The organism is Streptomyces sp. NPDC101393 (assembly GCF_044767385.1).
Lineage (GTDB): Bacteria > Actinomycetota > Actinomycetes > Streptomycetales > Streptomycetaceae > Streptomyces.
In genome coordinates this window covers 632,784-688,641 of the sequence record NZ_JBIWNU010000004.1, presented here as the reverse complement: position 1 = coordinate 688,641, position 55,858 = coordinate 632,784, and the positions used below count along the sequence as shown (strand labels likewise).

Sequence of the window (55,858 nt, the reverse complement as noted above, 5' to 3'; positions counted from 1 at the left end):
CGGCTGACTTCGGAGAGGACTTGGTAGCCCATGTATTCGGCGAAGGATTCGTTGAGCCAGATGTCGTCCCACCATTGGAGGGTGACGAGGTCGCCGAACCACATGTGGGCCATTTCGTGGGCGATGACCATGCCGCGGGTCTGGCGTTCGGTGTCGGTGACGGCGGAGCGGTGCAGGAATTCGTCGCGGAAGGTGACGAGTCCGGGGTTTTCCATGGCGCCGGCGTTGAATTCGGGGACGAAAGCCTGGTCGTAGGAGTCGAAGGGGTACGGCTCGTCGAAGAGTTGGTGGTAGCGGTCGTAGCAGCGGCGGGTGAGGTCGAGGATTTCCTCGGCGTCGGCGTCGAGTTGGGGGGCCAGCGAGCGGCGGCAGTGGATGCCGAAGGGCAGTCCGGCGTGTTCGGTGCGAATCGAGTGCCAGGGGCCGGCGGCGACGGCGACGAGGTAGCTGCTGATGGGCGGGGTGGGGGCGAGGGTCCAGTGGCCGGGGTCGCCCGTGGTGGCGATGCCGTTGCCGAGGACGGTCCATTCGGGGGGTGCGGTGACGGTGAGGGCGAAGACGGCCTTCAGGTCGGGTTGGTCGAAGGCGGCGAAGACGCGTTGGACGTCGTCCAGGAACAGCTGGGTGCAGGTGTAGGTCTCGGCGTCGGCGGGGTCGGTGAAGCGGTGCATGCCTTCGCCGGTGCGGGAGTAGCGCATGGTGGCGTCGAGGCGTAGTTCGTGGGTGCCGGGGGTGAGGCCGGTGAGGGGGAGGCGGTTGTCGTCGAGGGCGGCGGGGTCGAGGGGCCGGCCGTCGAGGGTGGCGGTGTGCAGCTCTGCGGGCTTGATCTCGGCGAAGGTGTCGCCGGTGTCGCGTGCGGTGAAGTGGAGGACGGTGCGGGAGCCGAAGTGGTCCTCGCCGCGGGTGAGGTCGAGGTCGATCTCGTAGCGGTGGACGTCGATGAGCCGGGCTCGGGTCTGCGCCTCGTCGCGCTGCAGTGCGGGCATGGGGTCATGCTGCCGTACGGCCGGTGGTGGGTGCAGGGTCTGCGCGTGGGGTGGTGCGGGGGCGTGGCGGGGTGGGTGCGGGGCCGGGAATGTTAGGTGCCTTGCTTCTCAGTACTAAAGTTTTCGTGGTGGCCGGGCGGCGGACCGCGGCCCGGCAGCAGAGCCCCGGGGAGGGTGTGGGTCATGGCGAGGAAATCGGCCGAGCGGTCGGACGCGGTGGCGTCGATCATCGAGGACTGGCATCGGGAGCGGCCCGAGCTGGACACGTCGCCGCTGGAGGTGCTGGCGCGGCTGCACCGGACGTTTTTGCGGTACAGCACGCGGCTGACGGCGTCCGTGGAGTCGTACGGCCTGTCGGTGGCGGGGTTCGATGTGCTGACGGCGCTGCGCAGGGCGGGTAAGCCGTTCCGGCGTACGGCGGGGCAGTTGGCGGATTCCGGGCTGATCTCGTCGGCGGGGGTGACGCTGCGCATCGACCGGCTGGAGAAGGACGGGCTGATCGTGCGGGAGCGGGATGCCGAGGACCGGCGGGTGGTGCGGTCACGGCTGACGGAGGAGGGGCTGGCGAAGATCGACGCGTTGTTCGCGGAGCATCTGGAGAACGAGCGGCGGATGCTGGCCGGCCTCTCCCCCGCCGAGTGCCGTCAGTTGGCGCGCCTGCTGTCGAAGCTGGAGCGGTCGATCGTCGAGGCGGGTGAGCCCGGGGAGGGGGCTTCGGCCTGAGGGGTGGCGGACGGCCGGTCGCCGTCGTGCGGGGGCCGGGTGAGCAGTCGGGCGCCGCAGACCAGGGTGACGGCCTGGGTGCCGATGAGGAGGGCGTATCCGGCGCCGAAGCCGCGGCCGCCGCCGAGGGCGATGGCGGCGCCCATGGCGGTGGGCATGAAGGCGGAGACGAGGTTGCCGACGCCGTTGACGACTCCGTAGGTGCTGCCGACGGTGCCGGGGGGTGCGTGGCGCTGCACGAGGGTGGGGATGGCGGGCCCTTGGAGGCCCCAGAAGCCGCCGGCCAGGACGAGTCCGGTGGTGGCGAGCCAGTCGGCGTCGGCGGTGAGGACCAGCAGGACGCAGGCGGCGGTGCCCAGGGAGCCGGTGACGAAGAGCAGCGGCAGCCGGCGGGCGGGGAGCTTGTCGATGAGGTGGCCGCCGAGGAAGCCGGAGGCCAGGCTCATCAGGAAGGGCAGGGCGGAGACGGTTCCCGTCCGGGTGAGGGAGAAGTGCCGTTCCTGGAGGAGGTAGGCCGGGAGCCAGGAGGTGGACCCCCACAGGTAGGCGAGGGTGGCGATCTCGATGAGCAGGATCCGGCCGAGGGCGGGGGTGCGCAGCGCCTCGCGGAGGGTGGCGCGGACGCGGCGGCGCGGGGCGGGGGCCGGCGGTGGGGTGGTGTCGGGTGCCGGGGTGTCCTGGTGTGCGGGGCCGTGGTGCGCGGTGCCGCGCCGGCCGCGGATGAAGAGGGCGACCAGGGGCAGGCCGACGGCGGCGTTGAGGGCGGCGAGCAGCACGAACGACAGGTGCCAGTCGTAGGCGTGCACCAGGTAGGTGATGAGCGGGAGCCCGGCGGCGGTGCCGAGGGAGACGCCCATGGAGCTGACGGCGTTGGGGCGGCCGCGCTCGCCGGGGGCGAAGTGCTCCTTGACGTACATGGTCTTGAGGGAGAAGAGCGGGCCTTCGGACGCGCCGAGGGCGAAGCGCAGGGCGAGGAAGGTCAGCGCGCCGAGGGCGTACGGGGAGATGAGGGTGAGGGCGGCCCAGAGGGCGACGCTCAGCAGCAGGCCGCGGCGGGTGCCCAGGGCGCTTTCGTAGAGCGGGGTGAGGAAGAAGGCGGCGAGGCCGTAGCCGAGGAGGAAGACGGTCATCAGGGCGCCTTGGAGGACGCGGTCGCCGGTCATGCCGAAGTGGTCGGTGAAGGGTCGGTCGGTGATCAGGACCGAGACGTTGACGCGGTCCATGGAGGAGATGAGGACGACGAGGAGCAGGCTCAGGACGCCCGGCCACCGGCGCGGTCCGGTGCCGCGGCCGGTGGCGTGGTCCTGGGGGGTGTGGGGCCCGTGCACGGGTCAGCCGCCGGCGGATGCGGCGGCGGCCGCCTGCTTCTCGGCCTCGGCGCGGTAGAGGCGGCGCAGCCGGACGACGCCGAGGTCGTGCTGGTAGAGGTTCTCGGCCTGGTCGGCGTCGTGCGGCATGGCTTCGAGCATGACGCGGTCCTGTTCGAGGACGTGCCAGTGGCGTTCCTCGATGAGGGTGCGGTAGAGGAAGCGCCAGGTGTCGCGCTGCCAGTCGCTCACGCGGCGGTAGCGCCAGAAGAAGACGCCGCTGCGCGTCTCGTCGATGGGGCAGACCATGCCGACGATGCCGAAGGGGCCGCCGGGGCCCGCGGACGGCGGGTAGGGGATGGACAGGTCGACCCAGTCGACGCCGGTGCGGCACAGTTCGACCCAGTCGAAGTTGACACCGCGCTGGTCGGTCTTCTCGAAGAAGTAGCCGCGGGCGGTTTCGCGGATGCGGAATTTGGCGGTGGTGTCGCCGCCGCCCATGGTGTGCGATTCGTGGTGCAGGAACTGGCCGTGCATGGGGTCGAGGAGGTTCTCCATGCCGTAGCGCCAGGGCACGTTCCACTCGGCGTAGCACAGGAACGCGTCGACCGCGGGGTCGGTGAGCGGTTCGGGGAGGGTCAGTTCGCAGGGGTCGGGGTGCTGTGCGTCGCCGAAGTAGGCGAGGATCGCGCCGCCGGTCTCGCGGACCGGGGGGCTGGTGACCAGCTGTTTGCCTTCGAGGGCGCAGCCGGGCAGGCCGGGTACGGAGGTGACGGTGCCGGTGCCGTCGACCTCGACGCCGTGGTACCAGCAGGAGATGCGGTCGCCGAGGTGCCGGCCGAGGGAGAGGCGGGCGCCGCGGTGCGGGCAGCGGTCGGCGAGCATGTGCGGGGTGCCGTCGGCGCGGCGGAAGAGCAGCCAGTGTTCGCCGAGTGCGGTGACGCGGCGCATGCCGCCGGGGGCGACGAAGTGGGAGGGGACGACGGGGTGCCACTGGCCCCGGAGTCCGGTGGCGTAGAGGTGGTCGGCGGCGGCGGTGGTGTCGGTGGTCACGGGGGTCACGCTCCCAGTCGGTGCATCTCGTCGCGGAAGGTCTGTTCGGTCCAGGGTTCGCCGTCCGGGGCGTGTACCTGACGGGCATTCAGCCCCTGGATGACGTCGGTGAGTTCGTGGCCGACGTGGGTGAAGATCTCCTCGAGGGTGTGGGCGAGCTTGAGCTCGTAGGGGGTGGGTTCGCGGGTGCGGGACTGGTGGATCTCGAGGTAGGGCGTCGGGGTCACTGGGGCTCCTGGGGCGTGGGCGGGTCGGTGCGGGTCACAGGTCGAGGACGAGGCGGTCGCCGGCGCAGCGCGAGACGCAGATCATCAGGGAGGTGTTCGCGGCGCGTTCGCTGTCGCTGAGCAGGAAGTCGCGGTGGTCGGGGGTGCCGTCCAGGACGCGGGTCTCGCAGGTGCCGCAGATGCCGTCGCGGCAGGAGCTGGTGACGGCGAGGCCGGCGGCTTCGACGGCGTCGAGGATGGTGGTGGTGTCCTCGACGCGGACGGTGCGTCCGGCGCGGGCGCAGACGACGTCGAAGGCGTGGCCGCCGCCGCCCTCGGGTGCGGCGGGCCGCGGTGCGGCGAAGCGTTCGGTGCGCAGCCGGTCGGTGCGGCCGAGGGCGGCGCAGCGTTCCTCGACGGCGGCGAGGAGGGGTTCGGGGCCGCAGCAGTAGACGAGCGTGTCGTCGGTGAGGCCGGTGAGGGCGGCGTCGAGGTCGAGGTGGCCGTGCACGTCCTGGGGGTGCAGGTCGCAGCGGTCGGTGGTGTGGGCGGTGAGATCGGCGAGTTCGCCGGTGAAGGCGAGGCTGGTGCGGCGGCGGCCGCCGTAGACCATCTGCCAGGGGGTGCCGGTGCGGTGGGCGTGGCGGGCCATGGCCAGCAGCGGGGTGATGCCGATGCCGCCGGCGAGGAAGAGGTAGCGGCCGGCCGGTTCGAGGGCGAAGTGGTTGCGGGGGCCCCGGACATGGACGGTGGTGCCGGGGCGCAGGGTGGTGTGGATGTGCGCGGAGCCGCCGCGTGAGGTGGGGGTGTGCAGGACGGCGATGCGGTAGCGGCCGGTGTCGTCGGGGTCGCCGCACAGGGAGTACTGGCGGATGTGGCCGCCGGTGTGGACGTCGATGTGGGCGCCGGGCTCCCAGGGGGGCAGTGCTTTGCCGTCGGGGTGGACGAGGTCGAGGGCGAGGACGTCGTCGGCCTCCCAGGTCATCCGGTGGACGAGCAGGTCGAGGGCGGGTTCGGTCATGGTCGTCCTCCTTACCGGGCGGGCAGCGCGACGGGTGGGGTGAAGGGGCTCTTCATGGGGCCGAGGGCGGTGAGGTCGACCTCGACGAGGGTGGGTCCGTCGCTCGCGGTGGCGGCGGCCAGGACGGGGGCGGCGTCGGCACCGTCGGCGATCCGGGCGTAGGGCAGGCCGGTGGCGTGGGCGAGTGCGGCGAAGTCGGGGGTGGTGAGGTCGACGCCGGAGCGGCGGTCGAAGTAGCGGTCCTGCATGTTGCGCAGGACGCCGTAGCCGCCGTCGTTGAAGACAACGAGGGTGAGGCGGGGGCGTTCCTGGGCGAGGGTGAGGAGTTCGCCGAGGTGGACGGCGAGGCCGCCGTCGCCGGCCATGACGAGGGTGGGGGTGTCGGGGTGCGCGAGGGCGGCGCCGATGCCCATGCCGAGGCCCTGGCCGATGCCGCCGCCGCGCGGGAAGACGTTGGTGTGCGGGTGGTGGATCTCCAGCAGGCGGTTGCCCCAGCTGCTGGCGGGGACGGTGACGTCGCGGGCGATGACGGCGGTGCGGGGCAGCGCCGCGCGCAGGGCGTCGCAGATCGCGGCCTGCGGTCCGATCTGGTCGCGCAGGGCGGCGCGGACCTCCTCGCGTACGTCGCGCAGGCGGGCGGTCCAGGCTCCGTCCGCCGGGCGGTCGCCGGTCCGCGCGGTCGCCAGGCGCTGCCGGAGGGCGGCGAGGGTGGTGGCGGCGTCGCCGTGCAGGGTGAGGTCGGCGGGGTAGCTGCGGCCGAGGGCGGCCGGGTCGTGGTCGATCTGGAGGTGCGGGGTGGGGAGCCGCAGGGCCCAGTCGGCGGTCTCGTTGGAGCGGAAGTGGGTGCCGATGGTGAGCAGCAGGTCGGCCTCGGCGAGGAGTTCGCGGCCGGCGGGGGTGGTGGCGAAGTTGCCGATGACCCGGTCGTGGTCCTCGGGGACGGCGCCGCGGCCGGAGTTGCTGGTGAGCAGTCCTGCGTTCAACTCGCCGATCAGTGCGGCGAGTTCGGGCCCGGCCGCGGTGGCGCCGCCGCCGGCCCAGATGAGCGGGCGGCGGGCGGCGGCGAGCAGCGCGGCGGCCTCGTCGAGGGCGGTGGGGCCGGGCAGCGGGGGCGCCTTGGGGGCGGCGGCGGCCGGGAGGGCGGCCGGGTCCTGGGGCGCGTATTGGAGGTCGATGGGCCATTCGACGCTGGCGGGGCCGCCGGCCGGGCCGAGGGTGCGGTCGGCGGCGTCGCGCAGGACGGCGCCGGCGGTGGCCGCGTCGGTGACCGTCGCGGCGTGCGCGCTGACCGCCCGCAGCATGCCGAGCTGGTCGCGGGTCTCGTGGATGAAGCCGCGTCCGGCGCCCAGGTGGTGGCTGTCGATCTGTCCGGTGACGTGCAGGACGCGGCTGCCGGTGGCGAGGGATTCGATCAGTGAGCCGGCGGCGTTGCCCGCGCCGGTGCCCGTGCTGGTGAGGGCGCAGCCGAGGCCGCCGCGGGCCCGGCCGTAGCCGTCGGCGGCGTTGACGGCGGTGGCCTCGTGGCGTACGGGCACGAACCGCAGGTCGCGGTCGACGGCTTCGACGAGCGGCAGGTTGTGCACACTGACGACGCCGAAGACGGTGTCGACGCCGAGGTCGCGCAGGAGGGCGACGAGCAGATCGCCGCCGTGGGGCTGGGACATGGTGCGGGCTCCTGGGGAGGGCGGGCCGGGGCGGGGGCGGGTGTGGCTCAGGCGATTGCGCGGCCGACTCCGCCGCAGACGTCGACGGCGGTGCCGGTGATGTACGAGGCGCGGGGCGAGAGCAGGGCGAGGACGGCGTAGGCGACCTCGTCGGCGCGGCCGAGGCGGCCCAGGGCGATGCCGCGGTCGGCCGCGAGGGCGGCCTGCCAGCTGTCGTAGGGCTCGGTGGTGCCGGATGCGGCGTGCCGGCGGGTCCACTGACCGGTGTCGATCAGACCGAGGCAGACGGAGTTGACGCGGATGCCGTCGGCGGCGAGTTCGTGGGAGAGGGACTTGGAGAGGTTGAGGATGCCGGCGCGGGCGGCGCTGGTGGTGATCAGGCGGGGCTCGGGTTGTCTGGCGAGCACCGCGTTGATGTTGACGACGGATGGGGCGGACGCGGCGCGCAGCAGCGGGAGGGCGGCGTGCAGCGGGTTGAGGACGCCGGCGAACTTCAGCTCCAGTTCGTCGCGCCAGTCGTCCGCGGTGGTGTCGGCGAGGCGCTTCATGCGGGACTGCCCGGCGTTGTTGACGAGCCCGTCGAGGCCGCCGAAGTGGTCGGCGGCCCGGCGGACGAAGCCGGTCACGGCGGTGCTGTCGCGGACGTCGCAGGCGCCGGTCAGCAGCCGGTCGTCTCCCGCGCCGAGGTCCGCAGCGGCGGCGGCGAGGCGGTCGGGGGTGCGGGCGCACGTGGCGACGCGGGCGCCCTCGTCGAGCAGGGCGCGGACCGTGGCCAGGCCGACGCCCGAGCTGCCGCCGGTGACGAGTACGGTGCGGTCGGCGAGGCCGAGGTCCATCGGTGTCTCCAGTGGTTCGGCGGAGCGCGGTGTGCTCCGGGCTCAGTGCATGGTGAAGCCGCCGTTGACGGCGATCACCTGTCCGGTCAGGTAGCGGGATTCCTCGCCGAGCAGGAAGGCGACGGTCCCGGTGAGGTCGTCGGGCTGCTGCGGCCGGGAGATGGCCCGGTGGGTGCGGTAGAGGCCGTGCCGCTCGGCGGGCACCGCCCTGGTCGCCTCGCCCTCGGTGAGGCCGGGCGCCACCGCGTTGACGGTGATGCCCTTGTCGCCGAGTTCGCGGGCCATCGCCCGGGTCAGCGCGATGACGGCGCCCTTGGAGGCGACGTAGTGGGCCAGGCGCGGGGAGCCGTAGAGCGCGGCGTCCGAGGCGAGATGGACGATGCGGCCGCCGGTGCCGTGCGCGAGGAGCTGCGGCAGCAGGGCCTTGGACACCAGCCACGGGCTGCGGGCGTTGACCGTCATCAGCCGGTCCCACACCTCGACGTCGATGTCCCAGAATTCCTTGCCGCCGACGCCGTTGGCGAGCGCCGCGTTGTTGACCAGTCCGTACAGCGGCCCCAACTCCCTCACTGCGGCCGCGAGTTGAGTCACGGACTCCGGGTCGGCGACGTCGCAGCGCACGAAGTGGGCGTCGAGGCCGGCGTCCCGCAGCCCGGTGGCGGCCGCCTCGCCGCGCCCGGCGTCCACCTCGGCGACGACGACCCGGAAGCCGTCCTCGCCGGCCCGGCGGGCCATGGCGAGTCCCAGGCCGCGGCCCGCCCCGGTGACGACGACCGTGCGCGGTTCAGTCACGGGTGACGCCGTGCATCGGCGAGTGTTCCGGGTACGTGGGCACCTGCGGCTTCTGCGTGCCGATGACGACGCAGAAGAGCGCCTCGGTGTCCCCCTCGTTCTTCAGCGAGCGGGCCACGCCCGCCGGGACGACGATCATGTCGCGGTAGCCGAGCGTGCGGTACTCGACCTCGTCGCCGCCCCGGTGGATGCCGACCCGGACCTGCCCCTCCAGGACGAAGAAGGCTTCCTCGACGTCGTGGTGGGTGTGCTCGGGGCCCTCGGCGCCGGGCGGCAGCAGCATGTTGGAGAAGGTGAAGCCGCCGGAGGGCAGGATGCGGCTGTCGCTCTCGTGGTTGCCGGTGGCGCCCGAGCCGACGTAGCGGATCTGGCCGCGCCGGTACTGCGGGCCCGCCTTCTCCTGGAAGGACAGGGTGTCGAAGTCCGCGACGCGGGAGTCCTTGGTGGCGATCAGCGAGTCGGTGTACTGCGCCAGGTCGCCGCCGTTGTCGTACGCGGTGGTGGTCAGAGGCATGGCATGGGCCCTTCGCTAGGAGGTGACGATGTGCAGGTGGGAGAGGACCCAGGCATTGAAGTGCGCGGGCTGCTCCTGATTGGCCAGGTGACCGGCGTCCTTGACGATCACGTAGGCGGTCTTGTGCAGCGTCCCGGCGATGACCTGTGCGGCATCGACGCCGGTGACGGTGTCCTGGTCGCCGCAGAGGACGAGGGCGGGCGCGGTGATCGCGGGGAGTTCGGGGCGCAGGTCGGCCGCGGCCATCGCCTCGGCGGCGTAGGCGTATCCGGGCAGCCGCACGGAGGCGGCCATGGTGTCGACGACCCGCCGGACCAGCTCGGGCGGCGCGTCCGGCGAGACGAGCCGGGGTCCGCGCCGTTCGGCGAAGGCCCGGGGGCCGAGTTCGGCCAGTTCGGCGGCCCGCTGCCGCATCGCCGCCGCCTTCGCCGGGTCGGTACCGGAGCCGGCGCTGGAGTCCGCGACGATCAGCGAGTCGACGAGTTCCGGGTGGCGGGAGGCGAGCCGCAGCGCGATCACCCCGCCCCAGGAGACGCCGAGCACGTGGGCGCTCGTGCCGTGCTCGCGGAGGAGCGCGGCCGCGGCGTCCGCGAATCCGTCCAGGTCCAGCGGTTCCCGCGGGTCCGCGGACCGGCCGTATCCGGGCGCGTCCCAGGCCACCACCCGTACGTGGGCGGAGAGTTCGGCGAGCTGCGGGGCGAAGGCGGCGGACGACGAGCCGATGCCGTGCAGGCACAGCAGCAGCGGTCCGCCGCTGCCGGCCGTTTCGACGTGCACGGGGGCGGTCACAGGATCGCCCCGGTGCGGCCGGCGAGCGCGGCGAGGCTGCGCAGGACCGCGTACGGCACGACCTGGCTGGTGGCCGGGTTGTCCGGGTCCGGCAGGTGGGCGACCTCGAAGCGGTAGTTGCCGTGCGCGCCGGACGCCTCGACGACATGGCGGGTGTGGTGGGCGGCGGGGTCGGCGACGACCCGCACCCGCACCGCGTCCAGGTTCCCGACGGCCAGGGCGACCGAGGCCGCCACGTTGGTGGACCGGGGGAACTTCACCGGTACGTCGCGTGCGGTGCCGGACATCACCTCGACCGGCGCGTCGGCGGTGCGCATCCGGCCCAGCAACTCCTCGTCCATCCAGGGCTGTTCGAGGGTCGACGGCAGCTTGGTGGTGGTGAGACGCACCTTGTCCAGCGGGCCGAGGGCCACTGCCGCCTGGAGCAGGTCGAGGCCGCCGACGGCGCCGCCGGTGAAGGAGACCCGGCCGGGGCCCGCGTCCAGCAGCCGCTTCGCCAGCCGCTCGTCGGTCAGCGCGCCGGTCGAGGCGATCAGCAGGTCCGTGCCGGAGGTGAGGACCCGCTCGCCCCATTCACGGACCACGCCCTGCCCGGCCGCCTCCACGATCAGGTCGCAGCGCTCCAGGGCCTCCTCGAAGGAGAGCTGCGGGGCGGGGGCCGCGCCGCCGAGCGGCCGGTTGTCGACGATGCACACCAACTCGGCGCCTTCGACGCGGCGTTCGGCGAGCGCGGTGCCGACCACGCGGCCGATCGCACCCCAGCCGATGAGCCCGACCTTGCGTACGCGCCTCATGCGGACACCCCCCGGGGGGCCGCGGCGGGGGCGGCGAGCGGTCCCGGGTCGGGGCGGCCCGCCATGTGCCGGCGGATGGCTTCGGACGGCGGCCCGGCCGTGCCCCACAGGTCGGACAGCTCGGGGACGCGCCGCCACACCCGGGCGATCCAGGTGTCCTCGACGATCTGGGCGACGTCGGAGGTGTACTCGCACACCAGCCCCGACGGGTCGGTGAAGTAGGAGAAGGTGTTGTTGCCGGGGCCGTGGCGGCCCGGCCCCCACTGCGGGGTGATGCCGTGGTGGCGCAGCCGCCCCAGCCCCCGCATGAAGTGGTCGACCGAACTCATCTCGTACGCCACGTGGTTGAGCGAGGCCCACTCGGCCTGGTTGAAGGCGATGCAGTGGTGGTCGGCGTTGCAGCGCAGGAACGCCATCCGGTGCTCGGACCAGTCCGAGACCCGCAGGCCGAGCACGTCACGGTAGAAGGCGACGGCGGCGTCGATGTCCGCGGTGTTGAGCACGGCGTGGGTGACGCCGACCGGCACCGCGCCGTCCCTCCCGCGCGGGGCGACCGCCTCGACCTGCGCACTGATCTCGATCAGCCGGTGCTCGGGGTCGGTGAAGCGCAGCCCGTAGCCGCCGCCGACCTGGTCGAGCGGGCCGGGGCCGGCGACCGGCGTGATGCCGCGGGCGGTCAGCCGCCGGGCCGCCTCGTCCACGTCGGCCGGGGTCGCGACGGCGAAGGCGATGCGGCCGAGACCGGTGCGGTCGGCGTGGGTGAGGTGCAGGACGTGGTGCTCCGCACCGGTGCCGCGCAGCCAGCGGGCACCCCGGTCGGACTCGACGGCCTCCAGGCCCCAGACCTCCTGGTAGAAGTCGGCGGCCTCGGTGAGGACGGGGGTGAACAGCTCGACGTGGCGCAGGGCGCGCAGGTGGGCGATGGGCGGTTGGGACATCACTGTCTCCAGGTCTTCGGGCAGACGTACGGGGCGCGTGAGGGGCTAGCGGGGCGCGGCCCAGGGCAGCGGGGCGCCGTCGGTGCCCCAGTAGAGGGATTTCTGGCGCTGGTAGCCGCGGATGCCGTCGCGGCCCTTCTCCCGGCCGAGGCCGCTGTCCTTCATGCCGCCGAAGGGGGTGGACCCGCTGAACTGCTTGTAGGTGTTGATCCACACCGTGCCGGCGTCGATACGGCGGGCGAGGCGCCAGGCCCGCGCGGCGTCCCGGGTCCACAGTCCGCAGGCCAGGCCGTAGACGGTGTCGTTGGCCTGCGCGACGAGGTCGTCCTCGTCGTCGAAGGGCAGCGCGATCAGGACGGGGCCGAAGATCTCCTCCTGGCAGGCGCGGGCCGAGTTCGGCAGGCCGTCCAGGACGGTGGGGAGGTAGTAGGCGCCGTCGCGGTAGCGCTCGCCTTCCGGGGCGGCGCCGCCGCACAGGACGTGGGCGCCCTCGGTGCGGGCCAGATCGACGTAGGCGGCGACGCTGTCGCGGTGGCGGTGGTGGACGAGCGGCGCGACCTGGGTGGCCGGGTCGCTCCCCGGCCCCACCCGCAGCGCCTTGGCACGGGCGACGAGTGCGCCGACGAACGCGTCGTAGCGGGCGCGGGCGACGAACAGCCGGGAGCCGGCGATGCAGCTCTGGCCGCTGGACGAGAAGATGCCGAACAGCACACCCGCCAGGGCCTGTTCGAGGTCGGCGTCCTCCAGGACGATGGTCGGGGACTTGCCGCCGAGCTCCAGCGACACCGGCATCAGCTTGTCGGCGGCGGCGTGCGCCAGGGCGCGGCCGGTACGGGTGCCGCCGGTGAAGGCGATCTTGCCGACGGCCCGGTGGCGCACGATCGCGTCGCCGGTGACCGCGCCGGGGCCGGGCAGGACGGACAGCAGGCCGGTGGGCAGTGCGGCCTCGGTCAGTGCGCGGTGCACGATCCGGCCGAGGGCGAGGGCGACCAGCGGGGTCCATTCGGCGGGCTTGAGGAGCACGGCGTTGCCTGCGGCGAGGGCCGGGGCGAGCTTCTGGGCGTCGCTGGCGATCGGCGAGTTCCAGGGGGTGATGGCCCCGATGACGCCGATCGGCTCGTGCAGGCTCATGGTGACGTAGTCGCCGCGGGCCGGGGTGACGGCGTCCTCGGCGGTTTCCAGGGCGGCGGCGGTGTAGCGGAAGGTGCCGGCCGCGCTGTGCGCCAGGGCGAGGGTCTCGGCGCGGCACTTGCCGGTGTCGGCGGTCTGCAGGGCGCTGATCCGGTCGGCGTCGGCCTCGATGAGGTCGGCGATGCGGTGCAGCAGGCGGGCGCGGCGGTGGGCGGGCAGCCCGCGCCAACGGGGGTCGGCGGCGGCCGTCGCGGCGCGCCGGGCGGCCTCGTCGACGTCGGTGGCGTCGGCGCCCGCCAGCACGGTGAGGGTGCGGCCGGTGGCCGGGTCGACGGTCTCGACGGGGGCTCCGCCGCCGCGCCGCCACTCCCCCGCGACCAGCACCTCGTCCGGGGTGCGCTCCGGTGCGGGGACCAGGTCCCCCGCCGGTGCATCGACGGTCATCCGCGGCCTCCTGACGGCGAGTTGAGCGGTCCGGGCGGTGCGCCCTGACATGGCGACCACCTCCCTGATTGGTTCAGCGCCAGAAATCTAAGCACTTAACTATTCTCTGGCAAGACCCCAGCTCGAAAAAAGTTCGGTTGGTCAAACCCTTGACGACCACACCCCTGAGGTCGGTAGAACTTAAGCCCTTAGAAACTTTGCGCTTACGAACGGGACGCCCCCACGCAATCCGGCAGCGCCCCGCTCCCCCGGCACCCACCCGCCCCTCGCCCCTCACCCGCCGTCCACGCGGGCCTGGAGGAATCCCGGATGAGCCTCGACGCCTCCCCGGACCGCGACGCCGACGCCACCCGCGCCGGCATCGCCGCCCGGTTCGAACGTCTCCCGTTGTCCCGCTGGCACGTCACCGTCCGCATCGTCATCGGCGTGGTGACCTTCTTCGAAGCTTTCGACCAGCTCCTCATCGCCTACGCGATGCCCGAGCTGCGCCAGGAATGGAGCCTGTCGACCGCCGAATCCACCCTCGTGCTGACCATCGGCTCCGTGGGCATGCTGATCGGCGCCCTCTTCTCCGGCCGGATGGCGGACCGCATCGGCCGGGTCAAGGTCATCGCCCTGTGCATCGGCGCCTCCGGCATCGTCTCCCTCGCCCTCGCCGCCAGCCCCGGACCGACCCCCTTCACCGCACTGCGCTTCGTCCAGGGCCTCGCCATCGGCGGCGAGGTCCCGGTGGCCGCCACCTTCATCAGCGAAATCACCCGCAGCCACGGCCGCGGCCGCTTCGTCCTGCTCTACGAACTCGTCTTCCCCGCCGGACTCACCCTCGGCGCACTCTGCGCCGCCTGGGTCGTACCCGCCCTCGGCTGGCGCTGGATGTACGCGCTCGCCGCCCTCCCCGGCCTGCTGTGCCTCCTGGTCCGCCGCACGGTCCCCGAATCACCCCGCTGGCTCGCCGACCGCGGACGACTGCGGGAAGCGGCCGCGACCATGGACCTCATCGAAACGAAGGTCGCTGCCGCGACGGGCCGCCCGTTGCCGCCGCTGCCGTCCGACACACCTTCCGCACCCGACGCCGCCGCCCCCGCCCCCGGCCCTTCCGCCACCCCCGCCGAACGGGCCGCCACCGGCCTGCGCGGCCTGTTCACCGGCCGCTACCGGCGCCGCACCCTCGTCGTCGGCACCCTCTGGTTCACCGGCTACTTCGTGAACTACGGCATCACGTCCTGGCTCCCGACGATCTACGGCACCCGGTTCGGCCTCAACCTCACCGACGCCCTGCTCTACTCGACCGTCACCTCGGTCGCCGGGCTGCTCGGCTGCCTGCTGGCCGCGCTCACCGTCGACCGGATCGGCCGCCGCCGCATCTTCGCCCTCTTCCTCGGCGGCGCGGCCGCGGTCCTCCTCGTCCTCGCCGCGCTCGGCGCCGGAACGCCGGTACAGGTACTGGTCTGGACATCGCTGGCCGCGGTCTGCTTCTTCGGCTCCAACATCTGCCTCTACCTCTACACACCGGAGCTGTACCCGACCCGGATGCGGGCCCTGGGCTGCAGCGTCGGCGGCGCCCTCAACCGCATCGGCGTGATCCTCGGCCCACTGCTGGTGGGCGCGGTCTACGCCGGCAGCACCGGCCTGACCGGCGTCTTCGTCATGCTCGGCGCGGTCGCACTGGCAGGCGCGGCGGTCGCCGCCACACTCGCGGAGGAAACCACCGACCGTCCCCTGGAGGAGGTCTCCCCCTGACAGCGGGGCGGGGCGGCGGGGCGGGGCGGCGTGGCCGGGGTTTGCCGGGGGCCGGTTGGGGTGTGTGGGTGGTGGGGGCCGGAGGGGCCGTACCGGGGTGTCTCCTCGACGCATGTGCCCTCGGCTACGTGCAGAAGTGGGCCCCCATCCGGCACCTGTCGCTGCGGGGACCCCCCGGTACGGCCCCTCCGGCCCTACGCACGCCCCCGACCGCCCCACCGACCCACGACCCGTCACGACAACACCAAGACCCCCACACCACCAAGACCCCCACACCACCTGGGCCGCGCAGGCACACCACCCCGGCCCGCACAGACACGCCAACCGGGCTGGTGCGGGTACACCAGCCGGGTTCGGCACCCCATCTCGGCCCGCACAGGCATGCCGCCCCGGGCTCGCGCGGACACACCACCCCCGGCCCTCACATGAGCGAGCGACGGGCCGAACATGGCGAGCAAAACGGGCCGGAGCGTGAGCGAACTACGGGCCCGGGGCGTAGGTCTGTCGTGTCTCCGTCTCTGGACGGTCATACGGTCATGGGTACGGCGGGAGAGTCGGCGACGGCGGACGGCCGGAGGGGGGCCGCCCCGGGGTGTCCCCGCAGCGACAGGTGCCAGACGGGGCCCCGTCTAAACCACGTACCCGAGGGCACATGCGTCGAGGAGACACCCCGGGGCGGCCCCCCTCCGGCCCCACCACCCACACACCGAACCCACCCCACCCAAGCCACCCGGCCCCGTAACCACGAACGCCGACGGCAACCCCGCCTCAGCCCCGACGCCCATTGACCAGCGGCGGATTGTCCGGGTCAGGTACCTGCGTGGACCAGCCCCCCGGGACACTGCGGACCTGCCGCGCACGGAAGCGGACCGGTGCGGTGCCCACCCGGCGGGTGAACAGTCGGCTGAAGTAGGCGGGATCGTCGTACCCCACCCGCCTCGCGACCGCCGCCACCGGCAGCTCCGTGCCCACCAGCAGCTCCTTCGCCCGCCCCAGCCGTATCCCCAGCAGGTAGTCCTTGGGGCTGCACCCCGCCCCCCGCCGTACGGCGGCCCGCAGTTCCGCGGGTGTCATGCCGTGCCGGCCCGCGTGTTCGGCCACGGACAGGGGCAGGAACGCGTCCCGCGCCAGCGACTGCAGCACGGGATCGCCGTCGGCGTCCGTATCGGCCCGCGCGCGCCGGAGTGCGACGAGGAGTTCATGCACGGCGGCCGCGGCTTCCACGTCGAGCAGGGGATTGCCGCGACGCGCCGCGCGCGCGATCCGGCCGACGGCCGCGCGGGCCGGGGCCGTGTCGGCGAGGGGGACGACGGGGCGGTGGGGTTCGATGTAGCCCAGTTCGGTGTACGTGGTGGCGGCCGGCCCCGTGAAGTCGACGAAGCTCTCGTCCCAGCCGGTCTCCGGGTCGGCCCCGTAGTGGTGCGGCACACCCGGCACGATCCACAACAGGGCGGGCGCGGTGACCACTTCGCGCCGCCCGTCGGGCCCGGTGCACCAGCCGCGGCCGGCGTTGATGATGATGGCGACGTGGTGGTCGAGGGTGCGCGGGCCGACCGCCGGCAGTGCGCCGTGCTGCAGTCCTACCCCCAGGCACACCAGGCCGAGCCGGTGGTGGACCGGGCTCGGAGTGAAGTAGCGCATCCAGGTGTGGTACATGCCCGGACCTCCCGTCGCCTCGTCAGTCGCCGTGCCCGTCGTGGAAGGCGCCGCTCACCGCCGCTCACCGCCGTGTACCGGCCCCGCGCCACGCGCCCACCGCTCCGTCCAAACAACGACGATCTTTGTCCATGGACCGCCGCACCGCCAGAGGGCGAGGGTGACCGATGCGCGTGACCGGCACGCGGGGTGGGTGTGAGCGGACAGGGGCGGCAGACGTGGCGCAGTTCGAGGTGGGCGAGCGGGACTTCGTGCTGGACGGGCGGCCGGTGCGGCTGTTGTCCGGGGCGCTGCACTATTTCCGGGTGCACGAGGCGCAGTGGGATCACCGCCTGGCGATGCTGCGCGCGATGGGGCTGAACTGCGTGGAGACGTATGTGCCGTGGAATCTGCACGAGCCGCGCCCCGGTGTGTTCGACGATCCCGAGGCGCTGGGCCGGTTCCTGGACGCGGCGCACGCGGCGGGGTTGTGGGCGATCGTCCGGCCGGGGCCGTACATCTGCGCGGAGTGGGAGAACGGCGGGCTGCCGGAGTGGCTGACCGGGCCGTTGGGCCGGCGGGTGCGGACCCGGGACGCGGAGTATCTGCGGGCGGTGGAAGCGTGGTTCGCGCGGCTGATGCCGCAGGTCGTGGCGCGGCAGTGTGACACCGGCGGCCCGGTGATCATGGTGCAGGCGGAGAACGAGTACGGGTCGTACGGCAGTGACGCGGTGTATTTGGCGCAGGTCGCGTCCCTGTTGCGGACGCTGGGGGTGCGGGTGCCGCTGTTCACGTCGGACGGGCCGGAGGACCACATGCTGACGGGCGGCTCGATCCCGGGGGTGACGGCCACCGTCAACTTCGGCTCCGGCGCCCGGGAGGCGTTCGCGACGCTGCGCCGACACCGGCCGGAGGGGCCGTTGATGTGTATGGAGTTCTGGTGCGGCTGGTTCGCGCACTGGGGGCGCGGCGGGGTGCCGCGGGCTCCGGAGGTCGCCGCGGCGGCGCTGCGGGAGATCCTGGAGTGCGGGGGCTCGGTGAACATCTACATGGCGCACGGGGGGACGAGTTTCGGCGGGTGGGCGGGCGCGAACCGGGCCGGTGACCTGCACGACGGGGCGTTGCAGCCGACGGTGACGTCGTACGACTACGACGCGCCGGTCGATGAACGCGGCCGTCCGACGGAGAAGTTCTGGCGGTTCCGGGAGGTGCTCGCCGAGTGGGCGAGCGGTCCGCTGCCGCAGTTGCCGGAGCCGCCGCGGGTGCTGTCCGCTCCGGTGTCCGCGGTGGTCGGGGAGTGGGCGCCCGTCGCGGACGTGATGGAGGTGCTGGGCGGCGCGGAGGTCGAGGCGGGCGGTCCGGTGACGTTCGAGGAGCTGGGGGTGGACCGGGGGGTGGTCCGCTACCGGGTGGAGGTGCCGGGGCCGCGCGGCCCGTATCCGCTGCGGGTGTCGGGGCTGCGGGACCGGGCGGTGGTGTGGGTGGACGGGGTGCGGGGGCCGGTGCTGGGCACCGAGAACGCCGAGAGCATCGAGCCCACCGAGGAAGCGGTGATCGGGGAGGTCGCGGGGCCGGCGTCGGTGGAGCTGTGGGTGGAGTCGCTGGGGCGGGTCAACTACGGGCCGCGGCTGGGAGAGGCGAAGGGGATCACCGGCGGGCTGCTGCACGAGCGCCAGTATCTGCACGGGGTAAGGGCGCGTGGGTTGCGGCTGGATGCCCTGGAGGAGGCGGGGGCGGTGGCGAAGGTGCCGTTCCGGGCCCGGGAGGAGGGGGCGGGCGCCGGTGGTGCGGGGCTGTATCGCGGCACTCTGGTGCTGGAGGGCCGTCCCGGTGACGCGGATCTCGTGCTGCCCGGCTGGGTGCGCGGCTTCGCGTGGGTCAACGGCTTCTGCCTGGGCCGCTATTGGGATGTGGGGCCGCAGCGTGCGCTGTTCGTGCCGGGGCCGGTGCTGCGCGAGGGGGAGAACGAGCTGCTGCTGTGGGAAATGGAGGGCGCCCCGCCCCTCGTGGGGGAAGGGGCGGGGGCGCCCGGTCTGTATCCCTGCGCGCCGCGCTGACGCAGGCGGCGGGGGATGGGACGCCGTAGGGGCGGGCGGGGAAGTCGGCCCGGCCCTACGGCGGGTTCGGTCACGGCGCGGCGGGCGTCACAGCTCTTGCACCTCGAACGTGTCGAGGACGAATTCCGCCGTGCCGTCGTCGCCCACCTTGCGCAGCCCCACCCAGGCCTCGCCGTCGGCGGGGGCGGTGAACTCGTAGGTGTGGGTGGTGGGTCGGGTGGCGGCGGGCAGGGGGGTGCGGGTCAGTTCGCGGGTCTTGGGCGCGTCGACCGCGGTGACCCAGGCGTACTGTCCGGCTTTCTCGTTCTCGTGGCGGAAGGTGACGCGGTAGCGGCGGCCGGCGGTGAAGCGGACGGTGTGCGGGACGGTGCGGTAGACCAGGCCGGTGTTCTCGCCGCGTGATTTGAGCGACTGGCCGCCGTCGATGACGTCGTCGACGGCCTTGCCGTTCCAGCCTCGCTGGGTGAACGGGGCGTGCCGCTGGGCGATATGGGTGCGCGGGTCGGTGATGTCGCCGGCGTCGCCCTTGACGAAGACGCCCCAGCCCTGGGGGACGTGCTCGAAGTCCTCGTGGACCAGGGTGCCCTTCTTGGTGCTGCGCTGTGCGGGCACGATCCGTACGTTGTCGAATCGGATGCGCGCGGTGCCCGCCGCTGCGGTCAGGGTGAGGGTGACGGGGCCGCCGCCCTCGGGGACGGTGAAGTGGGTGAAGAGCCGCTGGAAGCGGGTGCCGGACTTGCGGTCGGCGGCGACGTAGTTGCCGGCCGTGGAGGTCTCGGTCCAGTTGGTGGCGGTGACGCCGTCGGCGGTGCGGAGGGCGAGTGCGGCCCGCCGCCGCTCCCCCGCTTCGGCGCCGACCTCGACCTGGACGGATGCGGCGTAGGTGCCGGGGGCGAGCCGGGTGAGTTTCTGGCCGACGGTGGCGGCGGCACCCGCGCCGATGACCAGTTCGTGGTCGCCGAGGGCGCTGCGTTCGACCGTGGCGGGGCCGGTGGCCTGCCAGGCGTCGAGGGTTCCGGAGTGGAAGCCGGGGTCGGCCAGGGCGGTGCCCTCGCCCCAGTCGGGGCCGCCCTGTGCGGGGGCCTTGCGGCGGTGAACGACGTAGGCGACGCCTGCTTGTGCGGTGAGGGTGATGCGGCCGCCGCTGACGGGGACGCGCGTCTCGTCGGCACGGCCCTGGTCGGTGAGCCGGTAGACGTGAACGGGGCCGCTGCCGGACCAGCCGCGGGGCAGCGTCCAACTGCTCGTGCCGCCCTTGGGGTGGTAGTGGTAGAGCTTGTCCGGGTCGGTGGCGCGGCGCGGCTCCCAGGGCAGCAGGTAGGTGCCGTCGTCGTAGACGGTCCGCCCGTCGGTGGTGATCTTCCGGGTGCCGTCCGCGTCGCTGACGGAGGTGCGGGTGGGGCCCTCGAAGGTGATCTCGTGGTCGGCCCAGGTCTTGATCGGGTAGGCCTGGAGGTACTTCGCGGGCAGCGCGTCCGCCCAGATGATCTTGTGGAAGGCGTCCCAGTCGGTCTTGCCGACCCAGCCCTCGAAGTTGCCCATCCGGCCCGCGCCCAGCAGCGTCGGCCACTTGTCGGCGAAGACGTCCTTGTGGTGGTTGCGCACGAAGCGGATCAGCCGGGAGTTGATGCCGCGCGAGGCGTCGGGGCCGTAGTCGGTCTCGGTCGCCCAGTGCGACCACAGCGAGGAACGCTCCAGGCCGTGCCCCCACTCGGTGGCGATCTGCCAGCCCTGGTCGTGCAGATGCCGCTGCAGGCGGTCGGAGTTCCAGCCGGACTCGCGGAAGACGTCGAGGTAGACGGTGTTCAGCGCCGGGTCGGTCTCCTCGCGCAGCTGGGCGAAGCGGCGGGTGATGTCGCCGGAGACCAGGTCGCGGCGGGCGTCGATGCGGTAGGACTGGTCGAGCCAGTCCCACTGCTTGTCGTCCCTGTCGACGAGCGTTTCGGAGAAGGCGTGCGCGACGGGGTAGGACTCGGTGGCGTTGACGTGCACCGCGAAGTCGCTGTTCCACTTCTTTCCGGCGCGCAGCAGCGCGTTGAGGTCCGCGAGGCCGCCGGCCCGCTCGTTGTAGTTTCCGCCGTAGTCCGGGTGCGCGGAGTCGTGGCCTTCGGACTGGTAGCCCTTCAGGAGCGTGAACTGCCGCAGCCCGTCGGTGGCCAGGGCGATCCGTTTGACGTTGTCGAGGGTGGCGAGGAACGGGTTGGTGGCCTGGCTGGCGAAGTTGAACGGGATGTGCGGGACGACCCGCAGATGCTGCTCGTCGGCGCCCAGCGGTGTCACCATGATGTCGCGCAGTGCGATGGCGGCGTCCTGCCAGTCGGCCGTGCCGTCGCCGTTGCGGTCGCGGGTGACGATGACGGTCGCCTGCGGCAGCGGGTCGGTGGCGTCGACGGGCTGGCCGGCCGCCCGGTGGGTCCACTGGCCGCACCCCAGTTGTGCCTTGACGAAGCCGTCGCCCTTGACGGTCTGCCGCCACAGCCGGCCGTTTTCCCAGGTGGTGGCGCCGGACGGCTTGTCCTGGACGGTGTTGGTCTCCAGCGCTGCGGCCAGTTGGCCGGTGGCGAGGACGGCGTAGGCGCAGCCGGTGGGCGAGGCCTCGGCGGGGGTGTCGGCGGCCGGTTTGACGAGGGTGTCACCGCTCTTGGCCTTGTCGAGGTCGATGCGGGCGGCGAGCAGTGCGGCGCCCGGCTGGTCGCTGCGGACGCTCAGCAGGGCGAGGGCCGGGATCTCCAGGGTGCCGACGCGCAGCGCCGCGGTGTCGGTGATGCCGGTGACCCGCCAGGTGACCTGCCATCCCTTGACGGCGATCTCGACGGTGATCTCGGTGCCGCCGTCGAAGGCGAGGGTGTAGTGGGCGCGGTCGCCGCGGGCCCGGTGGCTGACCTCGGGGGTGTGGGCGGTGCCGTCGATGAGGACCTGCGTGACGGGGGTTTCCTGGCCGTGCAGTACGGCGCCGCCGGCGCGGTCGGTGTAGGAGACGATGCGCGGGAAGGCGGTGTCGACGCGGACGTCCAGCGCATCGGAGTGCAGGACGGTCTCGCCCGCTCGGGCCGCGGCCGCGGCGGTGTGCGCGCCGAGCGGGAGGGTGGTGGCGATCCCAGCCAGCGCGGTGGCGGCGACGACCTTCCGGCGGCTGGGGCCGCGACCGGCGGCACCTGTCTGTTCGTTCACGCGCGCTGTCCTCCTTCGCACCTGCACTGCCTGTCGCCGGACAGCGTGCGGGCGGCGCGGGGCGTGCGCCTATGGACAAAGGCGGGGCAGATGTTGGACTAACGGGGCCGCCGCCGGGCCCTGCCGGCCGCGATCGGTCCTCGCGCCGCGGTTCCGGGCGGTACGGGTACGGCGAAGGGCCCGGGGAGCATGCCCCGGGCCCTTCGTGTCGGTCCGTACGGTCAGCCGCCCAGTTCCCCGGCGGCCTTCTTGATGTCCGCGGCGAAGGTGCTCACCTCGCTGTAGACACCGGGCTTGCCGGGCCGTGCGCAGCCCTCGCCCCAGGAGACGATGCCGACCTGGAGCCATTCGCCGGCGTCGTCCTTGCGGAACATCGGGCCGCCGGAGTCGCCCTGGCAGGTGTCGATGCCGCCGGTGTCCAGCTTGCCGGCGCAGATCTCGTCGCCGGGCGTCAGCGAGTCGCCGTAGGCCTTCTCGCAGGCCGCGTCGTCGACGAACGGCACGGTGGCCTTGAGGAGATAGCGCTGCTGGTCGCCGCCTTCCTTGTCGGCGCCCCAGCCGGCTATCTCGAAGTCGCCGTTGTTGAGCTTGTCGTCCTCGGCGATCTTCAGCGTCGGCAGGTCGAGGGCCTTGTCGAGCTTGATCAGCGCCCAGTCCTTGCCCTTGCCGTTGTAGCCGGGGGCCTGCAGAACCTCGGTGGACTTGGCGGTGACCGCGGCGGAGTCCTCCAGGTCGACCACGCCGCCGGTGGCGGTGATCGAGGTGTTCGGGCCGCTGCCGTCGACACAGTGCGCGGCGGTCAGGACGACGTCCTTGGCGTACATCGCGCCGCCGCAGCCCATCGACAGCCGCACCATGAAGGGGAATTCACCCTGTTCGGCCTTGGTGCCGCCGACGACCTTGGTGTGGGAGTCGGAGGGGGTGGGCCCGGGGGCGGCGAAGGCCGATCCGGGCTGGAGGCTGAAGGCGGCCAGGGCGACCGCGCCGACGGCGGTGGTTCTCTTGAGGTGCTTCAGGTAGCTGCGCAACGGGCTTCCTTTCGTGGGGGGTTGCACGTCGATGACGAGCCCATGCCCACACCGGAGCCGAGGGGGCCGCCGAAAGGACTGCGTGGAGAGACGGCAGCACACCGCGAGACGTCCGGACCCAGTGGGGGATGAGTCCGTGGAGCGCCCTGTGATTATGTGGAGTGTTCGAACAGGGTGACAAGGGTCTGCATCCGGCCAACTGCCGTGCGTGGCCCGCCCCGTACGGCCCATACCGGTCGATCCCGGTCAGTCGTACAGTGGCCGGGTGGCTACGGGTGACAACGACATCGCGCACGGCTTTCCCCATATCGGCACGGTCCGTACGGCCCTGACCGCGCTCTACAAGCGCCTGTCGTACGACACGGTGAGCACCTTCGCGGCCAGTGTGCTGCCCGTCGACGTCGCCTTCGACGACTCCGAGGACCTGCATCTGGGCGCGCAGCGGGTGGCGGGCGCGATGGTGCGTCATCTGCGGCTGCCGAACGCGCGGACGGTCGTGTCGTTCCGCGAGATGGAGCATGCCGCGAACGTCGAACTCACCGCGGGCCCGGAGTACTTCATCGAACTCAACGAGCGCTTCACGCATCACCGCAAGGACATCGGGGCCGCGCTCGCCCATGAAGTGATGCACGTCTATCTGCACCGCCTCGACCTCGCCCTGCCCGGCACCCGCGACAACGAGATCCTCACCGACACCGCGACCACCTACCTCGGCGCCGGCTGGCTGCTGCTGGACGCCTACCGCGAGCACGGCCCGTTCTCCCAGAAGCTCGGCTATCTGACACCGGAGGAATTCGGCTACGTCCTCGCCAAGCGGGCGCTGTTCTTCGGCGAGGACCCGGCCCCGTGGTTCACCAGCCCGCAGGCGTACGACGCCTACACGGCCGGGCTGGCGCGGGCCCGCGAGGACGCCCGGCAGCCGCCGCTGGCCGCCGCCGGATGGCAGGCCCGGCGGCACTACGCCAGGGACCGCCGCGCGGCCGCGGGCCGGGGACACGGCGGCCGGTCGCACGGCGACGGCTACGCCTTCGAGGGCACGGCCCCGCTGCGGGTGTCGTTCCCCTGCCCCACCTGCCACCAGCGGATCCGCGTCCCGGTCCGCGGCCGGCTGCAGGCCCGCTGCGGCCTGTGCAAGACGCTGCTGGACTGCGCTACGTAGCGGGCGCCGGGCGGTGCGTTCGGCGGGGCGTCCCGGGCGCGCGGCGGGCACCGTGCCGCGCCCGGGAGTTGGCGGGAACTGACCGGATCCGGGACGGGGCGGCCGCCCCTGCCGGCACCCCGGCCCTCCCCCAGGGCCCGCACTTCCCTGTGCGAGGATGCCCGGCACGATGACTGACGCAGCCGGCCGCCGGGCGGCCCCAACAGCCCCCACCAGCGCGGCCGTTGCGCACCGCGCCGGGGTCTCGCGCGCCACGGTCTCCTACGTCCTCAACGGGCAGGCCGCCGGCCGGGTGGGCGAGGCGGCGCAGGCCAGGGTCCGGGCCGCCGCCGAGGAGCTGGGGTACGTCCCGCACGCCGCCGCCCGCAGCCTGCGCGCCGGACGGGGCAGCATCGTCCTGCTGGCCGCGCCGGCCGACACCGCCCCCGCCTTCGGGCCCCTCTTCAGCGCCTTCCTGGCCGGCTTCCAGAGCGCGCTGCACCGCCTGGGCTACACCGGTGTGCTGCACGGCGCGGCCGCCGCGTCCCCGATGGCGGCGGCCCGCGCCTGGGCCGAACTGCGGCCCGCCGCCGTGCTGACGCTGCACGAGCCGGCGCTGGACGCGCCCGCCGTCGAGCTCCTCCGTCGCGCCGGAACCGCCGCCGTCCTCACGCACGGCCCGCCGGCGATACCGGGCGCCCACACCCTGCTGCTGGACCAGGAGGAGGCCGGGCTGCGGGCGGGCGCGCATCTGCTGGGCCGCGGCCGACGGCGGATCGGTGTCGTGCGGCCGGCCGAGGCGGGCCTGGCGGCGTTCGCCGGGCCGCGGCTCGCAGGCGTCCGGGCGGCGGCCGCCGGGCACCCCGGTGCCGAGGTCCGTCCGCTCGACCTCGCCCTGACCGAGGAGTCCGCCGCCGCCCTCGCCGCGGCCTGGCCGGACCTCGGCCTGGACTCGGTGTTCGCCTACAACGACGAGTACGCGATGCTGCTGATGCGCGCCCTCCAGGACGCCGGGCACACCATCGGCGGCGGCCCCGGCCGGATCGCGGTGGTCGGCGCGGACGATCTGCTGCTGGCCCGGCTGCTCCGTCCGCGGCTGACCAGTGTCCGTGCCGAGATCACCCCGCCGGACCGCATCGCCGCCCTGGTCGACACCCTCATACGCCACCCCGGCACCGCCCCCGCCACCCATCACCTGGGCACCTTCCACATCGAGGCCCGCGAATCGGCCTGACCGCTCCGGCGCCGTCCTGACCGCTCCGGCGCCCTTGACCGCCACGGCCCACGGGAGGGGACCCGGCCGCCCCTCACGTCCGGTCCGTCTCCCGCGTGGCCACCGTCAGCACCCCCCGCACGTCCGTACGGATCGGCTCGCCGTGCGGCACGCACAGCGTGTCCACATCCTCCAGGGCCGCGAGCCGGCGGAAGGACGCGACGGCCGCCGCCCGGTCGGCGTGAAGGGTCCGAGCACCGCGCGCCCCTCCCCCGTGCCGATGACGTCGCCGGGGAACAGGAGGCCGCTGCCGGGCAGATGGAGCGCGCTACCGCCCGGGGTGTGACCGGGACGTGCAGCACCCGCACGGGTTCCCTCCCGTCGTCCAGGGTGTCGCCGTCGTGCAGGGCGACGTCCACGGGGAGGTGGCGCAGCGGCGGGAGCTCCGCGCGTGCGAGGCCCGCCATGACCTGTTCGTGCAGCGCGCGTTCGGCGGGGGTGTGCACGGACGGCGGCGCCGGCGCGGCACCGCTGACGCAGGGGACGTCGTCCGCTCGGGCGAGGACGCGGGCACCGGTGGCGTCCACCAGATCGGCGGCCGAGCCCATGTGGTCGACACGGGAGTGGGTGAGCACGATCCGCCGCAGAGCGCCCGGACGGGCACCGAGCCGACCGAGGGCGTCCAGGATGGCGGGCGCGGATCCGGGGAGCCCGGTGTGATCCCCACGGCAGCCCCCCTGGCCCCGCCCTCTCCGCTGCCGCCCCCGTTTGCGCCACCAGCGGACGGGCCGGGGCGGCGTTCGCCCGTGCCGCACAAGGGAAGCGGCTGTTCCGGAACCCGATTCCGGCCGGCCACGTCCCATCCGTGACCCCAAGGAGGCATGTCATGCGAGGAACCACCGACCAGCAGATGTCCATGGCCCGCACCGGCACCACCCGTCGCCACACACCGACCCGTGGCCGTACGCTCGCCGCCGTCCTCGCGATGGCCGCGGCCGGCACCGTCGCGCTCTCCGGCTGCGGCGGCGATACGCAGACAGTGGGCACCGCGCCCCCGAAGAAGAAGGATCCGTTCGAACGGCGAGCCGATCAGATAGCGCGGGACTGGCCGAAGGTCTCCCCGGTGTCCGGCCGGAAGGATGCGATGCTGCCGCTGGCGGGCGCCGACCGCCCCAAGGACACCCAGGTCAAGGAGATCACGGTGACCGTCGGGCACGGCGGCTGCGATGCCCGCTACGGTGTGCACACGCACGAGACCAAGGACCTGATCGTGATCTCCGGTTGGGGCAAGCCCAAGGACCCGGACGGGATGTGCACCTCCCAACTGGCCACCGACAAGGTGAAGGTCCACCTCAAGAGTGAGCTGGACGGCCGCAAGGTCGTGGACGCGGCCACCGGCAAGCAGCTCCTCAAGGGCTGACGGCGCGCCCCGGGCCCGGTGGCCGCGGTCAGCCGCGACTTTCGGACCCACTCCTCTAGGCTCACCGCCATGAGCCCTTCCATCGCCACCAACACCCGTGTCGAACTGCCCGGCCTCCTGGAGTTCGTCCGGCCCCGCCACCGCGCGATCCTGCTCACCCGCCGCTCCGACGGCACTCCTCAGGGATCGCCGCTGACCTGCGGGGTGGACGACTCCGGGCGGCTGGTCATGTCGACGTACCCGGAGCGCGCCAAGGTCCGCAACATCCGCCAGGTCGCTTCGGTCAGCGTCATCGTGCTGTCCGACGAGTGGAACGGTCCGTGGGTGCAGGTCGACGGTGAGGCCGAGGTCATCGACTCCCCCGACTCGGTCGAGCCGTTGGTGGAGTACTTCCGCAACATCTCCGGCGAGCACCCGGACTGGGACGAGTACCGCGAGGCCATGCGCAAGCAGGGCAAGTCCCTGATCCGGGTGACCCCGCTGCGCTGGGGCCCGATCGCCACCGGCGGTTTCCCGGCGTCCGTCGCCGATCAGGAGTAGCGGCTCACGCCCCGGTGCCGCCCCGCCCCCGCACCCCCGCCGGGAGCACCGCCGCGGGGGACGGCGCCAGCACCTCCTCGGGAAGGCCCAGGCTGTCGCGCAGTGCGGTGCGGCCGGTGTCGGTGAGGGTGAGGATGCGGGTGGAGGGGGACTTGAGGATCCAGGACCGGGTCAGGGCGTGGCGGCACAGGGCCGCGGCGAGGGCACCGGAGAGGTGCTGGCGGCGCACCGTCCAGTCGAGGCAGGTGCGGACGTGGGCGCGGTGGGCGACCTGCGGGCCGGGGTCGGGGATGCCGAGGCCGGCCAGCCAGTCGGCGCCGGCGCGGGTCAGCACCAGGCCGTATTCCCTTGCCAGCAGGCCGCGTTCGGTCATGGCGTCGGCGATCGCGACGCCCAGCGCTCCGGCGATGTGGTCGTAGCAGGTCCTTGCGTGGTGCAGGGCTCTGCGCTGGTTGGCCTCGGCGAGTGAGCGGATCGGGATCTGGCGGTAGGGGGCCAGCCCGGCGAGATTCTCCAGGGCTTCGGCGGTGTCCGGGCCGGCGAGGCGTACGTAACGCCGGCGGCCGTGGCGTTCCTCGGCCAACAGGCCTCCGGCGACCAGGAGGTTGAGGTGTTCGGTGGTGGTGGAGGGGGCCACCGCCGCGTATTCGGCGAGTTCGCCCGCGGTCCAGGAGCCGCCGTCGAGCAGGGCCATGCACATGGTGGCGCGGGTGCGGTCCGCGAGGAGGGCGGCGAGGGCCGCCAGATCGGGGGTTTCCGCGGTGCTCTCGTGGTCGGCGTCCCATGGGTTCATGTGCAGAGAGTAATCGCCCGTAACACTTCGGTGAGCACCGAAGCGTCCGGCTTCTATCCTCAAGGGCATGAAAGGCGTGCTGGAGAAGAGCAGTTCGGTTGCCTCGGCGCTGCTGTCCACGGAGAACGACGACGGTACCTTCGAGCTGGTCACCCTCCGGATCCGCTGGGAGCTGGGCCCGGTCGTGAGCGTGTCGCTGCCCGCCCGCGGCCGTACGGCGCGCAATCTCGCGGTACGCCCGGACGTGGTCTTCAATCTGCCGCCTGCCGGGCCGGGAGGCGACGAGTCGGGCCCGGCGGAGGCGCCGTGGACCGAGCCGTCGGAGCTGGTGCGGCCGCCCCGACTGTCGTACTGCCCGGTGCAGTTGGAGGCGCGCCGGATCGGCGGGCACACCCTCGCCGACGGTGACCGGACCCGGATCGAGGCGCAGGTGCTGCGCGTGCATGTCGATCCGCGGTGGGTACTGCCGAGGGGCGAGGGCCGTAGCGAACTGTCGGTGTGGTGCCCGCCCGTGCACGATTTCCGCCCGCCGGGCACTCCCCCGCCGCGGGCCGTACCGGCTCCCGCGCGCGAGCTGGCGCAGCAGTTGGGGCGGCGGTTCCCCGGGCAGCGCAGCGGGTCGTAGCCGCGCCGGGTCGTGGCCGTGGGGACGGATCCGGTCCGAAAAGGCCCGCGGCGCCTGCCCTCCGGTCGGGGAGGGGGCAGGCGCCGCGGCTGTTCCGCACGACGTTGTACGGGACAACTGGTGACGGTCGGCTACACGGTCAGTGCGCGATCCGTCGGCTTGATGGGAGCCGGCAGGGCGCTGGCTCCGGTGAGGAAGCGGTCCACGCCCTTGGCCGCGGACCGGCCCTCGGCGATGGCCCACACGATCAGCGACTGGCCGCGGCCCGCGTCACCGGCGACGTACACGCCGGGGACGTTGGTGGCGAAGTCCGCGTCGCGGGCGATGTTGCCGCGGGCGTCCAGCTCCAGCCCGAACTGGGAGACCAGTCCGTTCTCCTGGTCGGTGCCGGTGAAGCCCATCGCGAGGGTGACCAGCTGCGCCGGGATCTTCCGCTCGGTGCCGGGCTTGGGCTCGGGCTTGCCGTCCTTGAACTCCACCTCGGTCAGGTGCAGCCACTGGACGTTGCCGTCCTCGTCGCCCTCGAAGTGGGTGGTCGAGACGGAGTAGAGCCGCTCGCCGCCCTCCTCGTGCGCGGAGGTGACCTTGTAGAGCATCGGGAAGGTCGGCCACGGCTGGTTCGGGTTCCGCTCGTCGCCCGGCTTGCCCATGATCTCCAGCTGGGTCACGGAGGCCGCGCCCTGGCGGTGGGCGGTGCCGACGCAGTCGGCGCCGGTGTCGCCACCGCCGATGACGACGACGTGCTTGCCCTCGGCGCTGATCGGGGCGACGGTCAGGTCACCCTCCTGCACCTTGTTGGCGAGCGGCAGGTACTCCATCGCGAAGTGGATGCCGTTCAGCTCACGGCCGGGGACCGGCAGGTCGCGGGAGGTGGTGGAGCCCGCGGCGATGACGACGGCGTCGTAGCGCTTGCGCAGCTTCTTGGCGTCGATGTCCCGGCCGATCTCCATCTCGGTACGGAACTTGGTGCCCTCCGCACGCATCTGCTCGATACGGCGGTTGATGTGGCTCTTTTCCATCTTGAACTCGGGGATGCCGTAGCGGAGCAGTCCGCCGATCCGGTCCGCGCGCTCGTAGACGGCGACGGTGTGGCCGGCCCGGGTCAGCTGCTGGGCGGCGGCCAGTCCGGCCGGGCCGGAGCCGATGACGGCGACGGTCTTGCCGGACAGCCGCTCGGGGGCCTGCGGGGTGACGTCGCCGAGGTCCCACGCCTTGTCGATGATGGTGACTTCGACGTTCTTGATGGTGACGGCGGGCTGGTTGATGCCGAGCACGCACGCCGCCTCGCAGGGTGCGGGGCACAGCCGCCCGGTGAACTCCGGGAAGTTGTTGGTGGCGTGCAGCCGCTCGCTGGCGGCGCTCCAGTCCTCGCGGTAGGCGTAGTCGTTCCACTCGGGGATGAGGTTCCCCAGGGGACAGCCGTTGTGGCAGAACGGGATGCCGCAGTCCATGCAGCGGCCGGCCTGCTTGCTGATGATCGGCAGCAGGGAGCCGGGCTGGTAGACCTCGTTCCAGTCCTGGACGCGCTCCTCGACGGGGCGGGTCTTGGCGACCTCGCGGTCGGTGGTCAGGAAGCCCTTGGGGTCAGCCATTGGTCGCCGCCTCCATCATCTTCTCGTGGGTCTCGGACTCGGTGAGTCCGGCTCGCTCGGCGGCGTCCTTGGCGGCGAGCACTGCCTGGTAGGTGGCCGGGACGACCTTGCTGAAGCGGGCGGCGGCCGTGTCCCAGTCCGCGAGGAGCTTTTCGGCGACGGTGGAGCCGGTCTCCTCCTGGTGGCGGCGCACGACGTCGTGCAGCCACTGCTTGTCGGTGTCGTCCAGCGCGCTGACGGCGTCGGCCAGTTCGCGGTTGACGTTGTCCGGGTCGAGGTCGATGACGTACGCGACGCCGCCGGACATGCCCGCCGCGAGGTTGCGGCCGGTCTCCCCGAGGATGACGGCGTGGCCGCCGGTCATGTACTCGCAGCCGTGGTCGCCGACGCCCTCGGACACCACGGTCGCACCGGAGTTGCGGACGCAGAACCGCTCGCCGACCCGGCCGCGCAGGAACAGTTCGCCGCCGGTCGCGCCGTAGGCGAGGGTGTTGCCCGCGATGGTGGAGTACTCGGCGAGGTGGTCGGCGCCGCGGTCCGGGCGGACGACGACCCGGCCGCCGGACAGGCCCTTGCCGACGTAGTCGTTGGCGTCGCCCTCCAGGCGCAGCGTGACGCCGCGCGGCAGGAACGCGCCGAAGGACTGGCCGGCCGAGCCGGTGAAGATGATGTCGATGGTGTCGTCGGGCAGGCCCGCACCGCCGAACTTCTTCGTGACCTCGTGGCCGAGCATGGTGCCGACGGTCCGGTTGATGTTCCGGATCGCGACCTGGGCACGTACGGGCTGGGCGGCCTCGGCGGTGTCCGCGGACAGCGCGTCCGCGGCGAGCTTGATCAGCTCGTTGTCGAGGGCCTTCTCCAGACCGTGGTCCTGGATGGTGACCTGGTGGCGTACGGCGCCCTCGGCCAGCTCGGGGACGTGCAGCAGCGGGGCCAGGTCCAGGCCCTGCGCCTTCCAGTGGTCCACGGCCTGCGAGGTGTTGAGGAGCTCGGCGTGGCCGATGGCCTCGTCGAGGGTCTTGAAGCCCAGCTCGGCGAGCAGCTCGCGGACCTCTTCGGCGATGAACTCGAAGAAGTTGACGATGTACTCGGCCTTGCCGCTGAACCGCTCGCGCAGCACCGGGTTCTGGGTGGCGATGCCGACGGGGCAGGTGTCGAGGTGGCAGACGCGCATCATGACGCAGCCGGAGACGACCAGCGGCGCGGTCGCGAAGCCGAACTCCTCGGCGCCCAGCAGCGCGGCGATGACGACGTCACGGCCGGTCTTGAGCTGGCCGTCGGTCTGCACGACGATGCGGTCGCGCAGGCCGTTGAGCAGCAGCGTCTGCTGGGTTTCGGCGAGGCCGAGCTCCCAGGGGCCGCCCGCGTGCTTGAGGGAGGTCAGCGGGGAGGCGCCCGTTCCGCCGTCGTGGCCGGAGATCAGGACGACGTCCGCGTGCGCCTTGGAGACACCGGCGGCGACGGTACCGACGCCGACCTCGGAGACCAGCTTGACGTGGATGCGGGCCGCCGGGTTGGCGTTCTTGAGGTCGTGGATCAGCTGAGCCAGGTCCTCGATGGAGTAGATGTCGTGGTGCGGCGGCGGGGAGATGAGCCCCACGCCCGGCGTCGAGTGCCGGGTCTTGGCGACCCACGGGTAGACCTTGTGGCCGGGCAGCTGGCCGCCCTCGCCGGGCTTGGCGCCCTGCGCCATCTTGATCTGGATGTCGTCGGAGTTGACCAGGTATTCGCTGGTCACGCCGAAGCGGCCGGAGGCGACCTGCTTGATGGAGGAGCGCCGGGCCGGGTCGTAGAGGCGGTCCGCGTCCTCGCCGCCCTCACCGGTGTTGGACTTGCCGCCCAGCTGGTTCATGGCGATGGCGAGGGTCTCGTGGGCCTCGCGGGAGATCGAGCCGTAGGACATCGCGCCGGTGGAGAAACGCTTGACGATGTCGGCGGCCGACTCCACCTCCTCGATCGGGATCGAGGGGCGGTCGGAGGCGAAGGAGAACAGGCCGCGCAGCGTCATCAGCCGCTCGGACTGCTCGTTCACCCGCTCCGTGTACTGCTTGAAGATGTCGTAGCGGCGCGAGCGGGTGGAGTGCTGGAGCCGGAAGACGGTGTCCGGGTCGAAGAGGTGCGGCTCGCCCTCGCGGCGCCACTGGTACTCGCCGCCGATCTCCAGGGCGCGGTGCGTGGCGGCGATGCCGGAGACCGGGTAGGCCTTGACGTGCCGGGCCGCGACCTCCTTGGCGATGACGTCCAGGCCCGCGCCGCCGATCTTGGTGGCGGTGCCGTGGAAGTACTGCGCGACGAACTCCTCGTCCAGGCCGACGGCCTCGAAGACCTGCGCGCCGCGGTAGGAGGCGACCGTCGAGATGCCCATCTTGGACATGACCTTCAGGACGCCCTTGCCGAGCGCCTTGATCAGGTTCTTGATGGCCGCCTCGGTCTCCATGCCGGGCAGGAAGGTGCCGGCGCGGACGAGGTCCTCGACGGACTCCATCGCGAGGTAGGGGTTGACGGCGGCGGCACCGAAGCCGATGAGCAGCGCGACGTGGTGCACCTCGCGCACATCGCCGGCCTCGACGAGCAGCCCGACCTGGGTGCGCTCCTTGGTGCCGATGAGGTGGTGGTGGACCGCGGCGGTGAGCAGCAGCGACGGGATCGGCGCGTGCTCGGCGTCCGAATGGCGGTCGGAGAGCACGATCAGCCGGGCGCCGTCGTCGATGGCGGCGTCCGCCTCGGCGCAGATCTCCTCGATCCGGGCGGCCAGCGACTCGCCGCCGCCGGAGACGCGGTAGAGACCGGAGAGCGTCACGGACTTCATGCCGGGCATGTCGCCGTCGGCGTTGATGTGCACGAGCTTGGCCAGCTCGTCGTTGTCGATGACCGGGAAGGGCAGGGTCACACTGCGACAGGACGCCTCGGACGGCTCCAGGACGTTGCCCTGGGGGCCGAGGGAGGAGATCAGCGAGGTGACGAGCTCCTCGCGGATGGCGTCCAGCGGCGGGTTGGTGACCTGCGCGAAGAGCTGGGTGAAGTAGTCGAAGAGCAGCCGGGGGCGCTCGGAGAGCGCGGCGATCGGCGAGTCGGTGCCCATCGAGCCGATCGGCTCGGCGCCGGCTTTGGCCATCGGCGCGAGGATGACGCGCAGCTCTTCCTCGGTGTAGCCGAAGGTCTGCTGGCGGCGGGTGACCGAGGCGTGGGTGTGCACGATGTGCTCGCGCTCGGGCAGGTCGGCGAGGTCGATCAGACCGGCTTCGAGCCAGTCCTCGTAGGGGTGCTCGGCGGCGAGCTGTCCCTTGATCTCGTCGTCCTCGATGATGCGGTGCTCGGCGGTGTCGACGAGGAACATCCGGCCGGGCTGGAGGCGGCCCTTGCGGACGACCTTGGCGGGGTCGATGTCGAGGACGCCGACCTCGGAGGAGAGCACGACGAGGCCGTCGTCGGTGACCCAGTAGCGGCCGGGGCGCAGGCCGTTGCGGTCGAGGACCGCGCCGACCTGGGTGCCGTCGGTGAAGGTGACGCAGGCGGGGCCGTCCCAGGGCTCCATCATCGTGGAGTGGTACTGGTAGAAGGCGCGCCGGGCCGGGTCCATGGTGGGGGAGTTCTCCCACGCCTCGGGGACCATCATCAGCACGGAGTGCGGCAGCGAGCGGCCGCCGAGGTGCAGCAGCTCCAGGACCTCGTCGAAGGAGGCGGAGTCGGAGGCGTCCGGGGTGCAGACCGGGAAGATCCGCTCCAGGTCCTGGTTGCCGAAGAGCTGGGAAGCGAGCTGCGACTCACGCGCCCGCATCCAGTTGCGGTTGCCCTTGACCGTGTTGATCTCGCCGTTGTGCGCGACGAAGCGGTACGGGTGGGCGAGCGGCCAGCTCGGGAAGGTGTTGGTGGAGAACCGCGAGTGGACCAGCGCGATGGCGGTGGCGAAGCGGCGGTCGGACAGGTCCGGGAAGAACGGCTCCAGCTGTCCGGTGGTGAGCATGCCCTTGTAAACGATGGTCCGGGCGGACAGCGAGGGGAAGTAGACCCCTGCCTCGCGCTCGGCGCGCTTGCGCAGCGCGAAGGCCTTGCGGTCCAGGGCCAGACCGGTGTTCCGGCCGTCGGCGACGAACAGCTGGGAGAAGGCCGGCATGGTGGCGCGGGCGCCGTTGCCGAGCAGCTGGGGGGCGACGGGGACGACGCGCCAGCCGAGGACGTCCAGGCCCTCTTCGGCGGCCATCGTCTCGATGCGCGAGACGGCGTCGGCCGCATCCTGGGCCTCGGACGGCAAAAAGGCGATGCCGACGGCGTAGCTGCCGGCCTCGGGGAGCTCGAAGGTCACGTCCTCGCGAAGAAACGCGTCCGGTACCTGGAGCAGGATGCCGGCACCGTCGCCGGAGTCGGGCTCCGAGCCGGTGGCACCCCGGTGCTCCAGGTTCGTCAGGACGGTGAGCGCCTGCTCGACCAGCGCGTGGCTGGCCTCGCCGGTGAGGGTCGCCACGAAGCCGACGCCACAGGCATCGTGCTCATTGCGAGGGTCGTACATCCCCTGCTGGGCGGGGCGCCCGTCCATGGGCGACCATGCGGCGGCGCTGGCGCTGCTGGTGGTCGCGGAGTGCGTGGACGCGGAACGCATCGGCTCTCCCAACGTCGTCGTGGCATAGGTATTGCCGAGGGACGACGTTGGCCCTCCGCGAAATTTCGTGCAGGTTACAGGATGGCCCGCTTCTCGAAAAGCGGATAGTGCCTTCCAACATACGGACACCGCACATGACGGTGATCAAGGATGTGGACGGACACTTCGTCGTCCCACAAGCGGCGTTCGACAGGCGACATTGCCCGCGACGCTTCGGCCTTATGCCCGGTCGTCAACAAAACGAAACCGCCGGGTAACGCGTTAATTATGCGGCCATCCGCATGACGCGTCACCCTACGACGGTTCCGAACAACGCCCCCAGGATGTACGTCACACCTGCGGCCGCGCCACCCAGGGCGAGCTGGCGCAGTCCGCTGAACCACCACGAGCGCGCCGTCACACGGGCCACAACAGCCCCGCAGGCGAAGAGTCCCAGCAGCGCGAGCAGCACCGCGGGCCACAGCGCGGAAGCTCCCAGCAAATAAGGAAGGACAGGCAGCAGCGCACCCAGCGCAAACGATCCGAAGGAAGAAACGGCGGCGACAGTGGGCGAAGGAAGGTCGGAAGGGTCGATTCCCAATTCCTCGCGTGCATGAATTTCCAGCGCCTGCTCGGGATCCCGGGAGAGCTGTTCGGCCACCTTCCGGGCAAGGGACGGCTCCACGCCGCGCGAGGCGTAGAGGGCGGCCAGTTCGTCCAGCTCGTCCTTCGGGTGCGTGAGCAGCTCGCCCCGCTCGATGTCCAGCTCGGCGAGGACCAGCTCACGCTGCGAGGCGACCGAGGTGTACTCGCCCGCCGCCATCGAGAAAGCTCCCGCGGCCAGCCCCGCCAGTCCGGTGATGATGATCGTCTGCTGCGACACGGCGCCGCCCGCCACACCGGTCATGAGGGCGAGGTTCGAGACCAGGCCGTCCATCGCGCCGAAGACGGCAGGGCGCAGCCAGCCGCCGTTCACGTCGCGGTGCGTGTGATTGTCGCGGTGCGCGACGTGCGTCGGCGCGGCGGAATCCATGATTTCCAGGACGGACATAGCGGGACCTTCTCCCTTCAGCGAGGTGTGGGCCGATAGCGGCGCTTCCCCCTCCAACACCTGGAAGCTTTGCGCGAAAAAGCCGCCGCCGCTAGCAAGGAAGGCCGTACTTACCGCTCTGACCTGCGACTTTACCGAGCGTCGATCAGTGAGACCTGGGTCACACACCGTTTTGGGTGCCTTTCTGACGGCCCGCGGCCGGATCCCTGCGCCCCCTTCCACGGATTCGACCGGGTGACCCTGCCGCCCGAGACAGGAGAGCGGCGCCCCGGCGTGGGACGGATAGCCGCAGCGGGCCGGTGCCGGGCGCCGGGACGCACACAGGGCCGCGGTCCGGGACACGGCGGCGGTCCGCGGCGCACGACAGAAGGGCACGCCCATGAGCGCACCGCACCTGACGCCCTCCGGCCCCGCCGCTCCCGGCGGTATGCCCGACGAGGTGCCCCACGGCGTGGCCCGGGGCGTGCCCCCCGGTGGCGTGCCCGCTGCCGCCGGCGCGGTTCGCGACCGGGCCCGCGGCGCGATGCTCGGGCTCGCCGTCGGCGACGCGCTCGGCGCGCCCGCGGAGAACATGAAGCCCTCCCAGATCCGCCGCCGCTGGGGCCGTATCGAGGGCTACGTCGAGGACGAACCGGCCGGCACCGACGACACCGAGTACGCGATCTTCTCCGGGCTGCTGCTCGCCGCCCACGGCTCGGCGCTGACCGTCGCCCATGTCGAGGCCGCCTGGCACCAGTGGATCGCCGACCGCGACGAGGGCCCGTTCCGCGGTGCGGGGTTCAGCGAGCGCGGCACCCTGGAGAACCTGCGCCGCGGTCTCGCCGCCCCCATCTCCGCCCAGCACCGGCACGCGTGGAGCGACGGACTGGCGATGCGGGCCGCGCCGTTCGGGGTGTTCGCCGCGGGCCGGCCCGCCGAGGCCGCCCGGCTCGTCGCCATCGACGGCACCGTCAGCCACGACGGCGAGGGAATCTACGGCGGCCGGGCGGTCGCCGCCGGAGTGGCCACCGCCATGGTCGCCCGCTCCACCGACGCGGTGATCGCCGCCGCGCTCTCCGTCGTCCCCGAGGACTCCTGGACCGCCCGCTCGCTGCGCCGCGCGGTCGCCGCCGCCCAGCGCTCCCGGCACGATCCGGGCATCACCCGGCTCGGCACCGAGCGCGCGGTGCGCTCCGCCGTGGTGATCGGCGGCTACCCCTGGACGGACCTGGCCCCCGAGGCCGTGGGCCTGGCCTTCGGCGCCTTCGCCGCCGCCCGCGGTGACTTCTCCGCGTCGGTGCTGACCGCGGTCAACATGGGCCGGGACGCCGACACGACGGCGGCGGTGGCGGGCGCGCTGGCCGGTGCGCTGACCGGTGCCGCCGCCATCCCCGCGACCTGGACCGCCGCGATCGGCCCGGTGCGCGGCAGCTGTCTGCCGTCGATGGCCGGCTACCACGTCCTGGACATCGCGGACCTGCTGGCACCGGAGGAAGCGGTGGCCGGGTCGACGGCGGGGCCGGACCCGGGGCCGGGTGCGCGGACCGTGGCGGGCACCGGGGCGGTCGCGGGCGCTGCCGTGGGGGTCCGGTGAACGGCGGCCGGCGGGGCGACGGGGAGCGGGCACCGGGGCCGCCCGGGGCCCGGACCGACCCCGACGCCGGAGCGGCCGACGACACCGCCGGGGCGGACACCGGTGAGCCGGCCGGCGGCTCCGCCCGCGACCGGATCGAAGGGCTGCTGCTGGGGCTGGCCTCGGGGGATGCCGCCGGGTGGCCGGCGGCCCGGCACCGGGCCGCGCGGATGCCCGAGTGGACCCGTCGGCTGACCCGCGAGCTGGACACCTTCGCCGAGCAGAACGCGACCACCACCCTGCCCGTCCCGATCGCCCTCAACCAGCCGCCCGAGCCGCTGCGGCTGGGCCCCTCCGACGACGCCGAGTGGGCCGCCTTCACCGCCGCCTCGGTGCTCACCGCCGCCGAGGCCCTGCTCAGCGACCTCGGCCGGGACCGCCGGATGCGGGCCGCCATCGACCTCGCCTGGAACGCGCTGGCGAGCGAGGTCGCCGCGGCCGCCGACCGGGCGCCCGAGGTGGAGTCCGCGGTGCTGCCGCTGCGCGCCCGGATCTCCGTACGGGCCGGGCTCGGCAACCTCGCGGCCGGGCTGCGGCCGCCGGCCACCGGCCACGACAACCCGCACTTCTTCGACGACGCGGCCTGCGTGCGGGCCACCGTTCTGGCCGTCGTCCATCCCGGTGAGCCGTCCGCCGCGGCCGATCTCGCCGAGTACGACGCGCGCTACACACAGGACGGCGACGGGGTGCACGGCGCCCGCGCGATGGCCGCCGCGGTGGCGGCCGCGCTCGGCGGCGCGCCGGTCGGCGCCTGCGTGGACGCGGCGCTCGGACAGCTCCCGGAGGGCACCGAGATCCGCCGCAACGCGCTGCACGCGGTCCGGCTCGCACGCTCCGCCGCCGCCGACCGGCCCGGCCGGCCCGGCAATGCCTTCGCCCTGGTGCCCGTCCTGGAACACGAGATCGTCGACCACGTCTACAGCTACGGCATCGCCGCCGCCGAGACCGTCCCCGTCGCGCTCGCCCTCGCCCTCGCGGCGGACGGGCGGATCGCCGAGGCGGTGCCTGCCGCCGCCTGCCTGTCCCGGGTCGCGGACTCGGCGCCCGCCCTCGCCGGGGCGCTGACCGGTGCGCTCGGGGGCGCCCGCGAGCTGCCCCGCACCTGGCGGGACGCCTGCCGGGTGCTGTCCGGCTGCGCCCTGCCCCGGCTGGCCGGCACCGACCTCGTCGAACTGGCCGGCCTGCTCGCCGGTACGGAACTGACCGCCCCGGAAGGAGCCGGCGAAGCCCTGCCGGCGCCGCTTGCCGGGACCGAGGGGGCGGGCCCGGCAGCGGCGCCCGCCCCGCTGCCGCCCTGCCCCTCCGTGGAAGGACTCACCCGCACATGACCTCGACGACCACCCACCGCGCGGCAGGCCAGGACCCGGCCGCACCGGCCACGACACAGCCGCCCGCCGGTTCGCCGGCACTGGAGGACCGGGCCAGGGGATGCCTGGTCGGCGCCGCCGTCGGCGACGCCCTCGGCGGGCCCGTCGAGGGCTGGACCCCGGAGCAGATCGTGGCGCGGCACGGCGGCCGGGTCGACGGCATCGTCGGCCCGTTCCACGACGCCTGGCGCACCGCCCGGCCGATCGCGCCGTACCACAAGGGCGACGGCCACGTCACCGACGACACCCTGATGACGCATGCCCTGGTCCGCGTCTACGAGACGGTGCGCGATCACCTGGACGCCTACGCCATCGCCGACCACCTCGTACCGGATCTGATCGGCACCCCGCGCTGGATCCCCGAGCTGGAGGCCGAGGCGCTGCCGCTGCAGCGGATCTTCCTCGCCGAGAAGTGGATCGTGGCGCGGCTGCACTACGGGCACGTCGATCCGCGCGAGGCGGGCGTCGGAAACATCGTCAACTGCGGGGCGGCGATGTACATGGCGCCGGTCGGCATCGTCAACGCCGGTCATCCCGACCGGGCTTACGCCGAGGCGCTGGACATCGCCGGTGCCCATCAGTCGTCCTACGGGCGGGAGGCAGCGGGGGTCTTCGCCGCGGCCGTGGCCGCCGCGTTCGCACCGGACGCCACCGTGGCCTCCGTCATCGGCCACGCCCTCCGGCTCGCCAAGGACGGCACCCACCGCGCGATCGAGGCGGTGTGCGAGGCGGCAGCGCCGTACGCCGGACAGGCCGCCGCGGAAGGGAGCCCGCCGCAGACCGGCTACGAAGCCGCGCTGGCGCCGCTGCGCGCGGCCGTCGCGCCCTTCGACACCGTCGGCCCGGACTACCGCAACCCGTCGCTGGGCGCCCGCCGCCCCTCCCGCCTGCACGCCATCGAGGAACTCCCCGTCGCCCTGGGCATGCTGCTCGTCGGCGGCGGCGACTTCCGCCGCACGGTCCTCGGCTCCGTCAACTACGGCCGCGACTGCGACTCCATCGCCACGATGAGCGGCGCCCTCGTCGGCGCCCTGTCCGGCGCCGCCGCCGTACCGCCGGAGTGGAGCACCGAGGTCGCCCGCGCCAGCCGCCTCGACCTGGAGGCACCGGCGCTGGCGCTGGCCGCGGTCAGCCGCGAGGTCTTCGCCCGCGACCGGGACCGCCACCACGCCCACGAACGCGCCTTCACGGCGCTCGCCGGGGAGTGAACCGCGGTGACCACAACGGCGGTACGGGCCCCGGCGGCGCTCCGGGTGACGTGGGTGCAGCCGGAGGACCTGGTCGGGCACGAGCTGGGGCAGGCTGCGGAGGACGGCAGGGACGCCACCGCGATCGCGCGCGGCTGGCACGCGGCGGGCGGGGCGCCGGCGCCCGGCGGGGCGGGCGCCTCCCCCGGGCCCGCCGACCCGTCACTGCGCACCCTCGCCGAGCGCCTGCTCGACGAACTCGCCCTGCTGCACAGCCCGTTGGAAGTCGATGAGCCGACGGACCTGGCCGCGATCGAAGCGCTGCGCCCCCGGGCCGCGTCCCCCGTGGCCACCGGCACGGGAACCACGGCCCCACGAGCCGCGGCCCCCGAGCGGGCTCCGGACCCGGACCCGGCCGCCGCGCGGACCGCCCGTCTGGAGGCGGCCTGGCTCGGCCGGGCAGCCGGCTGCCTGCTCGGCAAACCCGTCGAGAAGCTGCCGCTCAGCGGCATCCGGGCACTGGCCCGCTCGACCGGGAACTGGCCGCTGGCCTCGTGGTTCACCGCGAACGGGCTCGATCCGGCGGTGGCCGCCCGGCACCCCTGGAACCGCCGCAGCCGCGCCACCTCGCTCGCCGAGAACATCGACGGGATGCCCGAGGACGACGACCTCAACTACCCGCTCCTGGGGCTGCTGCTCCTCGAACGCCACGGCCATCACTTCACCACCGCCGAGGTGGCGCGGCTGTGGCTGGACGAACTGCCCGCCGGACGGACCTTCACCGCCGAGCGCCTCGCGTACCGCAATCTGCTGGACGGCATCGAGCCGCCGCACACCGCGCGCCACCGCAACCCGTTCCGGGAGTGGATCGGTGCGCAGATCCGCGCGGACATCTTCGGCTGGACCCACCCCGGCGACCCGGTGGCCGCGGCCGCCGAGGCCTGGCGGGACGCCACCCTCAGCCACACCGCGAACGGTGTGTACGCCGCGATGTTCGCGGCGGGCGCCCTCGCCGGGGCGGCGGGCGGCGGCAGCGATGTGCACGGCGCGCTGCGGGCCGGGCTCGGGGTGATCCCCGTCCGCTCCCGGCTCGCGCGGGCCGTGCGCTTCGGCATCGCCGCCGCGCAGGAGGAACCCACCGGCACCCCGGACGGCTTCGCCACCGTCGTCGACCGGCTGCACGAGACCTACGGCCACCACCACTGGGTGCACGCCGTGCCCAACGCCGCGCTGCTGGCCGCGGCCCTCACCCACGCCGACGGCGACTTCACCGGCTCCATCTGCCGTGCGGTGTCCGGGGGTTGGGACACCGACTCCAACGGTGCGACGGCCGGCTCGATCGCCGGACTGCTGGCCGGGAGCCCCGCCGCGCTCCCCGACCGCTGGACGGCACCGCTGCGCAACCGGCTCGCGACCTCGGTCGGCGGGCTCGACGGCATCGGCTTCGACACCCTCGCGAGACGCACCGCCGCGCTCGCCGTCCGTCCCGACCGACCGGAGGCATCCGCACCATGACCGACCCGCACCGCACCGACGCCGACGCCGCCCGCGACGACGCCCCCGGCACCGCCGCATCCTCCCCCGGCCCGCTCGCCGGGCTCCGGGTCCTCGACCTCGCCACGCTGTTCGCCGGGCCGCTCGCCGCCACCATGCTCGGGGACTTCGGCGCCGAGGTGATCAAGGTCGAACATCCGCGGCGGCCCGACCCCTCGCGCGGCCACGGCCCCTCCAAGGACGGCATCGGCCTGTGGTGGAAGCTGCTGGGCCGCAACAAGAAGACGATGACCCTGGACCTGTCCTCGCCCGAGGGCCGCGCGGTGCTGCTGCGGCTCGCCGCCGGAGCCGATGTCATCATCGAGAACTTCCGCCCCGGCACCCTGGAGAAATGGGACCTGGGCTGGGACGAGCTGTCCGCCGCCAACCCCCGCCTGGTGCTGGCCCGGGTCACCGGCTTCGGACAGTTCGGCCCGTACGCGCGCCGCCCCGGATTCGGCACCCTCGCCGAGGCGATGAGCGGCTTCGCCGCCCTCACCGGCGAACCGGACGGCCCGCCGACCCTGCCGCCGTTCGGCCTCGCCGACTCGATCGCCGCCCTCGCCACGTCATACGCCGTGATGGCCGCCCTGCGCGGACGGGACTCCCCCACTCTCGGCTCCGGTCGGGCGGGGGGACCCCCATCCGGCCGCGGCCAGGTCGTCGACATGGCGATCATCGAGCCGATGCTGACCGTCCTCGGCCCGCAGCCCCTCTGGTACGACCAGCTCGGCTACGTCCAGCCGCGCACCGGCAACCGCTCCACCAACAACGCGCCGCGCAACACCTACCGCACCGCCGACGGCTCCTGGGTGGCGGTCTCCACCTCGGCCCAGTCCATCGCCGAACGGGTGCTGCGGCTGGTCGGCCGACCGGACCTGACCGACGAGCCCTGGTTCGCGAGCGGCGCCGGGCGGGCCGGACACGCCGACGAACTCGACCAGGCCGTCGGGGACTGGATCGGCTGCCACAACCGCGCCGAGGTGCTCGCAGAATTCGAGAAGGCCGAGGCGGCCGTCGCACCGGTCTACGACATCCGCGATGTGCTGGCCGACGAGCAGTACCGGGCCCTCGGCTCCATCACCGAGGTGCCGGACGACGAACTCGGCACCCTGCGGATGCAGAACGTCCTCTTCCGGCTCTCCGAGACACCGGGCGCCATCCGCTGGGCCGGGCGGCCGCACGGCGCGGACACCGACGAGGTGCTGACCGGCCTCGGCATGACCGCCCTGGAGATCGCCGGCCTGCGCGCGGCGGGGGCCCTGTGACGCCCGCCGCCCCGGGCACCGCCCCGCCGCCGGCACCACTGGCACCACTGACACCACTGACCTGGCTATACGTCCCCGGCGACCGCCCCGACGTGGTCGCCAAGGCGCTCGGCTGCGGCGCCGACATCGTCCTCGTCGACCTGGAGGACGCCGTCGCCCCGGACCGCAAGGACTACGCGCTGCGCGCCACCGCCGACCTGCTGGCCGACCCGGCACCGGGCCCGGCCCCCGTACACGTCCGCGTCAACACCCTGGACGGGCCACGGGCCGCCACCGAGATCCGCACCCTCGCCGCGCTCCCCGGCCTCGCCGGGCTGCGGCTGCCCAAGGTGCACGGCCCGGCCGGCATCCACCGTGCCGTGGCCCTCGCCCGCACGGCCCTGCCCGCGCCCGCCGCGCCGCCCGCCCTCTACGCGCTGCTCGAATCCGCCCTCGGCATCGAGCACGCCTTCGCCATCGCCACCGCACACCCCGCTCTGCACGGGATCGCGCTCGGCGAGGCCGACCTCCGCGCGGAACTCGGCGTCCGCGACGAGGCGGGCCTGGCCTGGCCGCGCAGCCGGACCGTGGTCGCCGCCCGCGCGGCCGGCCTCGCCCCGCCGCCGCAGTCGGTCTACCCCGACGTACGCGACCTGGACGGGCTGGCCGCGTCCTGCGCGCACGGCCGGGCCCTGGGCTTCCTCGGCCGGGCCGCGATCCACCCCCGCCAGCTGCCGGTCATCGAGGCCGCGCATCTGCCGGGCGCCGAGGAGATCGAGGCGGCGGAGGAGATCGTGAAGGCCACGACGACGGAGGCCGGGGCGCTGGCCCTGCCCGACGGGCGTTTCGTCGACGCGGCCGTGGTGGCCGGCGCGCAGCGGGTGCTGGCTCTGGCCGACCGCCGCCGCTGACCGGGGACGGCGGCACAGCGAAAAGCGCCGGGCGGACTCGACGAATCGAGTCCGCCCGGCGCTCTCGTACCGGGCGGGCGGCGGTCCGCGGACCACCGCCAGTCCTCAGGACTTCTTGGTGCTGCCGCTCCCGGCAGGCTTCGCCTTCGAGGAACCGGTTCCGGAGCCGGAGCCGGAACCCGAACCGGCATCGGCATCGGCGCCGGATTCCTTGCCGCCGGCACCGTCGCTCTTCTCGTCGCCGGACTCCCCTGCGGACTCGGCGGACTCGGCGGACTTCTTGTCGACGGAGACCTTCGCCCGGGACGGGTCGTCCCCCGCGTCCTCGGCATCTCCCGAGGCGTCCGCGTCCCCGTCGAGCTGCGCCCCCGGCTCCACGACCGCCTCGCGGCCCGGCACCTTCTTGGCCGAGATCACCAGGTAGGCGACGGCGAGGAGGCCGACGATGAGCGCGGTCCAGACGTTCAGCCGCATGCCCAGGATGTGGTGCGCCTCGTCCACCCGCATGTACTCGATCCAGGCACGGCCCACGCAGTACGCCGCGACATACAGCGCGAAGACCCGGCCGTGGCCCATCCGGAAGCGCTTGTCCGCCCACATCACCAGCAGCGCGACACCGACGCACCACAGGGACTCGTACAGGAACGTCGGGTGGTAGGTGCCGCCGACGCGCCCGATGGCCGGGTCGGAGCTGATCTCCAGCGCCCACGGCACGTCGGTGGCGCGGCCGTAGAGCTCCTGGTTGAACCAGTTGCCCCAGCGGCCGATCGCCTGCCCGAAGGCGAGGCCGGGCGCCAGCACATCGGCGTACGCGGGAAGCGGGATGCCGCGGCGGCGGCAGCCGATCCACGCACCCACCGCGCCGAGCGCGACCGCGCCCCAGATACCGAGGCCGCCTTCCCACACCTTGAAGGCGTCGAGGGGGTGGCCGTTCTTGCCGAAGTACGGCTCGTACGTCGTGATGACGTGGTAGAGCCGGCCGCCGACGAGCCCGAAGGGCACGGCCCACACGGCGATGTCCGCGACGGTTCCGGAGCGGCCACCGCGCTGAACCCAGCGCTTGTTGCCGAGCCAGACGCCGACGAAGACGCCGATGATGATGCAGAATGCGTAGCCGCGCAGCGGGATCGGGCCGAGATGTACGACACCGGTCGACGGGCTGGGAATGAATGCGAGGTCCATGGCAGGGTCGACGCTACCGCGCCGGGCGGGGTCGGGGACAACCCACCCGGCAACGGCTCCGTAACGACCCTGCCGTATGTCGCCATGACACTGCGTGTCCGGGCCCCGGGGGCGCCGGGCGTCAGGACACCGGCGCGGCCGGCTGACCCGGCGCCGTCGGCTGAACGGGGTTCTGCTGCTTCACCGGGCCCCCCGGATTCCCCTGCTGCTCCGGATACCCCTGCTTCTCGGGATGCCCCTGCTTGCCCGGGTTCCCCTGCTTCTCCGAGGACCCGTGCTTCTCCGGATGCCCCTGCTTGCCCGGGTTCCCCTGCTTCTCGGTTCCTGGCGGGCTCGCCTTTCCCGGCTGCTTGCCCTTGTTGGCGTCCCGCACCATCTTCTTGAGGTCCGCCGGGGTGAACCGGCCGCCCTTGACGTTGGCGAGGTCCTTGCCGTTGAGCAGGATGGTCGGGGTGCCGCGGTATCCGGAGCTGGTGAAGGCGGAGTTGGACTTCGCCACGAAGTTGTCGTAGGTGCCGTCGTTGACGCACGCGGTGAAGGCCGGGGTCACCAAACCCTTGATCTTGCCCGCCAGTTGGAGCAGGTATTGCTTGTCGGCGAACTTGTCCTGCTGCTCGGGCGGCTGGCTGGCGTACAGCAGGTCGTGGTAGTCGCGGAACCGGCCGGCGTCCTGGGCGCAGAGAGCCGCGTTGGCGGCGTTGCGCGATCCCTGGCCGCCGACGTTTCCGTCGATGATCGTCGCGAGGTGGTACTCGGACTTCAGCTGCCCGGAGTCCTCCAGTTCGTGGACGGCCTTGCGGAAGGTGGTCTCGAACTGCTGGCAGGCGGGGCAGCGGAAGTCCTCCCACACGGTGAGGGTGGAGGGGGCGTCGACCGCGCCCACCGGGACGGCGGGTTTGTCACCGCCGCTGGCCTGCTTGGGGACGGCCACTTCGTTGTCGCTGCTGCTGTCGTCGCCGGATGACGTCGCCCAGAGGGCGATACCTCCGGCGGCCACCAGTGCCGCCACCACCGATCCGGCGACAATCGCCTGCCGGCCGCGCCGGGCGCGTGCCTTCTCCTTCTCGCGCTGTGCCTGCAGCCGCTCGCGTGCGCTGCTCTTACCGTCTTGATTGTTCTGGCTCACACCCCTGGACAACGAAGCGGAGGGGCGCCGTCGCACCCCTCCGCACCGATGTTCGCCCTATCGGGGGACGGATCGGACGGCTGCCGCACACACGTGCCCGGCGGCAGCCGCCCACCCGGCTTCCTCAGACGCGCTTGCGCACGCCGTCGGCCAGTTCACCGGCGAGCGCGCGGACCCCGGCGAGGCCCGCTTCCAGGTCGTCCGCGTCCGCCAGCAGCCGCTTGACGAATGCCGAGCCGACGATCACGCCGTCCGCGAACTGCGCCACCTCGGCGGCCTGTTCGGGGTTGGAGACGCCCAGTCCGACGCACACCGGAAGGTCGGTGGTGGCGCGGGTGCGGGCCACCAGGTTCTGCGCCTCGAGGCCGACGGACGTACGGGTGCCGGTGACGCCCATCAGCGAGGCGGCGTAGACGAAGCCGCTGCCGGCCGCGGTGATCTTGGCGAGCCGCTCGTCCCGGCTGCTCGGGGCGACCACGAAGACCGTGGCCAGTCCGTGCTGCTCGGCGGCCTTGCGCCACACCTCGGACTCCTCGACGGGGAGGTCCGGCAGGATGCAGCCGGCGCCACCCGCGGCGGCCAGATCGGCCGCGAACCGCTCGACGCCGTAACGGTCGACCGGGTTCCAGTACGTCATGCACAGCACCGGGGCGCCGGTGGCCGCGTGCACCTCGCCGACCGTGCGGATCACGTCGACGATCTTCACGCCGCCGCGCAGCGCGATGTCATCGGCGGTCTGGATCACCGGGCCGTCCAGGACCGGGTCACTGTGCGGCAGCCCGACCTCGACGACATCGCAGCCGCCGTCGAGCATCTCGGTCATCGCCCGTACGCCGCCGTCGACGGTCGGGAATCCGGCCGGGAGGTAGCCGACGAGCGCGGCGCGGTTCTCCGTGCGGGCCTGCGCCAGCACCGAATTCAGCAGTTCGACGTTGCCCGCCATCACTTCTCCCCCGCTTCCGCCTGGTCGGCGTTGTCGTACAGCCCGAAGTAACGGGCGGCGGTGTCCATGTCCTTGTCGCCACGGCCCGAGAGATTGACCAGCAGCAGCCCCTCCGGGCCCAGCTCACGGCCCAGCTCCAGGGCGCCGGCCAGCGCATGGGCGCTCTCGATGGCCGGGATGATGCCCTCGGTCTGCGACAGCAGCCGCAGCGCCTGCATGGCGGCGTCGTCGGTGACCGCGCGGTACTCGGCGCGGCCGGTGTCCTTGAGGTAGGCGTGCTCCGGGCCGATACCCGGGTAGTCCAGCCCCGCCGAGATCGAGTACGGCTCGGTGATCTGGCCGTCCTCGTCCTGCAGGACGTAACTGCGCGAACCGTGCAGGATGCCCGGGGTGCCCTCGGTGAGCGTGGCCGCGTGCTCGCCGGTCTCCACGCCGTGCCCGCCCGGCTCACAGCCGACCAGCCTGACCTGTGCGTCCGGGAGGAAGGCGTGGAAGAGGCCGATGGCGTTGGAGCCGCCGCCCACGCAGGCCACGGCGGCGTCCGGGAGGCGCCCGGCCCGCTCCAGGATCTGCCGGCGCGCCTCGACACCGATGACGCGGTGGAAGTCGCGGACCAGCGCCGGGAAGGGGTGCGGTCCGGCGACGGTGCCGAAGAGGTAATGCGTACGGTCGACGTTGGCGACCCAGTCGCGGAACGCCTCGTTGATGGCGTCCTTGAGGGTGCGGCTGCCGGACGTCACGGAGATGACCTCGGCACCGAGCATCCGCATCCGGGCGACGTTCAGCGCCTGGCGCTGGGTGTCGACCTCGCCCATGTAGATGGTGCATTCGAGGCCGAAGAGGGCGCAGGCGGTCGCGGTGGCGACGCCGTGCTGTCCCGCGCCGGTCTCGGCGATGACCCGGGTCTTGCCCATGCGCTTGGTGAGCAGCGCCTGGCCCAGCACATTGTTGATCTTGTGCGACCCGGTGTGGTTGAGGTCCTCGCGCTTGAGGAACACCCGGGCGCCGCCCGCCTGTTCCGCGAACCGCGGCACCTCGGTGAGCGCACTGGGGCGCCCGGTGTAGTTGACCATCAGGTCGTTGAGCTCGACCGCGAAGGCGGGGTCCGCCTTGGCCTTCTCGTACTCGGCGGCGACCTCGTCGACCGCGGCGACCAGCGCTTCGGGGATGAACTTGCCGCCGAAGGCGCCGAAATAGCCCTCGGGGCCCGGAATCAGGCCGTCGGGGTCGGGAAGAAAGAAATCGGAGGACATCAGAGGCACTCCTAGGCCGGGGCACGCGCCCCGGAAGTCTGGGTATGTCGGAAGACGGACATCACGCTATGTGCCGCACGCTGTGGCAGGCCGTTGCCGAGCCGGTGCCGGTCCCGGCGCCGCTGACGGAGCCGGCAGCGGTGCGGTTTGCCGGTCTGTGCGGCGCCGGCCCGCTTCACGGACGGCGTGCCACTACCGCGGCCGGGGTCGCCGGCCGGAGTTCGGGACGCACGGCCGCGGGCCGTACGGCTACGGGCCTGTGGTGCCGTGGAGGCCGGTGCGGGCGCTCCCGGCACCTTCCCCGCCGGGCGGGATGGTCCGGGGCGGGGGAAGGCCCCCTGCGAGCCCTGGGGCCGCCGCGTCAGCGCGCGGGCCCCGCCTGCCATCGCATGCCGTTGATCTGTCCCGGGACCGATCCGATGTGATACCTGACCCGGCGCCCGTGGATCCGGCGCGCCGGGGCCCGGCAGCCGCGGTGCCACGGCGGCAGCGCACAGCGCACCGGCCGCGGACTGCGGCGGGAGTCGCACCGGGGACCGCGGCCTCGCGAGCCGCCGGCCGGTCCGGCCGCGCCGGGGCCCCGGGAGGCCAGGGCAGCCCCCGCGGCGGCGCGCACGCCGACCCGGCCCGGGTGGAGTACCCGGGCCGGGCGGCGGATGCCTGCTGCGGTGGCGGTCATGTCGGTGGGGTCCGGACCGTCAGGACCGGCCGTGGCGGATCGCCGGGTGGGATCCCGCGGCGACCAGGTCGGCGACGGCGGTCTTGGGGTCCTTGCCGGTGACCAGCGATTCGCCGACGAGCACGGCGTCCGCGCCGTCGTTGGCGTACGCGATGAGGTCGTGCGGCCCGCGGACACCGGACTCGGCGATCTTGACGATGTGGTCGGGGATCTCGGGGGCGATCCGGGCGAAGTTGCCGCGGTCGACCTCAAGGGTCTTGAGGTTACGGGCGTTGACACCGATGATCTTGGCGCCGGCGTCGACCGCGCGGGCGACCTCGTCCTCGTCGTGCACCTCGACCAGCGGCGTGAGCCCGATCGACTCGGCCCGCTCGATGAGGGAGACCAGCGCCTCCTGCTCCAGGGCGGAGACGATCAGCAGCGCGAGGTCGGCGCCGTACGCGCGGGCCTCCCACAGCTGGTAGGCGGTGACGATGAAGTCCTTGCGCAGCACGGGGATGTCGACCTTGGCGCGGACCGCTTCGAGGTCGGCCAGGGATCCGCCGAACCGGCGCTGCTCGGTGAGGACCGAGATGACGGCGGCGCCGCCCGCTTCGTAGTCGGCGGCGAGCCCGGCGGGGTCGGCGATCGCGGCGAGCGCGCCCTTGGACGGGCTGGAGCGCTTCACCTCGCAGATCACCGTGACGCTCTCGCCCTTGAGCGCGGCGACACCGTCCTTGGCCGGGCGTGCCTTCTGCGCCCGCTCCTTGAGCTCGTCGAGGCTGACGCGCGCCTGCCGCTCGGCGAGGTCGGCGCGGACTCCGTCGATGATCTCGTCGAGCACACTCACGCGAGCGGCCTCCTTCTGGGGCTTCTGGGGCGTTGGCGGTGGACACTGACCGCCGGTGCGACGAGAAGCCGTTCCGGCAGGCACTTCCGATGGTATCCGGCATGGGGCGCAGGTCTCACATCCGGTGGCCGCCGGTCCCACAACCTGGACATCTCCGGGTTTTGCGGTGGTATGCGCCGCAGGTGGCGCGGGCCGCCGGTCATGGGGCCAGGCCGGCGCCGAAGGGCAGGTTGCGGACGACGGTGAAGGCCAGCAGCAGTCCGCCCAGCGCCCACCAGTGGACGGCCCGGGGCCGCGGCCCCCGCGTCCGGCGGCCGCGCACGGCCCGGATCAGCCAGGTCACCCAGAAGAGGGCGAAGGCGGCGTAGCCGGCGACCGCCAGGGCGTTGGCGCCCAGCGAGGCGATCAGGTCGCCGTGGGCGAGGGCATGTGCGCCGCGCAGTCCGCCGCAGGCCGGGCAGAGGATTCCGGTGAGGTGGAGCAGCGGGCAGACCGGGTAGTGGCCGGGCTCGCCCGGATCGACGGAGCCGACGTAGGTGAAGGCGGCGGCGGTGGCGGCGAGGACGCCCAGCGGGGCCGCCAGGCGGCGCAGCGGGCCGCGGCGGGGGGCCTCCGGGGCCGGGGGCCGGGGCTCCGGACGGATCTCCGGGGCGGTGACCGGTGGGGCCTCGTGGCGGATCTGGGCCACTCGATCGCTCACGGTGCCGAGTGTGCTGCGCCGCGCGCGAAGGCGCAGCTTCTCGGCCGCCGTACGGGGTGGGCACGGACGGCGGGCGCGCCATCCGGACCTGCGGTGCGGGGTCCGGGTGGGCACGGCCGGGAAGCGGCGCCTTCGGGGGGTGCTGCGGGGCGGCGCCGGGTGCCGGCGCCGCGGGGGGGGCTGTGGTTCAGCCTTCCTGCGGCTGGGCCTGCGCCTGGGGGCGCGGCCGCGCGGACTTCTTCGGCTCCGTGCCGAGTCCGGCCATCCGCATCAGGCCGCCGACCACGGCGCCGAGGCCGATCAGGACCATGCCCGCCCAGAAACCGGCGACGTTCGCCATGACGATGAACGCCCCGGCGACACAGAAGCCGATGAACGAGATGATGACGCCGGTCCATGCGGCGGGGGTGTGTCCGTGGCCACTGCTCGACATGAGTGCTCCTCGTTGCTCTGACGCGCCGGGGTCGGGGCGCGGTGATCCTCTCCGCCCATTGTCACCGATGCCGGGGGCGGTGCCGTTACCGGGTCGGGTCCTCGCCCCGGTCCAGGGACTTCCAGATCTCTTCCGGGCGGTCCAGGTCCGGTGCCTTCGGGGCGCGGCGCGGGCCGCGGGTGCCGTCCGCCGTGCGCTCGTAACGGCCCGACATCGCAGGCCAGTAGCGGCCGTGGAGGAGGGCGAGGAGTCCGGCGAGCAGCAGCAGGACGCCGCCGCCGGCGGTCACCCAGGGCCAGGCGGTGTGCGTGACGTGATGCACACCGGTGCCGGACAGGCCGACGGCGGTGGAGGCCTTCTCGCTCAGCGCGGAGGTGTCGGAGTTGCCGAGCGCGGCGGCGACGGCGATGCCCAGGCCGCTGAGGGCGAGGAGGGCGGCGACCGCGATCCGGCCGGCCTTGCGCACCGCGAAGACGGCGACGAGCGCGGCGAGGCCGACGACGGCCAGCGCGCCGGGCACGCCCGTCACATCGCTGCCGGTCACGCTGCTGGGCAGCTCGCCCTGGGCCAGCCGGGCGGTGCCCTCGGCCCAGGTGCGGCCGGCGGCGAGCAGGGCGACGCCGGCGCCCGCCGCGCCGGCCAGCAGCGCGAGGGCGAGGCTGCGCCTGGCGCTGCGGGGCGCGGCGGCCTGCGCGGGCGCGGGCGCGGCGTCTGTACGGGGCTGGGGTACGGCACTCACGCGTACCACTATCGCGCACCGCGGAGGGTGCCCCGGCGCGCGGGGGGTGCGCCGGGGCCCGCGCTCATGTGCCGAGGTGGTTGGCGGTGTGCACGGCGCGCAGCACCGCGGCGGCCTTGTTGCGGCACTCGGTGTCCTCGGCGACCGGGTCGGAGTCGGCGACCACACCGGCGCCGGCCTGGACGTATGCGGTGCCGTCCCGCAGCAGGGCGGTGCGGATGGCGATGGCGGTGTCGGAGTCGCCGGCGAAGTCGAGGTAGCCGACGCAGCCGCCGTACAGTCCGCGCCGGGTCGGCTCCAGTTCCTCGATGATCTGCATCGCGCGCGGCTTGGGCGCGCCGGAGAGGGTCCCGGCGGGGAAGCAGGCGGTGAGGACGTCGAAGGCGGTGCGGCCCTCGGCGACCTTGCCGGTGACGGTGGAGACGATGTGCATGACGTGGCTGTAGCGCTCCACGGACATGAAGTCGACGACTTCGACGCTGCCGGGTTCGCAGACCCGGCCGAGGTCGTTGCGGCCGAGGTCGACGAGCATCAGGTGTTCGGCGCGTTCCTTGGGGTCGGCCATCAGCTCGTCGGCGAGCGCCTGGTCCTCGGCGACGGACGCGCCGCGCGGGCGGGTGCCGGCGATGGGGTGCACCATCGCCTTGCCGTCCTCGACCTTGACCAGGGCCTCGGGGCTGGAGCCGACCACGTCGAAGGCCGTCCGCCCGCCGCCCGCGCCGTCATCGCCGCCCTCGAAGCGGAAGAGGTACATGTACGGACTGGGGTTGGTCGCGCGCAGCACGCGGTAGACGTCCAGCGCGCTTGCCGTGCACGGGGTTTCGAAGCGCTGGGAGGGCACCACCTGGAAGGCCTCGCCGGCCCGGATGCGCTCCTTGATGTCCTCGACGACGTCCTGGTAGGCGGCGCCGCCCCACTTGGCGGTGAACGGCGGCACCTCGGAGGGCGGCAGGGCCGCGGCGCCGGTGCGGGTGGGGCGGGCGAGGTCGTCGGCCATGGCGTCGAGGCGGGCGACCGCGTCGGCGTACGCCTCGTCGATGCCGGTGTCGAGGTCGTTGTGGTTGATCGCGTTGGCGATCAGCAGGACGGTGCCGCTCCAGTGGTCGAGGACCGCGAGGTCGGAGGTGAGCAGCATGGTGAGTTCGGGCAGCCGGAGGTCGTCGGTGGTCTGCTCGCCGATCTTCTCCAGGCGGCGCACGATGTCGTAGCCGAGGTAGCCGACCATGCCGCCGGTGAACGGCGGCAGGCCGGCGCCTTCGAGGAGGTCCCGGGGGGTGTGCAGCGCCTCGACGGTGGCGCGCAGCACGGCGAGCGGGTCGCCGTCGGTGGGGACGCCGACGGGCGGGGTGCCGAGCCAGTGCGCCTGCCCGTCGCGGGTGGTGAGGGTCGCGGCGCTGCGGACGCCGATGAAGGAGTACCGCGACCACGTTCTGCCGTTCTCGGCGGACTCCAGAAGGAAGGTTCCGGGGCGTTCGTCGGCGAGTTTGCGGTAGAGGCCGACCGGGGTGTCGCCGTCCGCGAGCAGGCGGCGGGTGACGGGGATGACCCGCCGGTCCTTGGCGAGCGTGCGGAAGGTGTCGAGGTCCGGATTGGCGGTGCCGGTGGTTCCCGTGGTCATGCCGCGGAGCCTACTGGTCGGTGCCGTGCCCGACTGTCAGTACGTCCGCATCGAAGCAGGTGCGGTCGCCGGTGTGGCAGGCGGCGCCGATCTGGTCGACCCGGACGAGGACGGTGTCGGCGTCGCAGTCCAGGGCCACGGACTTGACGTGCTGGAAGTGGCCGGAGGTGTCGCCCTTGACCCAGTACTCCTGGCGGCTGCGGGACCAGTAGGTGCAGCGGCCGGTGGTGAGGGTGCGGTGCAGTGCCTCGTCGTCCATCCAGCCCAGCATCAGTACCTCGCCGGTGTCGTACTGCTGGGCGACGGCGGGGACCAGGCCGTCGGCGCCGCGCTTGAGGCGGGCGGCGATGGCGGGGTCGAGGGCGGAGGCGGGGATGCCCGGGTCCGCGGGGCCTCGGTCGGTGGCGCTGCTGCTCATGGGTCCATTGTGCCGTGCGGCATCCTGCTGGCATGCACCAGCGACGCCCGCCCCTGCCGCCTCCGGATCCGGACCGTGCCGCGCGGGTCGCGGTGACGGTGCTGGTGGTGGTGTTCGTGGTGGCGGTGGTGGTGGCCGGGGCGCTGCTGGTGCGGGGCTGACGGGGGCCGGAGCGGAGGCGGGAGCCGGAGGGGCGGCCCCCGGGTGCCGCGGCGCCGTGGCACGGCTGGGGGCACGGTCGTACGCTGGCGGTATGTCGACCCATGCGAAGCGTGAACGGCTCCTTCTCGCCGACCTGTTGGAGAGCGCGGGACCTGACGCGCCGACCCTGTGCAAGGGCTGGACGACGCGGCAGCTCGCCGCGCACGTGGTGGTGCGGGAGCGGCGCGCGGACGCGGCCGGCGGGATTCTCCTCAAGCCGCTGGCCGCGCGGCTGGAGCGGGTGCAGGCGGAGTTCGCGGACAAGCCGTACCAGGAGCTGATCGCGCTCATCAGGACGGGGCCGCCCCGGATGTCGCCGTTCGCGCTGAAGCAGCTGGACGAGGCGTCCAACACCGTCGAGTTCTATGTGCACGCCGAGGACGTGCGGCGGGCGCAGCCGGACTGGACGCCGCGGGAGCTGGATCCCGTCTTCTCGGACGCGCTGTGGTCGCGCATCGAGCGGATGTCGCGGGTGCTGGGCCGCCGGTCGCCGGTGGGTCTGGTGCTGCGCCGGCCGGACGGGCGGACGGCGGTGGCGCACCGCGGGGCGCCGGTCGTGACGGTCGTCGGGGAGCCGGGCGAGCTGACGATGTTCGCTTTCGGGCGGCAGGCGGAGGCGACCGTGGAGCTGGACGGCGAGAAGGACGCGATCGGGCGGTTGGTGCAGGCGGAGCTGGGGATGTAGCCGGGCTCCGGGAGGGCGGCTCAGGTGCCGCCCGGGTCCAGGTGCTCCAGCAGGATGCGTTCCAGTTCGCGGGCGGCGCGGGGCGGGGAGACGTCGCCGCGGTGCGCCACGGAGACGACGCGGTGCATGCCGGGGGTGCTGAAGCGGGTGACGCGCAGGCCGGAGCGTTCGGCGACCATGCTGGGGACGACGGCGATGCCGAGTCCGGCGCGGACGAAGCCGAGGACGGCGTCCATCTCGCCGCCCTCGACGGTGAAGGTGGGCTCGAAGCCGGCCGCGCGGCAGGCGGCGGTGGTGAATTCCCGCAGGTCGTAGCCGCGGCGGAACATCGCGAGCGGCCGGCCGCGGAGGTCTTCGACGCGGATGCCGGCGCGGCGGCTGACCGGGGCGGGCCGGTCGGGGGCGGAGACCACGACCAGCTCCTCGCGCAGCAGGTCGGACGTGACCAGGGCGGGGGCCTGGACGGGCAGCGGGGTGATGATCAGCGCCAGGTCGAGTGCGCCGTCGGCGAGGGCGCGTACGAGGTCCTGGGAGCCGTCCTCGTTCACGATCAGGTCGACGCCGGGGTAGGTGGCGTGGAAGGCGCTCAGGACATCGGGGACGAGGCTGGCGCAGAGGCTGGGCGGGGCGCCGAGGCGGAGTCTGCCGCGGCGCAGCTGGGCGACCTCCTGGACCTCGCGGCGGGCGGTCTCGGTGTCGGCGAGGATGCGGCGGGCCAGCGGCAGCAGGGTCTCGCCGGCGTCGGTGAGGGTGATGTGGCCGCGGGCGCGGTGGAAGAGTTCGGCGCCCAATTCCCGCTCCAGGGCACGGATTTGCTGGGAGAGGGAGGGCTGGGCGACGTGCTCGCGCTCGGCGGCGCGGGTGAAGTGGCGGGTGTCCGCGACGGCGGTGAAATAGCGGAGCTGCTGCAGCTGCATGGGGGCATCGTAAGGCGTCGATAGGTGTTACCTATGGACATGAGCCGGACCATGTCTTGGACTGATGGGGCGGTGGGTCCTTAGCGTCAGGACTCATGGCACTGGACACTCGGACGGATCGACGGCCGTCCTTCGCGGGCCTTCTGTGGCGCTCGACCGTCGGCAAGAAGGCGGCGATGGCCGTCAGCGGCATCGTGATGCTGCTGTATCTGGTCGTCCACATGCTGGGCAACCTCAAGATCTTCTTCGGGGCGGCGGACTTCAACGCGTACGCCGGCTGGCTGCGCACCATCGGCGAGCCGTTCCTGCACCACGAGTGGTTCCTGTGGATCGCGCGGCTGGTGCTTCTCGCCGCGGTCGTCACGCACGCGGTGGCCGCCTACCAGCTCAGCCGGCGGGACATCGCCGCCCGGCCCGCCAGATATGCGCATCCCCGCAGGCGGGCCAGTTACGCGACGCGGACGATGCGCTGGGGCGGTGTCATCCTCGGGCTCTTCATCG

General features: G+C 73.3%; 50 protein-coding genes (2 of these 50 only partly in view). 17 read left to right on the top strand and 33 right to left on the bottom strand.

Going from position 1 to position 55,858, the window contains the following annotated elements:
- Positions 1-986, bottom strand: partial view of an aminopeptidase N gene (gene pepN, locus ACIRQ7_RS16625; RefSeq protein WP_404263053.1) — the beginning only. 1,639 nt of this gene lie to the left of the window's left edge; 986 of the gene's 2,625 nt are visible here — the first part of the coding sequence; the start codon lies at positions 984-986; its stop codon lies beyond the left edge, outside the window.
- 183 nt (positions 987-1,169) lie between these two features.
- On the opposite strand from pepN, the gene ACIRQ7_RS16620 reads away from it, so the two are divergent.
- Positions 1,170-1,709, top strand: a complete 540-nt coding sequence (locus tag ACIRQ7_RS16620) for a MarR family winged helix-turn-helix transcriptional regulator (protein WP_404263051.1) — start codon at positions 1,170-1,172, stop codon at positions 1,707-1,709.
- Here the strand turns inward: ACIRQ7_RS16620 and ACIRQ7_RS16615 are convergent.
- The 12 genes from ACIRQ7_RS16615 to ACIRQ7_RS16560 are packed head-to-tail and all read right to left on the bottom strand — an operon-like array spanning position 1,631 to position 13,198.
- The gene (locus ACIRQ7_RS16615) at positions 1,631-3,037 is read right to left on the bottom strand and encodes an MFS transporter (protein WP_404263050.1); all 1,407 of its coding nucleotides are present in this window, start codon (positions 3,035-3,037) and stop codon (positions 1,631-1,633) included. The genes ACIRQ7_RS16620 and ACIRQ7_RS16615 overlap by 79 nt on opposite strands.
- A gap of 3 nt (positions 3,038-3,040) precedes the next feature.
- On the bottom strand, positions 3,041-4,069 hold the full coding sequence (locus ACIRQ7_RS16610) for a Rieske 2Fe-2S domain-containing protein (protein ID WP_404263048.1): 1,029 nt from the start codon (positions 4,067-4,069) through the stop codon (positions 3,041-3,043).
- Between the two features lie 5 nt (positions 4,070-4,074).
- The gene (locus ACIRQ7_RS16605; protein ID WP_401479102.1) at positions 4,075-4,296 is read right to left on the bottom strand and encodes a recombinase-like helix-turn-helix domain-containing protein; all 222 of its coding nucleotides are present in this window, start codon (positions 4,294-4,296) and stop codon (positions 4,075-4,077) included.
- A 34-nt stretch (positions 4,297-4,330) separates the two neighbouring features.
- Positions 4,331-5,296 carry a PDR/VanB family oxidoreductase gene (locus ACIRQ7_RS16600; RefSeq protein WP_404263046.1) on the bottom strand — a complete coding sequence of 322 codons (966 nt, stop codon included), beginning with the start codon at positions 5,294-5,296 and terminating at the stop codon, positions 4,331-4,333.
- 11 nt (positions 5,297-5,307) lie between these two features.
- Positions 5,308-6,960 (bottom strand): thiamine pyrophosphate-binding protein, encoded by a 1,653-nt coding sequence (locus ACIRQ7_RS16595; protein ID WP_404263044.1) that lies wholly within the window; start codon positions 6,958-6,960, stop codon positions 5,308-5,310.
- Positions 6,961-7,007: 47 nt separating this feature from the next.
- Positions 7,008-7,796 carry an SDR family oxidoreductase gene (locus ACIRQ7_RS16590; protein ID WP_404263043.1) on the bottom strand — a complete coding sequence of 263 codons (789 nt, stop codon included), beginning with the start codon at positions 7,794-7,796 and terminating at the stop codon, positions 7,008-7,010.
- 42 nt (positions 7,797-7,838) lie between these two features.
- A complete protein-coding gene (locus ACIRQ7_RS16585) occupies positions 7,839-8,588 on the bottom strand; it encodes an SDR family oxidoreductase (RefSeq protein WP_404263041.1) in 750 nt (249 codons plus the stop codon).
- Positions 8,581-9,102, bottom strand: a complete 522-nt coding sequence (locus ACIRQ7_RS16580) for a cupin domain-containing protein (RefSeq protein ID WP_404263040.1) — start codon at positions 9,100-9,102, stop codon at positions 8,581-8,583. The genes ACIRQ7_RS16585 and ACIRQ7_RS16580 overlap by 8 nt, the downstream gene beginning before the upstream one ends.
- A gap of 15 nt (positions 9,103-9,117) precedes the next feature.
- Entirely contained in the window at positions 9,118-9,891 is a 774-nt protein-coding gene (locus ACIRQ7_RS16575; RefSeq protein ID WP_404263038.1) for an alpha/beta fold hydrolase, read from the bottom strand.
- Entirely contained in the window at positions 9,888-10,685 is a 798-nt protein-coding gene (locus tag ACIRQ7_RS16570) for an aspartate dehydrogenase domain-containing protein (RefSeq protein WP_404263037.1), read from the bottom strand. The genes ACIRQ7_RS16575 and ACIRQ7_RS16570 overlap by 4 nt, the downstream gene beginning before the upstream one ends.
- Complete coding sequence (locus tag ACIRQ7_RS16565; RefSeq protein WP_404263035.1) at positions 10,682-11,623, bottom strand: VOC family protein; 942 nt, start codon at positions 11,621-11,623, stop codon at positions 10,682-10,684. The genes ACIRQ7_RS16570 and ACIRQ7_RS16565 overlap by 4 nt, the downstream gene beginning before the upstream one ends.
- Positions 11,624-11,668: 45 nt before the next feature.
- Positions 11,669-13,198 (bottom strand): aldehyde dehydrogenase family protein, encoded by a 1,530-nt coding sequence (locus ACIRQ7_RS16560; RefSeq protein ID WP_404263034.1) that lies wholly within the window; start codon positions 13,196-13,198, stop codon positions 11,669-11,671.
- 309 nt (positions 13,199-13,507) lie between these two features.
- On the opposite strand from ACIRQ7_RS16560, the gene ACIRQ7_RS16555 reads away from it, so the two are divergent.
- Positions 13,508-14,938 (top strand): MFS transporter, encoded by a 1,431-nt coding sequence (locus ACIRQ7_RS16555; protein WP_404263032.1) that lies wholly within the window; start codon positions 13,508-13,510, stop codon positions 14,936-14,938.
- A gap of 768 nt (positions 14,939-15,706) precedes the next feature.
- On the opposite strand, the gene ACIRQ7_RS16550 is transcribed toward ACIRQ7_RS16555, so the two are convergent.
- A complete protein-coding gene (locus ACIRQ7_RS16550; protein ID WP_401475674.1) occupies positions 15,707-16,594 on the bottom strand; it encodes a helix-turn-helix domain-containing protein in 888 nt (295 codons plus the stop codon).
- Between the two features lie 218 nt (positions 16,595-16,812).
- On the opposite strand from ACIRQ7_RS16550, the gene ACIRQ7_RS16545 reads away from it, so the two are divergent.
- Positions 16,813-18,630 (top strand): beta-galactosidase family protein, encoded by a 1,818-nt coding sequence (locus ACIRQ7_RS16545; protein WP_404263030.1) that lies wholly within the window; start codon positions 16,813-16,815, stop codon positions 18,628-18,630.
- 87 nt (positions 18,631-18,717) lie between these two features.
- Here ACIRQ7_RS16545 and ACIRQ7_RS16540 read toward each other — a convergent pair whose 3' ends face one another.
- Positions 18,718-21,801 (bottom strand): endo-alpha-N-acetylgalactosaminidase family protein, encoded by a 3,084-nt coding sequence (locus ACIRQ7_RS16540; protein ID WP_404263029.1) that lies wholly within the window; start codon positions 21,799-21,801, stop codon positions 18,718-18,720.
- Positions 21,802-22,022: 221 nt separating this feature from the next.
- A complete protein-coding gene (locus tag ACIRQ7_RS16535; RefSeq protein WP_404263028.1) occupies positions 22,023-22,829 on the bottom strand; it encodes a S1 family peptidase in 807 nt (268 codons plus the stop codon).
- A gap of 265 nt (positions 22,830-23,094) precedes the next feature.
- Here ACIRQ7_RS16535 and ACIRQ7_RS16530 point away from each other — a divergent pair, with 265 nt between their 5' ends.
- Complete coding sequence (locus ACIRQ7_RS16530; protein WP_404263027.1) at positions 23,095-23,988, top strand: hypothetical protein; 894 nt, start codon at positions 23,095-23,097, stop codon at positions 23,986-23,988.
- A gap of 169 nt (positions 23,989-24,157) precedes the next feature.
- Positions 24,158-25,201 (top strand): substrate-binding domain-containing protein, encoded by a 1,044-nt coding sequence (locus tag ACIRQ7_RS16525; protein ID WP_404263026.1) that lies wholly within the window; start codon positions 24,158-24,160, stop codon positions 25,199-25,201.
- Here the strand turns inward: ACIRQ7_RS16525 and ACIRQ7_RS16520 are convergent.
- Entirely contained in the window at positions 25,159-26,043 is an 885-nt protein-coding gene (locus ACIRQ7_RS16520) for an MBL fold metallo-hydrolase (protein WP_404263024.1), read from the bottom strand. The two genes, ACIRQ7_RS16525 and ACIRQ7_RS16520, sit on opposite strands and share 43 nt — an antisense overlap.
- A 23-nt stretch (positions 26,044-26,066) precedes the next feature.
- Between ACIRQ7_RS16520 and ACIRQ7_RS16515 the strand changes: the two genes are divergently transcribed.
- Positions 26,067-26,600: a hypothetical protein gene (locus tag ACIRQ7_RS16515; protein ID WP_404263023.1), complete on the top strand. Its 534-nt coding sequence runs from the start codon at positions 26,067-26,069 to the stop codon at positions 26,598-26,600.
- 69 nt (positions 26,601-26,669) lie between these two features.
- Positions 26,670-27,140 carry a PPOX class F420-dependent oxidoreductase gene (locus ACIRQ7_RS16510; protein ID WP_404263021.1) on the top strand — a complete coding sequence of 157 codons (471 nt, stop codon included), beginning with the start codon at positions 26,670-26,672 and terminating at the stop codon, positions 27,138-27,140.
- 4 nt (positions 27,141-27,144) lie between these two features.
- On the opposite strand, the gene ACIRQ7_RS16505 is transcribed toward ACIRQ7_RS16510, so the two are convergent.
- Positions 27,145-27,933, bottom strand: coding sequence for an ArsR/SmtB family transcription factor (locus ACIRQ7_RS16505; RefSeq protein WP_404263019.1), 789 nt, complete (start codon positions 27,931-27,933; stop codon positions 27,145-27,147).
- A 67-nt stretch (positions 27,934-28,000) separates the two neighbouring features.
- Here ACIRQ7_RS16505 and ACIRQ7_RS16500 point away from each other — a divergent pair, with 67 nt between their 5' ends.
- Positions 28,001-28,558: a hypothetical protein gene (locus ACIRQ7_RS16500; RefSeq protein WP_404263017.1), complete on the top strand. Its 558-nt coding sequence runs from the start codon at positions 28,001-28,003 to the stop codon at positions 28,556-28,558.
- Positions 28,559-28,689: 131 nt separating this feature from the next.
- On the opposite strand, the gene ACIRQ7_RS16495 is transcribed toward ACIRQ7_RS16500, so the two are convergent.
- From ACIRQ7_RS16495 to ACIRQ7_RS16485, 3 genes are all read right to left on the bottom strand, one after another.
- Positions 28,690-30,150, bottom strand: coding sequence for a glutamate synthase subunit beta (locus ACIRQ7_RS16495; RefSeq protein ID WP_401475704.1), 1,461 nt, complete (start codon positions 30,148-30,150; stop codon positions 28,690-28,692).
- Complete coding sequence (gene gltB / locus ACIRQ7_RS16490) at positions 30,143-34,684, bottom strand: glutamate synthase large subunit (RefSeq protein WP_404263016.1); 4,542 nt, start codon at positions 34,682-34,684, stop codon at positions 30,143-30,145. The genes ACIRQ7_RS16495 and gltB overlap by 8 nt, the downstream gene beginning before the upstream one ends.
- Positions 34,685-35,036: 352 nt before the next feature.
- Positions 35,037-35,777 (bottom strand): VIT1/CCC1 transporter family protein, encoded by a 741-nt coding sequence (locus tag ACIRQ7_RS16485; RefSeq protein WP_404263014.1) that lies wholly within the window; start codon positions 35,775-35,777, stop codon positions 35,037-35,039.
- A 523-nt stretch (positions 35,778-36,300) separates the two neighbouring features.
- On the opposite strand from ACIRQ7_RS16485, the gene ACIRQ7_RS16480 reads away from it, so the two are divergent.
- From ACIRQ7_RS16480 to ACIRQ7_RS16455, 6 genes are read left to right on the top strand one after another with little or no spacing between them, the layout of a single operon-like run.
- A complete protein-coding gene (locus ACIRQ7_RS16480) occupies positions 36,301-37,350 on the top strand; it encodes an ADP-ribosylglycohydrolase family protein (protein WP_404263157.1) in 1,050 nt (349 codons plus the stop codon).
- Positions 37,347-38,717 (top strand): ADP-ribosylglycohydrolase family protein, encoded by a 1,371-nt coding sequence (locus tag ACIRQ7_RS16475; RefSeq protein WP_404263012.1) that lies wholly within the window; start codon positions 37,347-37,349, stop codon positions 38,715-38,717. The genes ACIRQ7_RS16480 and ACIRQ7_RS16475 overlap by 4 nt, the downstream gene beginning before the upstream one ends.
- Entirely contained in the window at positions 38,714-39,964 is a 1,251-nt protein-coding gene (locus ACIRQ7_RS16470) for an ADP-ribosylglycohydrolase family protein (protein WP_404263010.1), read from the top strand. Before ACIRQ7_RS16475 ends, ACIRQ7_RS16470 begins: the two co-directional genes overlap by 4 nt.
- Positions 39,965-39,970: 6 nt before the next feature.
- Positions 39,971-41,458 carry an ADP-ribosylglycohydrolase family protein gene (locus ACIRQ7_RS16465; protein ID WP_404263009.1) on the top strand — a complete coding sequence of 496 codons (1,488 nt, stop codon included), beginning with the start codon at positions 39,971-39,973 and terminating at the stop codon, positions 41,456-41,458.
- The gene (locus tag ACIRQ7_RS16460) at positions 41,455-42,744 is read left to right on the top strand and encodes a CaiB/BaiF CoA transferase family protein (RefSeq protein WP_404263008.1); all 1,290 of its coding nucleotides are present in this window, start codon (positions 41,455-41,457) and stop codon (positions 42,742-42,744) included. The genes ACIRQ7_RS16465 and ACIRQ7_RS16460 overlap by 4 nt, the downstream gene beginning before the upstream one ends.
- Positions 42,741-43,634, top strand: a complete 894-nt coding sequence (locus ACIRQ7_RS16455; RefSeq protein ID WP_404263006.1) for an HpcH/HpaI aldolase/citrate lyase family protein — start codon at positions 42,741-42,743, stop codon at positions 43,632-43,634. The genes ACIRQ7_RS16460 and ACIRQ7_RS16455 overlap by 4 nt, the downstream gene beginning before the upstream one ends.
- Positions 43,635-43,739: 105 nt before the next feature.
- Here ACIRQ7_RS16455 and lgt read toward each other — a convergent pair whose 3' ends face one another.
- The 11 genes from lgt to hisI all read right to left on the bottom strand — a co-directional run bounded on the left by lgt (position 43,740) and on the right by hisI (position 53,554).
- Positions 43,740-44,816 (bottom strand): prolipoprotein diacylglyceryl transferase, encoded by a 1,077-nt coding sequence (lgt, locus tag ACIRQ7_RS16450; protein ID WP_404263004.1) that lies wholly within the window; start codon positions 44,814-44,816, stop codon positions 43,740-43,742.
- A 121-nt stretch (positions 44,817-44,937) separates the two neighbouring features.
- On the bottom strand, positions 44,938-45,942 hold the full coding sequence (locus tag ACIRQ7_RS16445) for a thioredoxin domain-containing protein (protein ID WP_404263003.1): 1,005 nt from the start codon (positions 45,940-45,942) through the stop codon (positions 44,938-44,940).
- A 124-nt stretch (positions 45,943-46,066) separates the two neighbouring features.
- Entirely contained in the window at positions 46,067-46,885 is an 819-nt protein-coding gene (trpA, locus tag ACIRQ7_RS16440; RefSeq protein ID WP_404263002.1) for a tryptophan synthase subunit alpha, read from the bottom strand.
- A complete protein-coding gene (gene trpB, locus ACIRQ7_RS16435) occupies positions 46,885-48,138 on the bottom strand; it encodes a tryptophan synthase subunit beta (protein ID WP_403670998.1) in 1,254 nt (417 codons plus the stop codon). Before trpB ends, trpA begins: the two co-directional genes overlap by 1 nt.
- A gap of 361 nt (positions 48,139-48,499) precedes the next feature.
- Entirely contained in the window at positions 48,500-48,817 is a 318-nt protein-coding gene (gene trpM, locus ACIRQ7_RS16430) for a tryptophan biosynthesis modulator TrpM (protein ID WP_404263000.1), read from the bottom strand.
- 19 nt (positions 48,818-48,836) lie between these two features.
- Positions 48,837-49,646, bottom strand: a complete 810-nt coding sequence (gene trpC, locus ACIRQ7_RS16425) for an indole-3-glycerol phosphate synthase TrpC (RefSeq protein ID WP_401475740.1) — start codon at positions 49,644-49,646, stop codon at positions 48,837-48,839.
- Between the two features lie 199 nt (positions 49,647-49,845).
- Positions 49,846-50,289 (bottom strand): DUF2752 domain-containing protein, encoded by a 444-nt coding sequence (locus ACIRQ7_RS16420; RefSeq protein WP_404263155.1) that lies wholly within the window; start codon positions 50,287-50,289, stop codon positions 49,846-49,848.
- A 244-nt stretch (positions 50,290-50,533) separates the two neighbouring features.
- Positions 50,534-50,779 carry an HGxxPAAW family protein gene (locus ACIRQ7_RS16415; protein ID WP_404262999.1) on the bottom strand — a complete coding sequence of 82 codons (246 nt, stop codon included), beginning with the start codon at positions 50,777-50,779 and terminating at the stop codon, positions 50,534-50,536.
- A gap of 85 nt (positions 50,780-50,864) precedes the next feature.
- Entirely contained in the window at positions 50,865-51,518 is a 654-nt protein-coding gene (locus ACIRQ7_RS16410; RefSeq protein ID WP_404262997.1) for a TIGR02234 family membrane protein, read from the bottom strand.
- A gap of 64 nt (positions 51,519-51,582) precedes the next feature.
- Positions 51,583-53,136 carry an anthranilate synthase component I gene (locus ACIRQ7_RS16405; RefSeq protein ID WP_404262996.1) on the bottom strand — a complete coding sequence of 518 codons (1,554 nt, stop codon included), beginning with the start codon at positions 53,134-53,136 and terminating at the stop codon, positions 51,583-51,585.
- Positions 53,137-53,146: 10 nt separating this feature from the next.
- Positions 53,147-53,554 carry a phosphoribosyl-AMP cyclohydrolase gene (gene hisI, locus ACIRQ7_RS16400; protein WP_401475752.1) on the bottom strand — a complete coding sequence of 136 codons (408 nt, stop codon included), beginning with the start codon at positions 53,552-53,554 and terminating at the stop codon, positions 53,147-53,149.
- Positions 53,555-53,586: 32 nt separating this feature from the next.
- Here hisI and ACIRQ7_RS16395 point away from each other — a divergent pair, with 32 nt between their 5' ends.
- The gene (locus tag ACIRQ7_RS16395) at positions 53,587-53,715 is read left to right on the top strand and encodes a hypothetical protein (protein ID WP_404262995.1); all 129 of its coding nucleotides are present in this window, start codon (positions 53,587-53,589) and stop codon (positions 53,713-53,715) included.
- A 92-nt stretch (positions 53,716-53,807) separates the two neighbouring features.
- Complete coding sequence (locus tag ACIRQ7_RS16390) at positions 53,808-54,440, top strand: TIGR03085 family metal-binding protein (protein WP_401475758.1); 633 nt, start codon at positions 53,808-53,810, stop codon at positions 54,438-54,440.
- A gap of 20 nt (positions 54,441-54,460) precedes the next feature.
- Here the strand turns inward: ACIRQ7_RS16390 and ACIRQ7_RS16385 are convergent, their stop codons facing one another.
- Positions 54,461-55,357, bottom strand: a complete 897-nt coding sequence (locus tag ACIRQ7_RS16385) for a LysR family transcriptional regulator (protein WP_404262994.1) — start codon at positions 55,355-55,357, stop codon at positions 54,461-54,463.
- A gap of 95 nt (positions 55,358-55,452) precedes the next feature.
- Here ACIRQ7_RS16385 and ACIRQ7_RS16380 point away from each other — a divergent pair, with 95 nt between their 5' ends.
- On the top strand, positions 55,453-55,858 hold the 5' portion of the coding sequence (locus ACIRQ7_RS16380) for a succinate dehydrogenase cytochrome b subunit (protein WP_404262993.1). It continues 299 nt past the right edge of the window; the window shows 406 of its 705 coding nt (coding positions 1-406); its start codon is at positions 55,453-55,455; its stop codon lies off the right edge, out of view.

What these genes read in the sequence shown, in the direction of transcription:
- ACIRQ7_RS16620 (WP_404263051.1), top strand. Translation starts at nt 1,170, where the DNA reads ATGGCGAGGAAATCGGCCGAGCGGTCGGACGCGGTGGCGTCGATCATC.
- ACIRQ7_RS16600 (WP_404263046.1), bottom strand. Translation starts at nt 5,296, where the DNA reads ATGACCGAACCCGCCCTCGACCTGCTCGTCCACCGGATGACCTGGGAG.
- ACIRQ7_RS16595 (WP_404263044.1), bottom strand. Translation starts at nt 6,960, where the DNA reads ATGTCCCAGCCCCACGGCGGCGATCTGCTCGTCGCCCTCCTGCGCGAC.
- ACIRQ7_RS16590 (WP_404263043.1), bottom strand. Translation starts at nt 7,796, where the DNA reads ATGGACCTCGGCCTCGCCGACCGCACCGTACTCGTCACCGGCGGCAGC.
- ACIRQ7_RS16580 (WP_404263040.1), bottom strand. Translation starts at nt 9,102, where the DNA reads ATGCCTCTGACCACCACCGCGTACGACAACGGCGGCGACCTGGCGCAG.
- ACIRQ7_RS16570 (WP_404263037.1), bottom strand. Translation starts at nt 10,685, where the DNA reads ATGAGGCGCGTACGCAAGGTCGGGCTCATCGGCTGGGGTGCGATCGGC.
- ACIRQ7_RS16565 (WP_404263035.1), bottom strand. Translation starts at nt 11,623, where the DNA reads ATGTCCCAACCGCCCATCGCCCACCTGCGCGCCCTGCGCCACGTCGAG.
- ACIRQ7_RS16560 (WP_404263034.1), bottom strand. Translation starts at nt 13,198, where the DNA reads ATGACCGTCGATGCACCGGCGGGGGACCTGGTCCCCGCACCGGAGCGC.
- ACIRQ7_RS16555 (WP_404263032.1), top strand. Translation starts at nt 13,508, where the DNA reads ATGAGCCTCGACGCCTCCCCGGACCGCGACGCCGACGCCACCCGCGCC.
- ACIRQ7_RS16550 (WP_401475674.1), bottom strand. Translation starts at nt 16,594, where the DNA reads ATGTACCACACCTGGATGCGCTACTTCACTCCGAGCCCGGTCCACCAC.
- ACIRQ7_RS16525 (WP_404263026.1), top strand. Translation starts at nt 24,158, where the DNA reads ATGACTGACGCAGCCGGCCGCCGGGCGGCCCCAACAGCCCCCACCAGC.
- ACIRQ7_RS16520 (WP_404263024.1), bottom strand. Translation starts at nt 26,043, where the DNA reads ATGGGACGTGGCCGGCCGGAATCGGGTTCCGGAACAGCCGCTTCCCTT.
- ACIRQ7_RS16515 (WP_404263023.1), top strand. Translation starts at nt 26,067, where the DNA reads ATGCGAGGAACCACCGACCAGCAGATGTCCATGGCCCGCACCGGCACC.
- ACIRQ7_RS16510 (WP_404263021.1), top strand. Translation starts at nt 26,670, where the DNA reads ATGAGCCCTTCCATCGCCACCAACACCCGTGTCGAACTGCCCGGCCTC.
- ACIRQ7_RS16505 (WP_404263019.1), bottom strand. Translation starts at nt 27,933, where the DNA reads ATGAACCCATGGGACGCCGACCACGAGAGCACCGCGGAAACCCCCGAT.
- ACIRQ7_RS16500 (WP_404263017.1), top strand. Translation starts at nt 28,001, where the DNA reads ATGAAAGGCGTGCTGGAGAAGAGCAGTTCGGTTGCCTCGGCGCTGCTG.
- ACIRQ7_RS16495 (WP_401475704.1), bottom strand. Translation starts at nt 30,150, where the DNA reads ATGGCTGACCCCAAGGGCTTCCTGACCACCGACCGCGAGGTCGCCAAG.
- gltB (WP_404263016.1), bottom strand. Translation starts at nt 34,684, where the DNA reads ATGGACGGGCGCCCCGCCCAGCAGGGGATGTACGACCCTCGCAATGAG.
- ACIRQ7_RS16485 (WP_404263014.1), bottom strand. Translation starts at nt 35,777, where the DNA reads ATGTCCGTCCTGGAAATCATGGATTCCGCCGCGCCGACGCACGTCGCG.
- ACIRQ7_RS16480 (WP_404263157.1), top strand. Translation starts at nt 36,301, where the DNA reads ATGCTCGGGCTCGCCGTCGGCGACGCGCTCGGCGCGCCCGCGGAGAAC.
- ACIRQ7_RS16470 (WP_404263010.1), top strand. Translation starts at nt 38,714, where the DNA reads ATGACCTCGACGACCACCCACCGCGCGGCAGGCCAGGACCCGGCCGCA.
- ACIRQ7_RS16460 (WP_404263008.1), top strand. Translation starts at nt 41,455, where the DNA reads ATGACCGACCCGCACCGCACCGACGCCGACGCCGCCCGCGACGACGCC.
- lgt (WP_404263004.1), bottom strand. Translation starts at nt 44,816, where the DNA reads ATGGACCTCGCATTCATTCCCAGCCCGTCGACCGGTGTCGTACATCTC.
- trpA (WP_404263002.1), bottom strand. Translation starts at nt 46,885, where the DNA reads ATGGCGGGCAACGTCGAACTGCTGAATTCGGTGCTGGCGCAGGCCCGC.
- trpB (WP_403670998.1), bottom strand. Translation starts at nt 48,138, where the DNA reads ATGTCCTCCGATTTCTTTCTTCCCGACCCCGACGGCCTGATTCCGGGC.
- trpM (WP_404263000.1), bottom strand. Translation starts at nt 48,817, where the DNA reads ATGACCGCCACCGCAGCAGGCATCCGCCGCCCGGCCCGGGTACTCCAC.
- ACIRQ7_RS16415 (WP_404262999.1), bottom strand. Translation starts at nt 50,779, where the DNA reads ATGTCGAGCAGTGGCCACGGACACACCCCCGCCGCATGGACCGGCGTC.
- ACIRQ7_RS16405 (WP_404262996.1), bottom strand. Translation starts at nt 53,136, where the DNA reads ATGACCACGGGAACCACCGGCACCGCCAATCCGGACCTCGACACCTTC.
- hisI (WP_401475752.1), bottom strand. Translation starts at nt 53,554, where the DNA reads ATGAGCAGCAGCGCCACCGACCGAGGCCCCGCGGACCCGGGCATCCCC.
- ACIRQ7_RS16395 (WP_404262995.1), top strand. Translation starts at nt 53,587, where the DNA reads ATGCACCAGCGACGCCCGCCCCTGCCGCCTCCGGATCCGGACCGTGCC.
- ACIRQ7_RS16390 (WP_401475758.1), top strand. Translation starts at nt 53,808, where the DNA reads ATGTCGACCCATGCGAAGCGTGAACGGCTCCTTCTCGCCGACCTGTTG.
- ACIRQ7_RS16385 (WP_404262994.1), bottom strand. Translation starts at nt 55,357, where the DNA reads ATGCAGCTGCAGCAGCTCCGCTATTTCACCGCCGTCGCGGACACCCGC.